The 48,336-nt window shown below is 57.4% G+C and carries 45 protein-coding genes, 1 tRNA gene and 1 riboswitch; of the genes, 12 read left to right on the forward strand and 34 right to left on the reverse strand.

Annotated elements, in window-relative coordinates; genetic code table 11:
• Positions 1–481: 481 nt before the first annotated feature.
• The gene (locus tag FVQ81_10790; protein ID MBW7997032.1) at positions 482–2,614 is read right to left on the reverse strand and encodes a hypothetical protein; all 2,133 of its coding nucleotides are present in this window, start codon (positions 2,612–2,614) and stop codon (positions 482–484) included.
• Positions 2,615–2,811: 197 nt separating this feature from the next.
• Here FVQ81_10790 and FVQ81_10795 point away from each other — a divergent pair, with 197 nt between their 5' ends.
• Entirely contained in the window at positions 2,812–3,627 is an 816-nt protein-coding gene (locus FVQ81_10795) for a DUF72 domain-containing protein (GenBank protein ID MBW7997033.1), read from the forward strand.
• A 13-nt stretch (positions 3,628–3,640) separates the two neighbouring features.
• Here FVQ81_10795 and hflC read toward each other — a convergent pair whose 3' ends face one another.
• The 7 genes from hflC to FVQ81_10830 all read right to left on the reverse strand — a co-directional run bounded on the left by hflC (position 3,641) and on the right by FVQ81_10830 (position 9,444).
• Positions 3,641–4,498: a protease modulator HflC gene (gene hflC / locus FVQ81_10800; GenBank protein MBW7997034.1), complete on the reverse strand. Its 858-nt coding sequence runs from the start codon at positions 4,496–4,498 to the stop codon at positions 3,641–3,643.
• Positions 4,499–4,569: 71 nt separating this feature from the next.
• Positions 4,570–5,517 carry an FtsH protease activity modulator HflK gene (gene hflK / locus FVQ81_10805; protein MBW7997035.1) on the reverse strand — a complete coding sequence of 316 codons (948 nt, stop codon included), beginning with the start codon at positions 5,515–5,517 and terminating at the stop codon, positions 4,570–4,572.
• A 301-nt stretch (positions 5,518–5,818) separates the two neighbouring features.
• Positions 5,819–6,058, reverse strand: coding sequence for a sulfurtransferase TusA family protein (locus tag FVQ81_10810; GenBank protein MBW7997036.1), 240 nt, complete (start codon positions 6,056–6,058; stop codon positions 5,819–5,821).
• A complete protein-coding gene (locus tag FVQ81_10815; GenBank protein ID MBW7997037.1) occupies positions 6,055–6,858 on the reverse strand; it encodes a HesA/MoeB/ThiF family protein in 804 nt (267 codons plus the stop codon). Before FVQ81_10815 ends, FVQ81_10810 begins: the two co-directional genes overlap by 4 nt.
• Positions 6,859–6,864: 6 nt before the next feature.
• Positions 6,865–7,794: a cysteine synthase A gene (cysK, locus tag FVQ81_10820; protein MBW7997038.1), complete on the reverse strand. Its 930-nt coding sequence runs from the start codon at positions 7,792–7,794 to the stop codon at positions 6,865–6,867.
• 314 nt (positions 7,795–8,108) lie between these two features.
• Positions 8,109–8,711: an XTP/dITP diphosphatase gene (locus tag FVQ81_10825; protein MBW7997039.1), complete on the reverse strand. Its 603-nt coding sequence runs from the start codon at positions 8,709–8,711 to the stop codon at positions 8,109–8,111.
• A gap of 4 nt (positions 8,712–8,715) precedes the next feature.
• Positions 8,716–9,444, reverse strand: coding sequence for a ribonuclease PH (locus FVQ81_10830; GenBank protein ID MBW7997040.1), 729 nt, complete (start codon positions 9,442–9,444; stop codon positions 8,716–8,718).
• A gap of 243 nt (positions 9,445–9,687) precedes the next feature.
• Between FVQ81_10830 and FVQ81_10835 the strand changes: the two genes are divergently transcribed.
• From FVQ81_10835 to FVQ81_10845, 3 genes are all read left to right on the forward strand, one after another.
• Complete coding sequence (locus FVQ81_10835; protein MBW7997041.1) at positions 9,688–9,882, forward strand: hypothetical protein; 195 nt, start codon at positions 9,688–9,690, stop codon at positions 9,880–9,882.
• Positions 9,883–9,974: 92 nt separating this feature from the next.
• Positions 9,975–10,049, forward strand: a tRNA-Gly gene (locus FVQ81_10840).
• Between the two features lie 154 nt (positions 10,050–10,203).
• The gene (locus tag FVQ81_10845) at positions 10,204–10,488 is read left to right on the forward strand and encodes a PilZ domain-containing protein (protein ID MBW7997042.1); all 285 of its coding nucleotides are present in this window, start codon (positions 10,204–10,206) and stop codon (positions 10,486–10,488) included.
• Between the two features lie 74 nt (positions 10,489–10,562).
• Here the strand turns inward: FVQ81_10845 and FVQ81_10850 are convergent, their stop codons facing one another.
• From FVQ81_10850 to FVQ81_10890, 9 genes are all read right to left on the reverse strand, one after another.
• Complete coding sequence (locus FVQ81_10850; GenBank protein ID MBW7997043.1) at positions 10,563–10,766, reverse strand: cold shock domain-containing protein; 204 nt, start codon at positions 10,764–10,766, stop codon at positions 10,563–10,565.
• 790 nt (positions 10,767–11,556) lie between these two features.
• Positions 11,557–12,930 carry a 4Fe-4S dicluster domain-containing protein gene (locus tag FVQ81_10855; protein ID MBW7997044.1) on the reverse strand — a complete coding sequence of 458 codons (1,374 nt, stop codon included), beginning with the start codon at positions 12,928–12,930 and terminating at the stop codon, positions 11,557–11,559.
• Positions 12,931–13,125: 195 nt separating this feature from the next.
• Complete coding sequence (locus FVQ81_10860) at positions 13,126–14,124, reverse strand: cysteine synthase family protein (GenBank protein MBW7997045.1); 999 nt, start codon at positions 14,122–14,124, stop codon at positions 13,126–13,128.
• Between the two features lie 68 nt (positions 14,125–14,192).
• Positions 14,193–15,017, reverse strand: coding sequence for a HesA/MoeB/ThiF family protein (locus FVQ81_10865; GenBank protein MBW7997046.1), 825 nt, complete (start codon positions 15,015–15,017; stop codon positions 14,193–14,195).
• 180 nt (positions 15,018–15,197) lie between these two features.
• A complete protein-coding gene (locus tag FVQ81_10870) occupies positions 15,198–15,461 on the reverse strand; it encodes a MoaD/ThiS family protein (protein MBW7997047.1) in 264 nt (87 codons plus the stop codon).
• Positions 15,462–15,487: 26 nt separating this feature from the next.
• The gene (locus FVQ81_10875) at positions 15,488–16,726 is read right to left on the reverse strand and encodes a threonine synthase (GenBank protein ID MBW7997048.1); all 1,239 of its coding nucleotides are present in this window, start codon (positions 16,724–16,726) and stop codon (positions 15,488–15,490) included.
• 192 nt (positions 16,727–16,918) lie between these two features.
• Positions 16,919–17,641 carry a phosphoadenylyl-sulfate reductase gene (locus tag FVQ81_10880; GenBank protein ID MBW7997049.1) on the reverse strand — a complete coding sequence of 241 codons (723 nt, stop codon included), beginning with the start codon at positions 17,639–17,641 and terminating at the stop codon, positions 16,919–16,921.
• A gap of 21 nt (positions 17,642–17,662) precedes the next feature.
• Complete coding sequence (locus FVQ81_10885) at positions 17,663–17,890, reverse strand: DUF2061 domain-containing protein (GenBank protein MBW7997050.1); 228 nt, start codon at positions 17,888–17,890, stop codon at positions 17,663–17,665.
• 66 nt (positions 17,891–17,956) lie between these two features.
• Positions 17,957–18,406, reverse strand: a complete 450-nt coding sequence (locus FVQ81_10890) for an Rrf2 family transcriptional regulator (GenBank protein ID MBW7997051.1) — start codon at positions 18,404–18,406, stop codon at positions 17,957–17,959.
• A 651-nt stretch (positions 18,407–19,057) separates the two neighbouring features.
• Here FVQ81_10890 and FVQ81_10895 point away from each other — a divergent pair.
• A complete protein-coding gene (locus FVQ81_10895) occupies positions 19,058–20,356 on the forward strand; it encodes a T9SS type A sorting domain-containing protein (GenBank protein ID MBW7997052.1) in 1,299 nt (432 codons plus the stop codon).
• 528 nt (positions 20,357–20,884) lie between these two features.
• On the opposite strand, the gene FVQ81_10900 is transcribed toward FVQ81_10895, so the two are convergent.
• Positions 20,885–21,820, reverse strand: coding sequence for a DUF2971 domain-containing protein (locus FVQ81_10900; protein MBW7997053.1), 936 nt, complete (start codon positions 21,818–21,820; stop codon positions 20,885–20,887).
• 36 nt (positions 21,821–21,856) lie between these two features.
• Complete coding sequence (locus tag FVQ81_10905) at positions 21,857–23,659, reverse strand: SLC13 family permease (protein ID MBW7997054.1); 1,803 nt, start codon at positions 23,657–23,659, stop codon at positions 21,857–21,859.
• A 698-nt stretch (positions 23,660–24,357) separates the two neighbouring features.
• Positions 24,358–24,496: riboswitch (cobalamin riboswitch) on the forward strand.
• A 55-nt stretch (positions 24,497–24,551) separates the two neighbouring features.
• Between FVQ81_10905 and FVQ81_10910 the strand changes: the two genes are divergently transcribed.
• The 3 genes from FVQ81_10910 to FVQ81_10920 all read left to right on the forward strand — a co-directional run bounded on the left by FVQ81_10910 (position 24,552) and on the right by FVQ81_10920 (position 28,618).
• Complete coding sequence (locus FVQ81_10910; protein ID MBW7997055.1) at positions 24,552–26,552, forward strand: TonB-dependent receptor; 2,001 nt, start codon at positions 24,552–24,554, stop codon at positions 26,550–26,552.
• On the forward strand, positions 26,552–27,259 hold the full coding sequence (locus FVQ81_10915; GenBank protein ID MBW7997056.1) for an energy transducer TonB: 708 nt from the start codon (positions 26,552–26,554) through the stop codon (positions 27,257–27,259). Before FVQ81_10910 ends, FVQ81_10915 begins: the two co-directional genes overlap by 1 nt.
• 96 nt (positions 27,260–27,355) lie before the next feature.
• The gene (locus tag FVQ81_10920) at positions 27,356–28,618 is read left to right on the forward strand and encodes a Gfo/Idh/MocA family oxidoreductase (protein MBW7997057.1); all 1,263 of its coding nucleotides are present in this window, start codon (positions 27,356–27,358) and stop codon (positions 28,616–28,618) included.
• 349 nt (positions 28,619–28,967) lie between these two features.
• Here FVQ81_10920 and FVQ81_10925 read toward each other — a convergent pair whose 3' ends face one another.
• The 8 genes from FVQ81_10925 to FVQ81_10960 form a co-directional block, all read right to left on the reverse strand.
• The gene (locus FVQ81_10925) at positions 28,968–29,807 is read right to left on the reverse strand and encodes an FAD-dependent thymidylate synthase (protein MBW7997058.1); all 840 of its coding nucleotides are present in this window, start codon (positions 29,805–29,807) and stop codon (positions 28,968–28,970) included.
• 124 nt (positions 29,808–29,931) lie between these two features.
• Positions 29,932–31,104 carry a hypothetical protein gene (locus FVQ81_10930; GenBank protein ID MBW7997059.1) on the reverse strand — a complete coding sequence of 391 codons (1,173 nt, stop codon included), beginning with the start codon at positions 31,102–31,104 and terminating at the stop codon, positions 29,932–29,934.
• Positions 31,091–31,801 carry an ABC transporter ATP-binding protein gene (locus FVQ81_10935; protein MBW7997060.1) on the reverse strand — a complete coding sequence of 237 codons (711 nt, stop codon included), beginning with the start codon at positions 31,799–31,801 and terminating at the stop codon, positions 31,091–31,093. Before FVQ81_10935 ends, FVQ81_10930 begins: the two co-directional genes overlap by 14 nt.
• Before the next feature lie 25 nt (positions 31,802–31,826).
• The gene (locus FVQ81_10940) at positions 31,827–33,053 is read right to left on the reverse strand and encodes an ABC transporter permease (GenBank protein MBW7997061.1); all 1,227 of its coding nucleotides are present in this window, start codon (positions 33,051–33,053) and stop codon (positions 31,827–31,829) included.
• 20 nt (positions 33,054–33,073) lie between these two features.
• A complete protein-coding gene (locus FVQ81_10945; GenBank protein MBW7997062.1) occupies positions 33,074–34,306 on the reverse strand; it encodes an ABC transporter permease in 1,233 nt (410 codons plus the stop codon).
• An 11-nt stretch (positions 34,307–34,317) separates the two neighbouring features.
• Positions 34,318–35,097, reverse strand: a complete 780-nt coding sequence (locus FVQ81_10950) for an outer membrane lipoprotein-sorting protein (protein MBW7997063.1) — start codon at positions 35,095–35,097, stop codon at positions 34,318–34,320.
• Between the two features lie 24 nt (positions 35,098–35,121).
• Positions 35,122–35,718: a TetR family transcriptional regulator gene (locus FVQ81_10955; GenBank protein MBW7997064.1), complete on the reverse strand. Its 597-nt coding sequence runs from the start codon at positions 35,716–35,718 to the stop codon at positions 35,122–35,124.
• A gap of 131 nt (positions 35,719–35,849) precedes the next feature.
• Entirely contained in the window at positions 35,850–36,692 is an 843-nt protein-coding gene (locus FVQ81_10960; GenBank protein ID MBW7997065.1) for a carbon-nitrogen hydrolase family protein, read from the reverse strand.
• Positions 36,693–36,822: 130 nt separating this feature from the next.
• Between FVQ81_10960 and FVQ81_10965 the strand changes: the two genes are divergently transcribed.
• Together FVQ81_10965 and FVQ81_10970 are read left to right on the forward strand one after the other, a co-directional pair.
• Positions 36,823–37,977: a methyltransferase domain-containing protein gene (locus FVQ81_10965; GenBank protein ID MBW7997066.1), complete on the forward strand. Its 1,155-nt coding sequence runs from the start codon at positions 36,823–36,825 to the stop codon at positions 37,975–37,977.
• Between the two features lie 132 nt (positions 37,978–38,109).
• Positions 38,110–38,697 (forward strand): DUF2752 domain-containing protein, encoded by a 588-nt coding sequence (locus FVQ81_10970; protein MBW7997067.1) that lies wholly within the window; start codon positions 38,110–38,112, stop codon positions 38,695–38,697.
• On the opposite strand, the gene FVQ81_10975 is transcribed toward FVQ81_10970, so the two are convergent.
• Positions 38,664–40,664: a sodium/solute symporter gene (locus FVQ81_10975; protein ID MBW7997068.1), complete on the reverse strand. Its 2,001-nt coding sequence runs from the start codon at positions 40,662–40,664 to the stop codon at positions 38,664–38,666. The genes FVQ81_10970 and FVQ81_10975 overlap by 34 nt on opposite strands.
• Positions 40,665–41,200: 536 nt before the next feature.
• On the opposite strand from FVQ81_10975, the gene FVQ81_10980 reads away from it, so the two are divergent.
• Both FVQ81_10980 and FVQ81_10985 read left to right on the forward strand, forming a co-directional pair.
• On the forward strand, positions 41,201–42,520 hold the full coding sequence (locus FVQ81_10980; GenBank protein ID MBW7997069.1) for a Gfo/Idh/MocA family oxidoreductase: 1,320 nt from the start codon (positions 41,201–41,203) through the stop codon (positions 42,518–42,520).
• Between the two features lie 34 nt (positions 42,521–42,554).
• Positions 42,555–42,761 (forward strand): molybdopterin-dependent oxidoreductase, encoded by a 207-nt coding sequence (locus FVQ81_10985; GenBank protein MBW7997070.1) that lies wholly within the window; start codon positions 42,555–42,557, stop codon positions 42,759–42,761.
• A 153-nt stretch (positions 42,762–42,914) separates the two neighbouring features.
• Here the strand turns inward: FVQ81_10985 and FVQ81_10990 are convergent, their stop codons facing one another.
• The 6 genes from FVQ81_10990 to FVQ81_11015 all read right to left on the reverse strand — a co-directional run.
• Positions 42,915–43,193 (reverse strand): hypothetical protein, encoded by a 279-nt coding sequence (locus tag FVQ81_10990; GenBank protein MBW7997071.1) that lies wholly within the window; start codon positions 43,191–43,193, stop codon positions 42,915–42,917.
• 73 nt (positions 43,194–43,266) lie between these two features.
• Positions 43,267–44,658 carry a CCA tRNA nucleotidyltransferase gene (locus tag FVQ81_10995; GenBank protein MBW7997072.1) on the reverse strand — a complete coding sequence of 464 codons (1,392 nt, stop codon included), beginning with the start codon at positions 44,656–44,658 and terminating at the stop codon, positions 43,267–43,269.
• Positions 44,659–44,740: 82 nt separating this feature from the next.
• Positions 44,741–45,532 carry an iron export ABC transporter permease subunit FetB gene (fetB, locus tag FVQ81_11000; GenBank protein ID MBW7997073.1) on the reverse strand — a complete coding sequence of 264 codons (792 nt, stop codon included), beginning with the start codon at positions 45,530–45,532 and terminating at the stop codon, positions 44,741–44,743.
• Positions 45,529–46,224, reverse strand: a complete 696-nt coding sequence (locus FVQ81_11005; protein MBW7997074.1) for an ATP-binding cassette domain-containing protein — start codon at positions 46,222–46,224, stop codon at positions 45,529–45,531. The genes fetB and FVQ81_11005 overlap by 4 nt, the downstream gene beginning before the upstream one ends.
• Positions 46,225–46,278: 54 nt before the next feature.
• A complete protein-coding gene (locus FVQ81_11010) occupies positions 46,279–48,003 on the reverse strand; it encodes a hypothetical protein (protein ID MBW7997075.1) in 1,725 nt (574 codons plus the stop codon).
• 15 nt (positions 48,004–48,018) lie between these two features.
• Positions 48,019–48,336: pyridoxal-phosphate dependent enzyme (locus FVQ81_11015; protein MBW7997076.1), on the reverse strand; the 318-nt coding region annotated here is incomplete at its 5' end.

A 48,336-nucleotide genomic window follows, 5' to 3' on the forward strand; every position in this document is an offset into this window, starting at 1 on the left:
TTTGTCGTTCACTGCTGCAAATCTAATAAGAATGGGGCTTAGCCCGCTTTGTTTTTAGTTTAACCGGACACTACTGACCCTAATTAAAAAAGAAGCACGACTGTTTTTCTACTTTTGTGGCCAAAAGTAGAGCAAAAGCCTTTTCGCCGGCCGAACTCGCATTGGCAGTCAGGGCGCTTCAACCTTCATTGTTAAAGCGGCAAAAAACACGCTGCCGGCGCGGAAGGCCTGAAATGTCCCGACGAAGTGCGTCGGGACATTTGAAAGCGCACCAGACAGAGACGGATCAGATGATCCGACGTGGGATCAGCGCTAAAAGATCCGCTGCTTTTGCCCAGGCTCAAACATGCGGCCCGGAATTGCCGCCGCCCTACCGGAAAAAACACCGTGCCCTAAGCTTCACAGGGGTAACCATTAAGATTGGTTTCAGTAACCTGATATCCTTAAACCAATCCCAAGAGGTTTTGAAATAAGCTCTATTTCAGTCAACTGGTCTGGCACCTGTTTCAAAATCTTCCGGCACCAGGAACATCACCTCGCGCCCGGCGATCACAGCCCCGGTATCGGCCGTATCGAAATGTTTGCCGGTAATGGCGCAGCGATATAAGCCTTTTTCCAGGCTCGCCAGCGGAAGCGGCTGAGCGTCCGGCTCGAAATTGAGCACCCAGGCGGCGGGCTGGCCCCGGCCCACGGTTCCTTTCCGCACTCTCAACAACGGCGCCCCCTCGCTCCAGCCGGTCTCGATTCCCGCCTCGTTCAGCAGGCGGGAGACGAGTGAGGCCGCTTCCCGCTCACCGGCCCGGCAGCTCAAGCCCGGATAGAATCCGCAATAGAAAGTCCGTCCCTTGCCCGCCGTGTTGCCGATCAATCTGTTCCCCCCGCCGGAGAGGTCCTGTCCCGAGCCGTATGTTTCCAACCCGGCCAGCATGCCGTGTGCCTGCAGAGTGACCTCGAGCGCCGTGACCTCCACCGGTTTCAGCAGGGCTTTCAGCTTCTTCTCCCGGCAGCCGAACAGGGTGTCGAGTCCCTGACCCGGCCGAACCGGCTGGACCCAGGCGCGCCTGTCGCGAAACGCCAGGCCGGGGTCGGCCACCAGCGTCCCGCCCTCGATCACATAGCCTGCCAGGACATAGGACATCTCCTGGCTGACCAGGTGGCAATACGGCAGGACTATCAACTCGTAGCCGCGAATCTGTTCCAGCTTTTCCACCGCCACCAGGTCGACAGCCAGTCCCTGCCGCCAGAGCAGGCTGAACCATCCCTTGACCGATTCCTTGTAGCGGTAGCAGACTGTGCCCACGCGCTCGCTATTTTCCGCGTCTTCCATCTGGCTGTACATGTCTGCCGCGAAATCGAACACCACCGCCACGCGCGCTTTCTCCGGCCGCCAGGAGCGGAACGCCGCGGGGTCGCGGCGAGCGGCCCTGCACAGCTCCGATACCGCCAGGCTGCGGTCGGTATCCGACCCGTCGATTTCAACCAGCCCGCTGGTGAGAGATTCCTCGCTGAACCTTTCGCTCTTGAACTGCCAGATCACGATCCCGCGCGCGCCCTCGCTGAGAGTGGAGCCGAGCATGAACCGCAGGTCCTGGCCGGTGTAGTCCTCGGCCATGTAGTTCCACGAATTGCCGTAGACCTCGTTGATCCAGAAGTAATCTTTCACCGCCCCCATCCAGCGCGCCTGCATCCCGTAGAGGTAAGCCTCGTCCCTGAACCCGGGATTGCTGAAGAGCGCCGAGCGGTCGACCTTGAAGAAGGTGTGGAAATCGCCGGTCCAGTGCGGCAGGCTGGTGCCGAACACGTCCACTTCGCGGCTGGTGAGCAGATCGTGACTGGTGTCGATAAAGGTGGGCTGGAGCACGGTGTTGAAACCCACGTGGCAGAACAGCGGACGTTCGGGATCAAGCCCGCGCACAAGTTCGGCCATCCGCCTTACCCACCAGGCCACCGCATCGGCCCGCGAGCGTCGCCACAACCAGCTGTCGTAGTAGCCCGAGATATCGGGCGGAGGGTCGATATCCTTCCAGGCGCGCACCGCCAGCCCGAAAGTTTCGTTGAACCGCTCCACCGATCCGAAGTTGTCCGCCAGCCACTTGCGATACACGGTCCGCGAATGCTTGCAGGCGCAGTCGGCGAACGGGCGGCTGCGCGGTTCGTTCCACAGGTGCCAGCCCAGGATATTTTTCCGCTCGCGGAAACGTTCCACCCCGGAGCGCACAAACCGCGAGGCTTTCTCCCAGACAACCGGGTTGTCGAAACAGGGCATCCAGCCGCCCAGCGGAAAAGAGCCCCTGGCCCTGGGCCTGATCGGGACGCCATCGGGCGCCACCCGCTGGGCGTCATAGTTTTTGAACAGCCAGGCCGGAGCGCTTTCGAGAAAGAATTTGAACAGGACCATCAGGCCGTTGCGCTCCGCCAGTTCGATCAGGCAGTCCATGTCGTCCCAGCGGAAAGTCCCCTCCTCCACCTCGTGCCAGGCCCACTGGGGCCGGAGCTGAATCGCCGTGAACCCGAGACCGGCGATATGGCGAAGGTCGTCCTCCCACTCATCGGGAGTGGGCGTTGGCTGACGGTAATACTGGACGCAGAAGTGAAAATCTTCAGGTGTCGGCATGCGGAAACGTCCCCTGTCCCAGTCTTTGCTGTCGTTAATGGTTTAATACTGACGATTCCGACCCGGTCGGAACACGACTCTAAAATACTGCCAAGCGCGTTCGGGGCAAACTAGTTTCTGCCCCGGCCGCTTAGCTTGCGCCGGGCGGGATCGGGTGGTAAGCTGGAACAGTTGACCCCGGGCATGGAGAGACAGCGATGATCAACGTGGGCACCTGTGGATATTCGTACGATGACTGGCGGGGAGTGTTTTATCCCGAAGGCGCGGCGAAAAAGGATTTCCTGGCCTGGTACGTACGTCATTTCCGCTGCCTGGAACTCAACTCCAGCTACTATGCCATCCCATCGCCCGCTTTGGTATGGAACCTGGCAGAGCGCACACCGGACGATTTCGAGGTGGCGGTTAAAGCTTTCCAGGGGATTACCCACGAACGCAACCAGGGCGCCGAAGCCAGCTTGGAAAAGTTTCTCGAAGCGATCAGGCCCCTGCGCGAGTCCGGCAAGCTGGCCTGCGTCCTGCTGCAGTTCCCCAACAGTTTCCACCGGGGTCAGGCGGAGATGGATTTCCTGGCGCGGCTGATCGAGCGGGTGCAGCCGGTAACTCCCGTGGTCGAATTCCGCAACTCGGCGTGGACGGGCAGGGAGGTCTGGAGCTGGCTGCGCGGGCTGGATGCTGCTTTCTGCTGCGTGGATGAACCGGCAATCGAGGGCCTGCTGCCGCCGGAAACCGTGATGACTTCCACGCGGATGGGCTATGTCCGCTTCCACGGCCGCAACGCGGGGCGATGGTACGGCCACGACGACCCGGCAGAGCGCTATGACTATCTATACACCGACGATGAATTGCGCGAGTGGGTGCGCGGTATCGGCTGGCTGGGCAGGCAGTGCGCTGAGACGTTCGTGATGTTCAACAACCACCTCAACGGCCAGGCCGTGCAGAACGCCCGGCGGATGCGGCAGCTGCTGGGCCTCGGCCCGCCGTCGGGAGCCGAGGACCAGCAGCGCCTGATCTGACACTCGGGGCCGGTTATGGCCCCTTCCAGAGATACTTGAAAAACTCGGCGTCGGTCGAGAGGATGAGGGTGGTCGTGCTGTCGATCGCCTTTTCGTAGGCCTCCAGGGTACGCACCAGCTCGTAAAACCCCCGGTCCTTGTTGTAGGCCGAGGCATAGATCCTGGTCGCCTCGGCGTCGCCCTCGCCCCGCACTTCCTGCGCCGTCTTCTCCGCCTCGGCCATGATAATCACCGCCTGTTTGTCGGTCTCGGCCCTGATCTTCAGCGCCTCCTCATCGCCCTCGCTGCGGTACTGGTTGGCGATCCGGTTGCGCTCGGCCTCCATGCGGGCGAAAATCGCATTTTCGTTCTCCCGGGGCAGGTCGGCGCGCTTGATCCTCACGTCCAGCACGTCGATCCCGTAGTCCTGGGTGAGTTCGTTGCATTTACGGGTGACTGTCTCCATGATTTCAGCGCGCTTGGAGCTGATAATATCGTGGAACGCGTGGCTTCCCAGTTCCGTGCGTATCTCGGAGTAAATTATGTCGTCGAGCCGGGCCTGGGCGCCGATTTCGTTCTGGACTGTCTGCAGAACCTTGAGCGGATCGTTGATCCGCCACTTGGCGTAGTTATCCACGAAGAGGGTCTTCTTGTCCTGGGTCAGGATCTCGGTGGGCGCGCTGTCGTAATCCAGCAGCCGGCGGTCGAAAACACGCAGCTTATGGATGAACGGTATCCTGAAATTCAGCCCCGCTTCATTGATAATTTTTATCGGCTTACCGAACTTGGTCACCACCACCTGTTCGGTCTCCCGGACACTGAACATGCTGTTGGCGCCGACTATAACCAGCAGCACCACCAGCGCGAGTATCACATTCTTTCTTAAAGACATTTTAGATCTCCTTCAAGACCGGGTTGGGTTTATTGAAAAAAGGTCTCGCCGTGCTTCCCTCCGTGCAGGTGTTACTGGTTGCCGCCGGAGCGGGGAGCGGTCCGCATGTCAAGCAGCGGCATCAGATTGGTCCCCGTATTCCCGGTTTTGGCGATATACTTTTTCACTCTCGGCATCACTTTCTCCATCGTTTCCAGATAGAGCCGCGTTTCGGTTACCTGCGGGGCCTGCCTGTATTCGGCCAGCACCCGCTCGAACCTGCTGGCTTCACCCTGGGCGTGGAGCGTGCGCTGCTCGCGGTAGCTCTCGGCCTGACGGATGAGCTGCTCGGCCCGGCCCCTGGTGCGCGGGATAATGTCGTTCTGGTACCCCTGGGCCTGGTTGATATACTTGTTCTTATCCTCGAGCGCGCTGGCCACGTCCTTGAACGCATCCACCACTTCCGCCGGCGGGTGGACGTCCTGCAGTTGCACGGCCACCACCATCACGCCGGCGTTGTAGAGATCGAGTATCTCCTGGAGTTTCTGCTGGATTTCCTGCTGGATCTCGAACTTGCCGTCGGTCAGGGCTTCGTCGATATTGTGGTAGCCCACCACCTGGCGCATGGTGGCTTCCGAGGCGCTTTTGACCGTCTGGTAGACGTCGCGCACCTCGAAGAGATAGGCCGCCGGGTCCTTGATCTTGAACTGGACGATCAAGTCGATATCGACGATATTCTCATCGCCGGTGAGCATCAGGCTCTCCTCCGGCATGTCCTCATAGCGCGCCGGGGGACCCTGGTAAATCGTGCGGAAACCGATCTCCACGCGCTTGACTTCGGTCACCCTGGGAGTTTCGACAGATTCGACAGGGTACGGCAGGTGGTAGTTGAGTCCGGGTTCGGTGACATTGGACAGCTTGCCGAAGCGCAGCACCACGCCCAGCTCGTCGGTATCCACCATGTAGAACCCGCTGGCCAGCCACAGGCCCAGGATCACTATTACCGCCAGTGTGATAGTTTTCCTGTTCAGGCTGGGCATTCTGATTTCGGGTATGTTAATTTCAAAATCTCCGGCTGGCATCAGGGCCTCCAAATAGAGTGGAAACAGAAAGAGATAGTATCTCCGGACTGAACATGCGAAAGGTTAATCTAGGCTAAGACGGTACGGTTTGTCAAGCAGGGCGGGCGCGGTGGTATCTATCTTGAGGGGGAACGGCGAGTTGCATTCAGTTGCACGTTTCCTCGACAATATCCCGCAGCAGGGCGAGTACATCGAGTGGAGTGTCAAGGTTCCAATGTATGTTGCGGGGAAAAAAACATGTCAAGGCTGTGCAAAAAACTCAGCCGTGGGAATTGCTCACTGCAAACTCTATCCATTTCTCGTGCTCCCGGACATTCCGCACCACGAACCCCTGTTCCCGGAGACTGCGCAGAATGTCCCGCCCAGTGTCTCCGCCATCGGCGGTCACAGCGAGGTCTTTACCTGCGCCTAGCCGGTCCAGTTCGAGCTTGATCCGCACGAAATTCATCGGGCAGGGAGTTCCGCGGAGGTCCAGTGTTTGTCCGGCCGGTTTATTCATGGCTGATCCAGGTAAACGGAATCGTCAAGAGAGCATATTTCCGCAGTTGTCGAACACACCGGGCAATCGGGTGCGGCAGCGGTTACGACCGTGGGGAACCGCATCCGCAGGGCGTCTATCGAGAGCAGCCTGCCGGTCAGCCCTCCGCCGGTTCCGCAGATCGATTTGATCGCCTCGGCTGCCTGGATACTGCCCACGATACCCACCGCAGGCCCCAGCACTCCGCTGCGCGCGCAGTCTGGCGTTTCAGACGGCGAGGGCGGCTCCGGTACCAGGCAGCGCAGGCAAGGGTGCTTTCCGGCCGGCGGCTCCCAGGTAAACACCTGTCCCCCGAAACCGAGGACACCGGCATGCGAATACGGTTTCCCGGCAAGCACGCAGGCGTCGTTGATCAGGTACTTGGCCGCAAAATTATCCGTGCCGTCCACCACGAAGTCATACCGCTCGATCAACTCGAGGGCGTTATCTGCGGTCAGGCGCTCGGCACGGCACTCGATTTCGACATCCGGGTTCAAATCCCGCAGGCGCGCCGCCGCGGACTCGGCCTTGGACGTACCCACTCCGGGAGTAGCGTGGAGCACCTGGCGCTGGAGGTTGCTTAAATCCACCAGGTCCGGATCGACAATCCCCAGGCAGCCCACTCCGGCGGCCGCCAGATACAGCGAAGCCGGCGAACCAAGTCCGCCGGCTCCGACAATCAGTACGCCGGCAGCGCGCAGCTTCCGCTGGCCCTCGACTCCGATCTCGGCCAGCACGATATTGCGGCTGTAGCGTTCAATCTGTTTTTCGTCCAGCTCCATCAGGCCCTAGATATCCGCGTACAGCGGATGGCTGAGATAGCGCTCGCCCGTGCTGGGCAGCACCGTGACAATCAGCTTGCCCTTGTTCTCGGCGCGGCCCGCCAACTGAAGGGCCGCATGGACCGCGGCGCCGCTGGAGACACCGGCGAAAATACCTTCCTCGCGGGCCAGCCTGCGCGCTATTTCGATCGACTCTTCAGTGCTGACCGTCAAGATCCCGTCGACCACGTCCATGTTCAGGATGTCGGGCTTGAATCCGGCGCCGATCCCCTGGATCTTGTGTGGTCCGGGGCATTCGCCGGAGAGCACCGCGCTTTCGACCGGCTCGACAGCATAGGCCTTGAATTCCGGCTTGCGCTTCCTGATCACCTCGCTCACCCCAGTAATAGTCCCGCCCGTACCGACACCGGAGACGAGGATGTCAATCTTGCCGTCAGTGTCGTTCCAGATTTCCTCGGCGGTGGTGCGGCGATGGATATCGGGATTGGCCGGGTTCTTGAACTGCTGCGGCACGAACGAGTTCGGAGTATCGGCTGCCAGTTCCTCGGCCTTCTCCAGCGCTCCTTTCATCCCCTGATCGCCGGGTGTAAGTACCAGCTCGGCGCCCAGCGCCTTGAGAATACTGCGGCGCTCGACAGTCATCGTGTCCGGCATGGTCAGGATCAGGCGGTAGCCCCTGGCCGCGGCCACGAACGCCAGGGAGATTCCGGTATTGCCGCTGGTCGGCTCGATAATTACCGAGTCTTTGTTCAGCTTGCCGTCTTTCTCCGCGGCCTCGATCATGTTGACCCCGATCCGGTCCTTCACCGAACCGAGCGGGTTGAAAAACTCGAGTTTGGCCACAATTTCTGCGTCAACACCGGCGGCTATCCTGTTGAGCTTCACCAGCGGCGTCCGGCCGATAGTCTGCGTTATATCATCGTAAATCCTGCCCATGATTTATCCTCCCCTCAGAAAGCCTCTCAGCTAACTTATACGTTTCCGAACCTCTTCACAACAAGTCATTTATTCTGCTGCGGTACCGGCGTAGGCCGGTGCCAGCGTGGTAAAATTCAGCCCGGGCAATAATGCCGCCGCTGATCCTTCGATCTCTGCGGCATGCCTCCTCCCGTTACGGATTAAGCGCGGCGGACTACCCTGCTAAGTGAAGTACACCGGATCATATATCATTATCTCGATAGTATTAGTAGACAATATAATCCGGGCAGCGCTCTTTGTCAACACCCGGTGCCGTCTTTGTGGAAAAGGAGCTAGTCGGATAACGAATGATGTTCGAGCCAGTCGAGAAATTTGCGGAGGGCGACTGCGCGATGGCTGACCCTGTTCTTTTCAGCGGGATCAAGCTGGGCGAATGTTTTCCCGAGCGGAGGGTAATAGAACAACGGATCGTAGCCGAACCCCATGCCGCCTCGGGGAGTATCGAGGATCACTCCCTCCGCCCTGCCCTCGAATGTAACCGGCTCCCGGCCGGGTCTGCAGAGAGCCAGGCAGCAGTGGAACGCGGCTTTACGATTTTCGGCCGGCATCCCGTCAAGCTTGTTCAGCAGATAATTGTTGTTGTCCGCATCCGAGGCAGTCGCTCCGGCATAGCGCGCGGAGTGGATGCCCGGCTCGCCGTCGAGAATATCCACAACCAGGCCGCTGTCATCGGCCACCGTCGCCAGGCCGGTCCGCTGACGCCAGCAGCTCGCCTTGGCTACGGCGTTTTCGCGGAAGGTCAGACCGTGCTCCTCCGGCGGTTTCTGTTTGCCCTGGGGGATATCCTCCAGTCCCAGCACCTCAACTTCCGCATCGGCCAGCAGCTCGCCCAACTCGATAATTTTGCCCAGGTTTGTTGTCGCGACCAGCAGCATCTGTTCAGCCAATACCAAGCACCTCTTTCTGCAGCTCAACAATAGTCTTGATACCAGCCGAGGTCAGTTCCAGCAGCCTGTCAAGGTCTTCGCGGCTCATCGGTTCTTTCTCGGCCGTGCCCTGGACCTCCACCAGCCCGCCGTCATCGGTCATCACAACGTTCATGTCCACCTCGGCGTTGCTGTCGGCCGCGTAATCCAGATCGAGCACGGGGCTGCCATCCACCAGCCCGACACTCACCGCGCTGACAAGTCTTTTGCAGGGGTTAGCCGGCAGGTCACCGGCCTGCACGAGTCTTTCCAGAGCGAGATACAGGGCCACCATCGCCCCGTTGATCGCACAGCAGCGCGTACCGCCGTCGGCCTGGATAACATCGCAGTCCAGGGTAACGGTCCGTTCGCCCAGGGCTTCGAGGTCAACAGTCATCCGCAGGCTCCGGCCGATCAGTCTGCTGATCTCCAGCACCCGGCCGCCCGCGCCGGAGCGTGAGCGTTCCCTGGGCTGACGGGTGTTCGTGCTGCGCGGCAGCATTCCGTATTCGGCGGTCACCCAGCCTCTGCCCTTGCCATCCAGGAACGGCGGCACTCCATCCTCGATTGTCGCCATGCACAGCACCCGGGTGTCGCCCATCACGGCCAGGCACGAGCCTTCGGCGTGAATCGAGACTCCGGCGTCAAACCTTGTCGTCCTCAATTCGTTCCATTTTCTGTGTTGTTTATCCGTACTCTCCATCAGTATCCGCCCTTTGCCGGTGAATTCGAAATTTGCAGGATCAGCATGTCCTAAGATAGCAGATTTTCAGCCCCAGACAAGGAACAGCCGCAGCTGAGAGCGCCTGTCAAGCCGCAGTCTCCCCCGGGCCGAAAAATCGTTTAACTGCCTGTAACCGAGCAACTTATTAAAGATTCGCCCGTTTTCTGCCGATAATCATATTGATGAAGAAACTGTTCAGTTCAAGATGAGGAGATCCGAGCCATGCTGATTAAGAAGACCCTGATCCTGGCCAGCCTGGTTGCCGCGCTCAGCGTTCTGCTGGCTCTGTGGATGTTCGATAAGCTGATGGTGCTCAACGGTCGAGACAGCGGGTATCAGTTTTTCACCCGTCCGGAGGCGCCGCTGAACGATTCTCCGGCCAAACTGCAGTTCCAGCCCCTGCGCCGCTCCGCCTGATTTTTTTCCGTGATACCTCTGAGCTTATTGACAACCTTTCCAGCAAAATATATCTTCATAGAAAAGTTTTGTTTGCAAAAAATACAAAAAATGCGGGCGTAATTCAGTGGTAGAATGTCAGCTTCCCAAGCTGGACGTCGTGGGTTCGAACCCCATCGCCCGCTCCAATAATGACAGGCTTGATGTTGCTACAATATAGTGGACACCTCCAATACTCAAATTAACTTGAGAGCAGGAGGTGTAGCGATGAGTTCAGGCAAAAAGAGCTATGATGCGGAGTTCAAGCGAGAAGCGGTTCAATCACGCAAGGGGACATAATGTATGAATAAAGGCAAAGAAAATGACAGAAGGAGAGATGTGCGAAAGCCCTTCAATACAGAACTTGATTTGTTCATAGACGCACATAGTCTTCTGGCTGAATCGATAGACATCTCAGAAAACGGTTTCCGATTCAAGATTAAAGAACCAATTAGATGCAGAGTTCGTCTTGAGTTTGGTGTTGAAATGATAGAAAGAGAGGTACAGCTTGTATGGGCAAGGGAAGAAGAAGGTGAAATGCTTTACGGCTTCCAATTCACTTCAGGATCAAAGGGGTGGAAGTATTAAAGCGAAATGCCGCGAATCGAAACATCCATCTGTGTCACCCCATTGCCACCACGATTTACCTTGTTAGTTTCAAATTATGACTCTGCCATGCTTACTTTCACTGCCCTTAGGCCTTTAGGCCCTTCCTCCACTTCGAACTCTACACTGTTGCCATTTTCTAAAGCGTCAAAATCCATTCCTTCCAAAGAGGATCGATGAAAGAAAACCTCCTGCCCATCTTCTGCATCGATGAAGCCAAAACCCTTGCCCCGGATAATGCTGCTTATCTTACCTTTCAAGTCTTCACCTCCTTGAATTTGAAAAGCTCCTGGAATGATTTGACTTATTACTTTGCTAGCGAAAAAGAATCATTGTCCGCCGTCGCTCTCTTCGCGGCCGGCCTGTCCGATATGCTGTTATACGGATCTATGAAAGGAGGTTAATATAATATCATTGGAATGTCAAATTAAAAACAGAGGGGTATAAAACTCCGGTCCAGTATGAACGGCTGGTAAAAGTACCTTAATCAGGGGTCTATTTTTTTGTGGCAATACCAGACTGTAAAAATCACTGCATACACGTGCTAGAAGCTGTTTCATAACTGGGTTTTATTTTAAATTTCGCCCGTTGGCGGGTAACCCTTAAAAACACAACCCCCTGTTTCCCCCTTTTCTCAGGGGGACTAAAACCGGATAACCCCAGCCAACATACGAAAAAACCTGAGACCGGACAATTTCCCCTTAACAAAGGGGGTGCCTGCGAAGCAGGCGGGAGTTGTCCCGTTTTAAGGTTATGAAACAGCTTCTAATATAACGGCCCTGTAGCTCATCTTACACCCGGCCCCCTTCCCCCGAATAACCTCGGTTCTAAAGCCGGGGTTTTTTCATTTCCTCAGCCTCGGTAATGCAGACAGAGATACCCCCGCCGCGGTATGCGATCATATGTGACATATCTGTCTGTCGTTGACCTGTCTCTGTGGCCTGGGAGAAGCCGGAGATCGTCAAGGCTGATCCACAAGTCTCTAACATTGGTGGTGTAAACGTGCCGGTGCATAGCAGTAGTCATATGCCCCCTTGATGCGCGCTGAACTCATAGCGAGCCCCGCTCGACCACCAAGCGGAACCGGTCGTCGTCGAACGCATCCGTGCCGATGATCCGATGTCCATCCGCCTTGATACTTTTGGACAATGTGCCGACCTCGGTGCCATCGACGAGGATTTCGAGTTTTTGCCCGGCCTCCATTGCATCAAGCGCCAGCTTGTTTTTCGCAAACGGGAGAGGACAGGTAAGACCGGTGACGTCAACCGTGCGGTTGATGACGAATCGCTGCTGGCCCTGCCGTGGAGCCGCACCGGTGTCCCGCAGCCACGAAGGTTCATAGTCCGGATAACGATGGATCACCACCGGCTCGGGCGGCGGCGCTTCGCGCACCAGGGACGGGCCAACGACCGTCTCCAGGCTGTCCAGCATCGATTTCATGGCTCCGGGCGCCTTCAAAAGTTCCCCAATGCGCGTGCGCCCATGCTCCTTTCCGTGCTCGCCATACCAGTCGAGCACGGTCCGGATGACAGACACCACCTTCTCATCGGAAATCAGTCGCGCGACCACAGTGCCGTTATGCGGATGGCGGCCGTGGCGGCCCCCTATGCGGACGATCCATCCGACGCTTCCGGCGCTCCACGATTCGGTCGGGCACGCGCGTATGCAGTCTGCGCAATAGAGACACTTGGACGGCTCAAACTGCGGCGCCCCGGACTCCGGATCGGGCACGATAGCACCCTCCAGACAAGCCTTCGAACAGATGGTGCAGCCGGTGCAGGTCGCCTCGTCCCATAACGGATAGGCGGCTCCCTGGAAGGCCAAGTCCATTTCGTTGGTTCGCGCGCAATCAATCGGACAGCCGGAGAAGGATATCTTGAACTTGTGGTAATACTCCTCGCCGAAGAACTCCTGGTCCACCAACTTCGCCATCGCTTGCGTGTCTGTCAGCCCGTTCGGATTGTACTCGCAGCCTGAGCAGGCCGTAGGCACGCGCACCCGGGGGCCGCAGGTCGCAACATTCACCCCGGCTTGAGCCAGCAGGTCCGTCACCGAAGGGAAGTCTTCATAGCTGACATACGGCACTTCCAGCGACTGCCGAAAGGAGAGGTGGACATACCCTTTGCCGTAGTGTTCGCAGGCGTCGGCCACTGCCCTCAACCACGCAGCAGGAACGCGGCCGCCCGGGCAGCGGCAACGGACGGTGAAAAGATCCTTCTGGCGCTGTTTGATGTATCCGCCCGCCTTGAGCTGGTCGAAGGAGAGGTCTCCCCGCAGTGGGGTCGTTCCGCGCGCTCCTGCCACCGGCACCTCGACAGGGACCTTCCGCCGCCGGGCCCGTTCCTCGAGGTTCCGGTCGACGGTCATTTTTGTCCGGCGCAGCTTTTCCTCGACGGAAAGCTGCTTTTGTTTGTTCTCTGGCATCGCCCTTTTCCTCCTCAAGATCACTTGAAGTGCAGCCAGCACGCCATCACTTCACGACATCGGCCACCGGTATTGACTAATCGCTTTTGTGCGTCGAAGAATTGGGGGCCGGCCTTTATTCCTTTCAAAAGCACACACAGCAAAGCAGAGCACTTCCCGATACTTACAAACAGAACAGGCCGCTCAATTATCATTTTATTCCTTCGGTTTGCCTTCCTCGCCCAGAATGTCAGTAAAAAAGCTCGTATATTTAAACCCGCTGTCCGGGGAAACTGCCACCGCCAGGCCCTCTTCAGATTTGCCGAATTCAATTGCGGCATGAACTATGGCTCCGGTCGAAGGCCCAACAATCAACCCCTCCTCACGAAACAGTTGTTTTGTCACATCATAAGCGGGTTCATCATTTACCCGGACTACCCGGTCAATTACATTGCGATCAAGGATTGCAGGTGGTTTGGATTCCTCCAGGTTCTTCAAGCCGGGCAATCGATGCCCCTTCTGCGGTTCGATAGCGATTATTTGAATGGCGGGATTTTTCTCCTTGAGATAACGTCCTACTCCGGTGATTGTCCCACAGGTTCCTAAGCCGGCAAAAAAGAACTTTACCCGCCCCTCGGTCTGCTTCCAGATTTCCGGCCCCGTGGTTTCGTAATGAGCTTTAACATTGTCCTGGTTTTCATATTGGTTAGGCATTGCATATCGTTCTCGGCCATCGGCGCTATTGACAAACGAATGCGCCAGTGCGATGGCACCATCTTTGGGATGGTCCACCGGGCAGAGGTCATCCGGGGTCGGCCAAACCTCAGCCCCCAGCATTCTGAGCAGTACCTTTTTCTCATCAGGCACTCCATCCGGAATAGTCACCGCCAGTTTTTTCCGCATAAGTGCAGCCAGTGCAGCCAGTGCGATCCCGGTGTTGCCGGAGGTCGGTTCTACCAGCTCTTTGCCCTCCAGTTCACCCCTCTCTTCCATGCCGCGCAACATATATAACGCCGTCCGGTCCTTGATAGAACCAAAGGGGTTGAACCATTCCAGTTTCAAGTATAGATCGAATGACTCCCCCGGGACCAACCGCTTTACTTTCATCAATGGAGAAGGATTATCTACTGAAGAGATTAAATCCCTGATGTCATCGTAACGCCGCAGAGCGTGATTGGCTTCAAGAGCCTTCTTTTCATTCACCCTGGTATTCATCTTCTCCCCTTACTTTCACTGGCTCAGGAACCAGCTTGTTTTTATTCATTTGCTGATCGTACAGATCACTATGCGCTCTCAGGGGAAACTATTGAACAATCCGTGTCGTATTGTACGAGACTGGTAATACCGGGATGTTTCCCACACAACGGGCAGGCCGGATCAGGAACTCGCTTCAGGATCGTAAAACTACCCTCAAGTGCATCATAAACCATCATCTTATGTGAAAACAACTGCCCTATGCCGAGTAGAAGTTTAAGTGCCTCCACCGCCTGCAAAGTGCCCATGGCGCCCACAACTGCCCCGAGTATTCCCGCCTCCTGGCAGTTGGGCACCAGGCCCGGAGGAGGAGGTTCAGGGATCATGCAGCGGTAGCAGGGGTTTCCCTCTCCTGGAAGGATTGTCAACAACTGGCCCTCGAACCGCAGGGAAGCCGCCGAGACCAGGGGGATATTCTCGAAGAAACAGCAATCAGCAACCAGGAAACGCGTGGGAAAGTTGTCGCAGCCGTCCAGGACTACATCATATCCGCTGATTATATCCTTTGCGTTTTCCACGTTCAGCCGCTCGGGAATAGCCTCGATCTTACAATCAGGGTTGATGCCGGCGATAACCTCTTTAGCTGAAACCGTCTTGTTCCTGCCCAGGTCATCGGTGCCGTGAATGATCTGCCGCTGAAGATTTGAAAGCTCTACAGTGTCCCCGTCAACCACGCCGAGCCTGCCGATACCCGCCGCAGAGAGGTACATCAGAACCGGCGAGCCTAGCCCGCCCGCCCCGATTACCAGCGCGCTCGATTCCAACAATTTCCGCTGTCCTTCCCCGCCCACTTCCTGAAGGATGATGTGGCGGGAGAATCGTTCTATCTGTTCATCGCTGAAAACAAACTCCATTTCCACTCCCTGGCTATTCAGGTTGGTTGCTGGATGTTCAATTCTTTGCTTCGTTGCGCTTGTTTCTTCAGATGGGTTCCTAATTCTGCTCCAACAAATTGGAAATTGCCTTGCACTGTAATGGAGATTCCGGATCGATCTTGCCCGGTTTGCTGAATGCAGATAAGCTGGGAGATTAAATCATCCCCCTGCAATGGCGGAAATGATAGTTACCGTATCACCATCCTTGACCGGTGTATCAAGTCCTTGGAGAAGACGGATTTCCTCTCCCTCGTTCACATGGATATTGAAATGCCGGCGTACCTTGCCCGAATCGTCACAAAGGCGGTCAGCTATGCCGAGATTCTCGAGGATTTCTCTTACAGTCGCCCCTTGCGTCGACGATTCCTGATTGCCGCCCAAAAGATTTCTCAGTGCTGTTCCGGTTCTGACATTAATCGGCATAGTAGTTTCCCTCCAAAGTTTATTGATTATGCCGGGACCGATAGCAGGGCCTCGATGTCTTCCAGCTTCGCCTCAATTACCGGGCGCTCCTTCAGACTCCCGGCCAGCGCTTCCTGCGTCTTAAGACCGTTGCCTGTAATACTGATCACAACCGACTCATCACTGGGGATTTTTCCCTGGTCGATGAGCTTTTTCGTAACTGCCAGGGTTACACCTCCGGCGGTTTCGGTAAAAATACCCTCGGTTTCAGCCAGCAGCTTGATCGCTCCGACTATTTCTTTATCTGTGGCGTCTTCCGCCCAGCCGCCAGTGCGGCGAATGGTCTCCATCGCGTAAAAACCGTCCGCCGGGTTCCCGATGGCAATTGAATGGGCGATAGTCTGGGGCCTGACAGGTGTAAACATCTCAGCACCGGATTGGACAGCTGCCGAAATCGGGTTGCATCCTGCGGCCTGGGCCCCGTGAATCTTGGTTTCATTGTTTTCCACCAGCCCCGCTTCAATAAATTCATTCAGCGCTTTTTCCACCTTGGTGATCAGAGAACCTCCGGCCATGGGAACGACAATATGCTTTGGAGCTTTCCAGCCCAGCTGTTCCAGGATCTCAAAAGCAAAGGTCTTAGAGCCTTCGGCATAATAGGGACGGATATTGATATTGACGAATGCCCAGCCGTAGCGGTCGGCTATCTCAGTGCAGAGGCGGTTGACATTATCATAATTGCCTGCGATCCCTATCACATTTACTCCATAAACTGCCGTGCCGATGATCTTCCCCTGTTCCAGCTCGGCAGGCATAAAAATGAAACACTTCAGGTTCACCTGCCTCGATTGGGCGGCAAGGCTGTTTCCCAGGTTCCCGGTCGTGGCGCAGGCCACTGTGTCGAAGCCGAATTCCCTGGCTTTGGAAAGGGCCACCGAGACAACCCGGTCTTTGAACGAAAGCGTAGGATAATTTACCGCATCGTTCTTGATAAAAACTTCTCCGTGCCCCAGAACACGCTCGAGGTTCCTGGCCCTGGTCAACGGAGTGAATCCGACCTCCTTTCCTACCTGAGGCTTACCCTTCAAGGGGAGGAACTCTCTGTAGCGCCACATGTCGGGAGAACGCTGTTCGATGGTCTGTCGGCTGATAGAGCTGCGAATTGATTCGTAGTCGTATTCCACTTCCAACTTGCCGAAACAATACTCGCAGATATGCCGCGGCTCAACGGGGTATTTTCTGGCGCAATCGCTCTCTTTGCACTTTAATCCAATGACGTTCCCCAATCAGTCCTCCCTTGAAACGATGATTTTCCGCCTTACCTGTCCTATCCGGACACCCATTCAGGTAGCAAGATCAGGCGATGCCGCAGTATCCGACAAGGAGACTTTTAAAACAACGTGAACCAATAAACCGAGAACAAGACAGTCAACACATGCTAGTCTACTTGGATTTATCCCGGGCCTTGAAAGATGAATTCAGATTTCATAATCGACCTTCAACGGCCGCGTATGCATCCCGCATTCTCCACCCGCTTTGCTCGTACCTACCCACCTGCCGGCACGTTCGTCCGGACCGCTGGAAATAGCAGTGCACGGTTCGCAGCCCAGGGAACGATAACCCTTGGCATACAGCGGATTCACCGGAACCTGATGGAGGGCCAGATACTGCCAGATCTCGCGTTCGTACCAAATCAAGATCGGGTTAAGCTTAACCAACCCTTGATCACGCTCCTCGTTTTCCTGGAAATCGGTCCTTGTCTGCCCCTCGGTGCAGCGCAGCCCGGTAACCCAGCACTCCACATGCATCTCTTCGATAGCCTGGCGGGTCGGTTTCACCTTGAGGATATCACAGCAACGGTTTGGGTTTGTCTTGTAGAGGTCATCGGGAATTGGATCATCGCTTTTGAATACCCTGATCGCGGGATATAATGAGACTATCTCCTGCATAAACTCTACCGTTTCCCTGGGCTTGTGCCGGGTTGTAACAATAAAGCCTCTGATATCCGGGCTGACCCGTCTGGCCAGATGCCAGACAGCCATGGAATCTTTGCCAAGGCTGTTAGCCACGACCAGCTTTTCTCCAAACTTATCGTAAGCCTCATGAATCAACTCCATTGATCGATCAACTTTCTGGGCGAAGTTGAGTCCTTCCACAAGGCTTTTTATATCCTCTTTTTGCAGACTGCCCGACATATTCATCAGCCCCCCTTTGAGTCAAATTTAAATGCTGTGTTCCGGTGGTTCCTGCCGACCAAAACTCAGCTTGTTCCAAACCCTTTCATGAAGGTAATAAATTCCAAGCTTGACCAGACTGTCCACCACCCCTATGGTGGCCGCGAACTGTATATTTCCAGTAATTATCCAGGCAACACCTGCTGTTATCGCTATTGCCAGAATCCGCCAACTTAAAGCTTTTGCAACACTTCTGTGATGGGATTCAATACTCATTTGCGTTAATTATTATCTCGATTGGAATGATCGACTTTATAGAGAAAAAAACGATCCGCTTCAAGCTTAGATTACATAAGAATGATCGTATGTTGTTGTTCTCCACTTCTCCTGATCTACGAGCTCCTGGAAAGTAGTGTTGTCGTAGATTTCGTTAACGGCTGTCTGGACTTTTTCCCACATAGGTATGAATGCACAGTCCCCGTATAGAGGGCAGCCTTCCTGGGAGTCTTCGATCAAGCAGTCTACCGGGCCGACTGGCCCAAGGAAGAAGCGGATCACCTCACCCACTGTCAGTTTTGCCGGCGATACGGATAAAAGATATCCTCCTTCATTGCCCCTTTGAGACTGGACAAAACCGGTTTTCTTGAGTTCGCAGAGAATTACCTCCAGAAATCTCGCCGGGATGGCCTGTTTCTGGGCGACATGGGCAATCTTTAAAGGATGCTGGCCATAATACTTGGCAAGCTCAAAAACTGCGCGAAGCGCATATTGGCACTTTTTTGAGATAATCATAGACCCGCAGCTTCTCGACTATTTCAATCGGGAAAGTGTTGTATTATATAATATTTTCTTTCTATTCAATTGTCAAGTCAAAATCCAGCCTCTCTTTGTAAACGGTGCCCCCCCCCCCGAAAACAAGTACGATTTCAAGCTGGCGCTGCCGGAATCTGCCTAATCAACCACATAAAAACCATTGTAGAACCGCTTATCCTTTAGCTTTACAAGAGATCTTTGCCGTGTATAAATCTGAAGTATTATTCAAGATCGAGCTTTAAAATGAGAATTGGCGAACCTGCACATTATAATTTTCCATATACTTGACAAACTTTGCTGTTGCTCTTATAATTGAAAAGGGAGTGGTGTATAGTACAGCCTAAAAAGATAACCTGAGCCGGATTAACAATTTCTTGAACTCGGCCAGTTTACATGCGAGGGTTTATTCATTCTCCCGTGGGGTTTTATTAACACAAACAATTGTATAAAGGACTTTGAAAAAGGAAGCTTTTCCGGCATCGAGATTTGAACACGCCAGGCTGGGGATATTCATATTTTATCAGGTCAAGGTTCGGGGAAACGAAAAATAATTCTTGAAGCAATTCAGGTTAGTTAATTAAAGGTGTGGTCAATAGTCTGTTGCCCAAACCTACTCTGGAGGAGGAAGTTATGGCCAGGAAACTATTAGTTTGTTGTACGGCCCTGGCTTTGCTGATTTGCCCCGAGGTATTTGCGGGGGACCTGTTCACGAATTATTCCGTTCCGGACGGGTTGGTCAGCAACAGAATCAGAAGTCTTGCCATCGATCAGGCTGGGAACCTGTGGTTCGGTGGTAAAAACAATGGGGCCGGCAGATTTGACGGTTCGACGCTGATCGAGTTCACTGCCGCTAACAGCGGCCTGAGCGGAGCTGCCATAAGAGATATTACGCTCGACTCCAATGGCAACGTCTGGTTTGCCACCTCGGCCGGAGTGAGTAGATTCGATGGAATGGACTGGGTTACCTATACCAGTATCGACGGCCTTGCCGGTAACAATTCCTTTCAGATTGTCGAAGACGCTCAGGGAAATATGTGGATTGCTACGCAAAGAGGTGTGAGTAAATATGATGGAGCTAACTGGATTACTTATGGTGAGGCGGATGGGTTGGGTAGCCAGTATGTCACCAGTATCTTCATAGATGCGGAGGGTAATTTCTGGTTCGGAACCAAAACTGCCGGCGTTACCAGGTGGGACGGTTTCGAATGGGTGATCTACGATGCAGAGAATGAACTCGGGCCAACCGAGGTGCGGGCTATCGCCCAGGACCTGCAGGGAAATATGTGGTTCGGGACTAGAGCAAAAGGAGTTTTCAAGTTCGACGGCATTTCATGGACAGCTTATACTACGGAAGACGGTTTGGCGAGCAACGATGTCTGGGGCATTACCGTCGACCAGTCGGGCAATATGTGGTTCGCCACTTATGGTGGTGGATTGAGTATGTTCGACGGTTCAAACTGGTTTTCGTTTTCCGCTGAGGATGGCTTGGCGGATAATTCGACCAACGTCATTATGCTGGATGATCAAGGCAGGCTGTGGATTGGAAGCAATGATGGGTTGAGTATGCTTTCTCTCAAGGATGCTCTGAATGAGATTTTCGGAAAGGGTGAATTGGACGCCGTAGCTGGCCGGAGCAATCTGCCCAAATTCCATTCCCTGAGTCCAAGCGCACCAAATCCGTTTAATCCAAGCACAGAGATCAGTTACACCGTGCCCGAAGGCGGGGCCGTACCGGTAGCGCTGAAAGTATTCGACAGCAGAGGGAGGCTGGTCCGTACACTTGTCAAGGGAATCATTGAACCCGGTCAATACAGTGTCACCTGGGATGGTACTGATAACTCCGGCCGCATTCTCTCCAGCGGAGTCTATTTCTACAGGATGGAAGCGTCCGGTTTCGTCATGACGAGAAAGATGGTCTTACTGAAATAATTACCCGGATCAGGTGGAAAGCAATTTAAAAAGCCGTGTTTCATCGCTGCTGTACTCGGGCGAGGGCACGGCTTTCTATATTTCATTGGGTGACGAATTCGAACAGAGGTCTGACTAAATATTCGTTTAAACAATCTTGGGCCATAAGGGTGGTTACGAGGGAAAACTGTATTTGTGTATAAGAAAGTTAAGACGGTAGCAAGAGTCAAATGTCGCTTAAATTGATGCCCCGCCTCTTCGCGGGCGGCGGGAAGAGATAGTCCCGCTGGCCTCGATGTTCCTGGACAGGATCGCCGCGCAGAAAAAAAGACCCCTCAGCGGGATCGGCCGGGAAGCCGCCAGGCTGCCGACTATCCCAAGCCCTACCAATGCCCCGGCTATTCCCAAAGCCAAAACATTGTCGAGTGAATGACCCCGCCCACAGAGCGGGGCATCTTGAAAGGCGCGGAGGGGGATTGAATCCCCCTTGCCCCTGCTCCGCATACATCTCCACCCACAGAGCGGAGTATTTTGCGGGATTTTCATAAATCATTTTAACTGCTCATAGTTCAAACTATATTGCCGTAAATCAATGCCGACTTGGAAAAGATTTACGTGAGAATATTGCTTGTGACTTAAAATATATTCTACTTTTACCTTAAATGCTTCTGTTCTTTTGCAGCCAAGTATTACTGTACATATTGCGCCAGCAGGGAATTTATAAAGACAAATCTTCTCACCATTCACTTCAATGTACTTGTCTGCACATTCTAGTTCTCTGATAAAACGCCATTCTTGTTCGTATTCCCAAATTTTTGCCTTGGTTAGAAAAAAGATCGCAGCCATATGCTCTATTTGTTGTTGTTCATTCTTTGAGAAAGAGAAGCCTGCATACTCCGGCCTTTCGTTAGTATAGTTTACCTTCTTTATTTTGTTTATTTGATCACTTTCATTTCTTCTTTTGTCGAAGAATTTATTTGAAGAATCGAATCCTATCACGTAGCCCTTATGACAATCAGTATAGTGCGACCACATAAGGTGATTGTCATAATTTTCACTCAAACACAGCACACCAAATCTTGTATCAAAAGATTCCCTTAAAGATTGCTGGACTTGTATTTTCATTGCATCCGTGTTAAGCCCCAAAAAATTTTCAAATAATGGTTCTGCCAACTCTTTTGCTTGAGCAATTGCCTGATCCGCTGGTATCTCCTGCAATAAGTTAATTACCTCTTTGGGCAAATTTGAAATTAAGGGATTTTCCTTCTTCATTCGTGAAAATTCCTTTTTATATGCGTCTTCGTCAAATCTGCTCCAAACATTTTTTTCTAAAAAGCTTTCGATTTCTTCACGCTCTAGCATTGCGTCTATAAACGGTAAATTCTCAAATGGATCATTAAAATATCCCGCTTGAGTGAATCGGATCAAACAATTTTCGAGGATATCCAAGCGTTCAGGTCTTATGAATTTGTAGAGTACTATCATTTATAACCTTCTAACAATGATAACTATTGCAGCTACTCAGAACGGCCAGAACCTCGGAATCAGCAGGGTGGCGGTGAGCATCAGGATCAGGTTCAGCGGAATGCCGGCTTTCAGGAAATCGCTCAGACGGTAGCCGCCGGGCCCGTAAACCATCAGGTTGGTCTGGTAGCCCAGGGGTGTGGCGAAACTGGCCGAGGCGCCGAATACTACCGCCATCACGAACGAGCGCGGGTCCACGCCGAGTTGGACGGCCAGGCTGACCGCGAACGGAAACATCAGTGCGGCGGACGCGTTGTTGGTGATTATCTCGGTGAACACCGAGCTCAGCAGGAAAATCAGCGCCAGCAGCACCATGTTGCTCAATCCACCGATATTGTTCACCAGCAGCCCGGTCACGCTCTCCACCAGCCCGGAATTGACCAGGGCCTTGCCCATCCCCAACGCAGCGGCGATTGTCACCAGGATGGACCAGTCGATTTTCTGGCGCGCCACGGAAAATGACACACACCGCGTAGCCACCATCAGCCCCCCCACCAGGAACGCCGAGTAGACGATCGGCATCACCCTGGTAGTCATCAGCAGTACGAGCAGTCCCAGCAGGGAGATCGACAGGATGGCCTTGTCGTGACGGACCGGGCGGGAGTCCTCGATCCCGCCGACCAGGTAAAAATCAGGGTTGTTGCGGTTGGCGCGGATGAAATGCGGTCCGGCCTGGATCAGCAGGGTATCCCCTGCGCGCAGGACAATATCGCCCACTTTTCCGCGCAGGTGCTGGTCGCCGCGGTTGATCGCCATGATCGCCGCGTTGTACTTGGCGCGGAAATCGCCGGCGCGCACGGTTTTACCTATCAGCGGCGAAGTGTTTGAGATCACCGCCTCGCACATCATCCCGGCTTTCTGTTTGATAATCATATCCGTGTACGGGGTCTCGCCCACCGGTTCCAGCCCGGCGATTTTATCGAGATCGACGATGGTCGACGCCACCCCGGTAAAGGTCAGGATATCCTGTTCGCGGATAATCTCGTCGGGACGCACGGGGGCGATTACCTGGCCGTTGCGGACGATCTCGATCAGGAACAGCCCGGGCAGGTGACGCAGGCCCGCTTCCTCCACCATCCGCCCGGCCAGCCGGCAGCCTACGGACACTTTCATGTTGACCAGGTACTCCCGGCGGGCGTCGGCGATTTTCTCCGTCAGGTCGACATGACTGGGCAGCGCCCGCCTGCCCCAGACCAGCAGATAGATGGTCCCGATCACCGCATACGGGATCCCGACCACGCTCAATTCGAACATCCCGATCGGGTGCAGGGATGAAAACAGCTGCCGGTTCAGCTCCCACTGCTCGACCATCAATCCGTTGACCACCAGGTTGGTGCTGGTGCCGATCAGTGTGCAGGTGCCGCCCAGAATCGACAAGTAGCTCAGGGGAATCAGCAGCCGCGAGGGCGAAACCCGGTGGGCCTTGCACCAGTTGTAGATTATCGGGATAAACATCGCCACGACCGGCGTGTTGTTCAGGAAGGCTGAAACAGATGGAACGAAAAAGGTCATTCTCTTGATCAGGCTCAGCTCGGATTTGACCTTGCCCAGAAACTGCCTGCCGATTATCTCCAGCGCACCGGTTTCGGTCAGTCCGGCCACGACGACGTACAAAGCCGCCACGGTCAGCATACCGGTATTGGCGAAACCGGAGAACGCCTCGTGCGGGCTGACAATCCCCGCCACCCCGCACAGCACAACGCCACCGATCAGCAGAAGGTCGGGCGGGTATTTGCGCAGCAGACCCCAGAATATTGTTCCGAGCACGAATACGGTAAAGGAGATTTCCCAGTTCGGCATTGTCAGCTCACTCGAAATCCTGAATTGTGACCCGCCCTGCGAGTCCAACCTGCTGATAGAGAACCAATAACGGAAAAACCTTCTCAGGCCACAGAGCCATTATTATTGCGATCCTCTCGATCAAGCGCCGGCAAGATTGCACACCGGTCGTCCTCAGGTCTCGTACAGGCCATCCCATCCTCACCCGTTCCAGAGGCGTTTTTGCCAACACATTTCTAACAAATATCTAACATGATTGACTGCCAGAGGGTTAGTATTTTTCCTCAGGAGAGATTAATATCCATTTCTAGTCATGTCCATGCAATACTACATGCAACGGCAACTATTAACAACCTCTTTCACGGCAAATTTCCGGGAGCATTATGAAAACGATTTACCTGTTACCTCACGCCGGGGGTACCGGGAAAAACACGGATTTGCAGAATATCGACCGGCCGCTTGCCGGGCGTGCGCGAGAGCGACGCGGCCCGGGTTGGCTCCCCCCTTACCGACAAGTACCGCCTGAAGGAGCTGGCAGCCAGCCACCGCTAAAAACGGCACCGCAGTTTCAAAACCGCGTTCACCGAATTCATTCCGCTGACAGAACGGCTCTGAAAGCCGGTTTCCGGCAAGCTTCTTGTATTTCGCGCCCGCAGATGTTACCTTTAACCTGGTTCGCCAACCAGCGAACTTACAATCACGTACTAGCTTTTTCTTGCAAGGGAAGTCGGGTGAGCAATCCCGCGCTGACGTGCAGCCGTGGGGAGCACCGATGGGCCGGAGCCGGTCACTGTCCGTATCGGATGCGGATGGGAAGACAGGCTCCCTTGGACGACCCGCTCCCAAGCCGGAAAACCTTGGGAAAAAGCGATGCGCTTTCCGTACCTTTCACGCCATTGAAGGAGGGAGTGCCTTGCGTACTATCCACCGCTTTTTCCCCATCCTGCTGTATCTATCCCTGCTGGCTTCTGTCCCGCTTACCGCCCAGACCGACACCGGAACCGTGGTTGTCACCGCCACCAAGCACGAAATCGATCTTCGCAGGGTGAGCACGACCGCAACCGTGGTTACCGCCGAGCAGATCAAACGGCGGGGCTACCGCAATGTTGTCGATGTTCTGCGCAACGAACTGAGTTTCGATATCGCCCAGTCCGGCGGGCCCGGCGGGCTGAGCTATCCGCAGATCCGCGGGCTGACCGGTAAGTACATTGTCGTCTTGATCGACGGAGTGAGGGTCAATGACCCGGCTGACGCCAACGGCGGGGCCGGGACGATTTTCAGCCACCTGACAACCGGCGATATCGCGCGCATCGAGGTGATCCGCGGCGCTATGAGTCCGCTTTACGGCTCTAACGCCGCAACTGGCGTGATAAACATTATCACCCGCAAGGGCAGCGGCGACGGGCAGCTCGAACTGGCCTACGAGGGCGGTTCGCTGGCCAGCCACCGGGTCGATTTCGGCTACAGTGTGGCCCAGGCCGGCTGGGCGATCCGCGCCGACCAGAATATCACGGACACCGAAGGCGTCATCGAGGGCGAGAAGTACCGTAACCTGACCACGAGTGTCAAGTTCGGTTACGCGAGCGGAAGCCTGTTCGAATGGGAAACGCTGCTGCGCTACACCCACATGGAGCAGAATTTTGCCGAATTCAACGAAAATTTCGGCGGTTCTCCCTGGACAATCCAACTGCCCGATCCCAACCAGAAGAACGATTTCGATTACACGACAATCGGCACCAGGATCGGCCATTCGATTTTCGACAACTGGCGCCAGGAGCTCAATTTCGGATTCGGCCGCCGCAACAGGCAGACCGTCGACCCGGACGACGGCCTGCTGGGCCGGATGACCGCGCCGTATGACGGGTTCACGCTCGACTACATGAATTTCTACGATACCGGCCAGAGCGTGCCGGTCTACGACCTTCCGTTCGGCCCAGCCGACTATTCGTTCACCGGAACCAATGTCGATATCGACTACCGTCACACGGTCACTTACGAAAGCGAAAAAGCCAACAGTATTCTGACCACCGGGTTCGAATACCTCTACCGCGATTACGAACAGAACGGCACCCAGGGAGAACTGACGCGCAACGTGGGCAATGTCGCCGGCTACATTCACAACCAACTGCTGCTGGCCGAGGATGCGCTGAGTGTCAATACGGGCCTTCGTGTCGACGAGCATCAGGAGTCGGGCGGCTCGACAACCGGCAGCGCCGGTTTCGCCTACGACTGGCGCAGGATCGGGCTGGTGCTGCGGGCGAATATCGGCAGCGCCTACCGGGCGCCGTCAATCTACGAGCTATACACGGCGTCGCCCTACGTGGTGGGCAACCCCGGTCTCAATCCCGAGGAAAGCACCAGCTGGGAATTCGGGTTCGAAAAGTATTCCTGGGAGGGCAAGTTCAAGCTGACCGCAGCCACCTGGCATACGGAGATTACGGACGCGATCATTTTCGAGACCGACCCATCCACGTACATCACCACATACGTCAACGCCGACGAGGCCCGCAGCGATGGTGTCGAGGTTAGCATTACCACCGCTCTCCGTCCCGACTGGCTTGTCGGGCTGAACTACACCTATACCGACAGCCGGAAGTATGTCAAGGCGGACGATTCCTGGTCGCGGATGATCCAGGTGCCGTATAACAAGTTCAATCTGAACCTCACCTGGCTCTACAGGGATTGTTCGCTGAGCGTTGACTGCTACTGGGTCGACGACACCCGGCTTCGCTGGAACAATATCGACCGCCTCGACAGCTATTTCAAACTCGACCTCACCGCCCGCGCTCCGTTGGGAGAGCATCTCGAATTCTCGTTCCGGGTCCGCAACATGCTGGACGAGGATTACTGGGAATCCTACGGTATGCTTGAGCCTGGAGTTGCCGTGTTCGGCGGGTTGAGTCTGAAATACTGATGCCTGGAAGGTTAGCGGATTCTGCTATGCCGAAGCACCGGATAAAATACGAGCGGTTCATCCTCCCGGCCCTGGCGCTCAGCGCCACCTGCCATCTGCTGGCGGCGCTGGTGCCTGCCGGGGCTGTCGAATTCCTGTTCAGGCGGGAAAGTCAGTATTCTCGTCCAGTACGGTTCGAGGTGGTCCAGTTGCCGGAGGAACCGCTCAAGGTGCTCTATACCCGCGAAGACAAACGACACCGGCGGCTGACCATGCAGGTTGTGGGTTTGCCTCCCCTGCCCCGTCCCCGCCTGTCTGTCAACTGGCAAGTAGCTGTGATCGCCCCGGAACTCGGCTCAACTGAACCGCCGTCGGATAACCTGTCAGTTGCCGAGCCTCCACCCGAACCCTCTGCCGCCCCCCCTGATTCGATCGCCGGGATAGACGCCTATCTTTCCAGCGTGCTGTCACGTATCGAGCGGTCGCGCCGCTACCCGGAGACCGCCCGCAGAATGGGCCAGCAGGGCGCGGTGGAAGTCACTTTTGCGATCGGCCGCGACGGGGACCTTCGCCACCCGGCCCGTCTGGTGGGACCATCGCCATTCGGTTCGCTGAACCGGGCGGCATGCAGCAGCATCCAGCGCAGCACGCCGTTCCCTCCGCTTCCCTCCTGTATCGCAGCCGATACGCTTGATCTCATTGTCAGGATCGTCTTCCGCCTGAACTAGCTCCCCAAACGATTGACATCCAGCCGGTGCTCCGTTTACTTTGTTCCAACCAGAGTTGGAACCGATAACCTTCAATAATCAGTTCGGGAGGTCTACGTGAGTAATAAGATCGGAGTTGGGTTTATCGGCGCCGGGTTTATCACCAACTTCCATATCCAGTCGTGGCAGGGCGTGCGTGACGCCGATATCACCGGGATAGTCAGCCTCGCCCACGCCGAGGCGACCGCAGATAACTGCCGCAAATACAAGGTGGGCGACCCAAAGGTGTTCAACAGCGTGACCGAGATGGTGGCCGACCCAGGTGTGGACGCGATCTGGATCTGCGCTCCCAACTACGTACGCATCCAGTTGATGGAGGAGATTGTCGCCGCGCTGACAAGCGGCAAGGGTACCCTGATCGGTATCGCCTGCGAAAAACCGCTGGCCCGTAACGTGGCCGAGGCTCGCAGGATGCTTGAACTGGTCAAGGAAGCCGGTGTCCTGCACGGCTATCTGGAAAACCAGATATTCGCCCCCTCTATCACCCGCGGGCGGGAGATAATCTGGCGTCGCGGGGCTGCTTTGTCGGGAGCACCATACCTTACCCGCTGCGCCGAGGAGCATTCCGGTCCCCACGAACCGTGGTTCTGGAAAGGCGACCAGCAGGGCGGCGGCGTGCTCAACGACATGCTCTGCCACAGTATCGAGGTGGCCCGGCTGCTGCTGACCGATCCGGACAAGAAACGCAGCTCGCTGGTGCCAAAAACGGTCTCCGCCGAGATCGGCTGCCTCAAATGGAGCCGCCCTGAATACGCCGACTTGCTTAAACAGAACAGTAACGGCCAAATCGACTATTACAACCACCCGGCAGAGGACTACGCGCGCTCGACTGTCACGTTCGAGGACGATACCGGGCGAAACTGCGTGGCCGAGGTCAGCACGAGCTGGAGCTTTGTCGGCGCCGGCCTGCGGCTGACATACGAGGTGATGGGCCCCGAGTACAGCATGCAGAGCAACAGCCTGAACACCGAGCTGAACGTGTTCCTCAGCCGCAAGGTTACCGGCAGCGAGGGCGAAGACCTAGTCGAGAAGCAGAACGCCGAACAGGGAATGATGCCGGTGGTGTCGGACGAGCCGGTGATCTACGGCTACACCGAGCAGAACCGCCACATGGCCCGCTGTTTCGCCGAGGGTGTCCAGCCGGAGGAGAGTTTCGAAGACGGGCTGCTGGTGATGCAGCTGCTGATGAGCTCCTACATGGCGGCCGAGCAGAACAGGAAGCTTTCGTTTCCACCCAAGGGGCTGGATGAGTTCGTGCCGAAAGTGGCGCTGGGTACCTGGAAAGCAAAAGACCTGATAGAGGGTCTGGAGCCAGAATAATAGACCTGTACCGCAGGATGATCCAACGACAAAGGGCGGCATCGAGCCGCCCTTCGCCGTTTATGCACTATCTGTTTTCTCGTGCTTTGATTAGGCCCCGAGTCAGGCGGGCCGGCACGTTCATTGCCTGAACCACCAGTCCCGGCAATTCCTCCGCCCGCGGCGATTTGCAATGAACGTGCCGGCCCGCGTCCTTACCGTTTTTCTCGATGGAAAACACGTGGCAGATCACCTAGAACCACGACAGGAACCCGTGGAATATCGCCCAGAGCACGGAGTGGTTGTAGCTCCAGTTGATCGCAATCGCCAGGGCGGCGCCGAAGTGATCCCGGTCTTGACCACATCGGTTTTAGTGTTGCTCATCCTCGAGTTCCATCTTGATCATAAATTCCGTGCGCAGACGGCCCTCCAGCGGGCATGGCCTGCCGTTGATCATCGCCTTGAGCGCCTCGATTTCCGAGCGGCTGAAATTGGCCCCATGCAGGATATGCTCCTCGAACGACTCGTAGGCCCAGGGCGCCACCGCCCGGGCGATATCTCCCAGCACGTTGGCGTACTGGCGGATTTCCCACTGGGCGTGTTGGTCCATGCGCAGCTTGAGGAAATGGAACAGGTTGTGGAGGTCGATCTGCCAGTACCACTCGGTATAGAGGGTCAGCGGCAGGTTGATCCGGGCCAGCTCCCGTGAGACGCCGTCGTCGAGCATGGCGCGGTAGTTGGCGTAGACATTTCCGCAGTCGTTTTCGATCAGGGAGATCACCTTTGCCTGGAGTTCAGGCGGCACTTCCTCGTCGCTGGAAGCCTGGACGTTGAACGTGTCCTGCCGGTGGATCCGCTCGGGTGCGGGGATATAGAACTCGTCGGTCATCTCGCTGTAGCGGCCCGAGTACTCGTTCAGGCGGGCTGTGCGGTGACGGATCCACTGGCGGGCGACAAAAATCGGCAGCTTGGCGTGAATCGTGATTATCACTTGCTCGAACGGCGAGGTGTGAAGGTGGCGCATCAGGTAGTCGATCAGGGCCTTGTCGCGGCGGACCGTGGTGGTACCCTCGCCGTAGGAGACACGGGCCGACTGGACTATGCGGGCGTCGCCGCCGAGGTAGTCCACCAGGCGGACGAAACCTTTATCAAGGACGCGGATTTCTTGATCCAGAAGCTTTTCTGCTTCGGGGGAGGTAAGACGGGCCATGTATGTTCCTCCACACTCTTCGAGCTGATAGGCCTGAGTTCTTATGTCAATTTTGGTTGATAGCTGAACATAAGAGCGGCGAATTGGTAGAACAAGGGAAAAATCGAGAGGTGTGTGGTGGGGGTTAAAAATACCAGCTCGTAGTCGCGAAAAACGTATTTTTCGCCAGCTTGAACTCCCCCCGGTCGTTGGAGAGCATCGCGCCGAACTCCAGATCCAGGTTCTGGCGCACGTTCCAGCCCAGCCGCGGCCCGGCAAACACTCCCCCCTCCTCCAGGTCGACACTCAAATAACCGGTGAGATGCACCAGCGGGTGCAGCCGGTAGTCTACATATCCGCCGGCCAGGTGGCTGCTCAACGTCAGCACGCTCCCGGCGCGCGAGCGGTCCAGCGCGCCCAGCAGCTCCTGTTCGCTGAGTGCGCCGGAGTTGTACAGGTACTCCCCGGTCAGCATCAGCCTGAAGCCTAACCGGTAGTCCACCCCCAGTACGAGCTGGTCGTAGTCCTCGCCCGCGTCGGTGAAATTATGCAGCCACTCGCCGCGGAACCCCGCCGCGCCGATCTGGCCGCTGAAATCGGCCCCGAGTACGTTGTCCCGGAAAAAGCGGCCGGCCATCACCGAGAAATCGTAGTCGGCCACGTTGGTGTTGAACTTGAGCGCGCCCCGGTTCTCACGGGAGTTGCGGGACTGGGCCCAGACCGCGTGAAGCTGGCTGAGGTCGCCCAGGGCGATCTCCAGGTTGGCGGCATCGGCTCCGTGAAGCTCTCCCGGTTCCACCAGCGCGAATGTGACCGGATTGAACAGATCGGTGGGGTTCCAGAAATAGCCCGTGCCCCAGCTTACCTGCTGACGGCCCAGCGTAAAACGCACGGGGTAGGAGTCGTACTCCGCGTAAGCACGGTAAAGCCTGTGCCGCCAGAGGAACTCCCCGCCTCCGGTGATCCGGCTGTCGAGATTGACCAGTTCCACCGGGGCCAGCCGCCCGAACGTGCGGTATTCGTCGCTGGAGAGATAATCGCCGGCGCGGGCCTCGTGGTCGTAGACCACGCTGGCGCGCCAGACGCCGTGCCAGGTGAACAGCCAGTCCGTGCGCACGCGCTGGATATCCAGCAGGTAGGACTCTTCCCGGGCAAATGATCCCAGCGCCACCGTGCTGCCGATCGCGAGCACGTTACGGGCCTCGCCCCGGTGACGGACCGTCAGGCTCTGGCCGTCGTAGACTGTCGCCGCCGCAAGGCTTCCAGGCAGCAGCACAGTCAGCAGCAAAATCGCCAGGCATGCGCTAGTGCTGCTCATCTTCCCCGCTTTCGCCGTCGACAACCAGCCCGTCGCGCAGCCTCACCACCCTGCGTGCCCGTTCCACCACCCGCGGGTCGTGGGTGGAAAAGAGGAACGTCACCCCGCGCTCGCGGTTGAGAGCCTCCATCATGTCCAGCAACTGCCCGGCGGACTCGCTGTCGAGATTGGCGGTCGGCTCATCGGCCAGCACCAGCCGGGGGTTGGTGCTGATCGCCCGGGCGACGGCCACCCGCTGCTGCTGGCCTCCGCTCAGACGGGTCGGGCGCCGGTCGGCCATCTCACTCAACCCCACCGTCTCCAGCAATTCCAACGCTTTGCGGCGGCGCTCGGCGGCCGGAATCCCGCGCAGCATCAGCACGTACTCCACATTTTCCGCCGCGCTGAGAACCGGGAACAGGTTATAGGCCTGGAAGACGAACCCGATATTGTGCAGGCGCACTTTGGAGAGCTCTCTTTCTCCGGCCAGGTCGAGCCTGACATCATCCAGGGTGATCTCGCCGCTGGTGGGACGGTCCAGGCCGCCGACAAGGTTAAGCAGGGTGGTTTTGCCGCAGCCCGAGGGTCCGACCACCGAGACAAACTCCCCGGCGGCAAGTTCCAGATCGACGCCGCGCAGGGCCGGCGTTTCGATCTCTCCGTTAACATAGGTTTTTATCAGTCCCCTGGCCTGCAGGATAAAATTACCGTCCACCATGTTTCCTCCATCGGTTGACTTCCGCTCATTCGAACTGAATCGCCTTGACCGGTTCCACGCGCGCCGAGCGCCAGGCCGGCCAGATCGATGAGACCACCACCGCCGCCTCGGCGGAAAGAAACGAAACCAGCCACTCCAGCGGCTCGATATGCGGATGGATGACGCTGCCGAGGCCCATGTATTCCATCGCCCCGGCCCACTTGGCCAGATTCAGCCCGTTGACGCTCAGGTAGCCGTTGAGCAGCCATGCCGCGCCGCCACCCACGATTATCCCGGCTACGCCCAGCAAGGCGGCCTCAAGCATCACCATCACCATCACCTGGCCCGGAGTCGTGCCCACGGCCCGCATCACACCCAGCTCGCGAGTGCGGTCCATCACGGCCATCAGCATGATGTTGATCACCCCGAACGCCATCGCCAGGTAGATAATCAGGTAGAAAACCCAGATAAAGCTGTCGAACATATCTATCGACTGGGCCAGCAGCGGGCTGACCTCTTTCCACGGACTGACTTCGAGAACAGTATCATCCACGAGCGCCCGGATACCGTCGACAATCGGTTCAAGCTCGGTGCTGCGGTCGGCGCGCACGAGGATCGCGGTGAGCTGGTCCGGTCGACCCACCAGCTCGCGCATCGCAGCCAGGGTAACGAACGCGGCGGATTTTTCCCAGGTCGGAGAATTGGATGTGAAGATGCCGCCCACGCGGAACAGGCGGCTCTGGAGATCGCCCTCTCGGTCCTGGGCCATCGCCACCAGCTTTTCGCCCAGTCCGATGCCCAGATGGTCCGCCAGCTTGCGGCCGATCACCGCCTTGTTGTCCTGTCCAGGCTGAAGGTACTCGCCCTCGGCAATCCTCGCGCTGACCGCGGTGATCCGTCGCTCCCGCTCGGGATCGATACCCACCAGATCAACCCTGTTCGATTTCTCCGCGCTGTGCACCAGCACCGCGGCAGTTAGCCTGCCGCCGGCCGCCTGTACGCCCTCGACCCTCTGGATTTCCTCCAGCAGCCCCGGCGGCTGCTCGAATGCATTGGACTGGACCGGGTGCTGATGGTAGCCGCGGCTTGTCACCTGCACGTGGCCCAGTTCCAGCTCTATCGACACTTCGACCATCTCGTAGATAAACCCGTTCGAGATACCGTAATAGACCAGCAGCCCGAACAGGCCCACCGAGATCCCGCCGATCATGATCAGCGAGCGCGAATAGTTGCGCCACAGGTTGCGCCAGGCGATTGAAGCAAATGTTCCCATTCCCGCTCCATCAGTTAAACTCAACGCCCCCGCGAGACAGCCTCGGCCGGTCCGATCCGGGCCGCGCGCCAGGCGGGGTAAACCAGCGCCAGCAATATCACCGCCGCCACGAACAGGTTTGGATAAATCAACGTGTACCAGGTTACGCGGGCGTAGATGCGGGGATCCATGCCGTAGTGCTTGTAGATCTCATCGCCCATCCCGCTGAAATCCAGCGGGTGGATGCTGTTGTAAACCGAGGCGCCGATCCCGACCGCGTTGGCCAGCACGAACCCCAGGCCCACCAGCAGCGCCGCCTCGAACAATATCAGTCCGACAACTCTGCCCGGGCTGGCTCCCAGGCTGCGCATGATCCCGAATTCCCTGATCCGCTCCATCACGCTCATCAGAAACGTATTGAGCACCATGAACCCGATCACCAGCAGCAGGATCAGGTTGGTCAGTATGCCGAAAATGTTGTCCAGCTCGACCAACTGGACTAAGTCCGGCAGAATCTCCCGCCAGCCGATAACTTCCAGTTCCTGCCCAGCCAGGCGCGATTGAAGCTCCGCAATCAACGGCTCGACTTCCTCGCTGGAGGTGGCCATCACCACGGCCGTGTTGGCCTTGCCCTGCATGTCCAGCATCTCGCGGGCCGACTCCAGGCTGACCAGCAGCCCCGCGCGGTCGAGCTGGGGGGCGTGGCTGCGGATCGTGCCGCGCACCACTCTCAGCGCCCCAGACAGCGAGCCGTAGTAGTCCTGGGTGACGATAATCACCGTGTCCCCGATCCCGATCCGCAGGTTTTCGGCCAGGTCGGCGCCCACCAGCGCTCCCTCGATATCGCCGGGTTGAAGGTAGGTTCCCGCTTCGATCTTCTCGTCCCAGTGGATAAACCTGCGCTCGCGCTCCGGCTCGATCCCCACCATCATCGCCGCGAAACTGGTCTCGCCCACGCTGGCCAGCGCGAACGTGGAGATCCGTAAACCCCAGTCGTCAAGTCCCGGAATACCACTGTCCAGCACGGCGGCAAACTCGCTGTCGGGAGCGAACACCTTGCGCAGACCGGGATCGTCGTGGAACCCGCGGCGATGAACCTGGAGGTGGCCCGTGAACGACTCCACCGAGTTGCGAATAATCTGCTCGTGGCTGCCCTCGGTGAGACAGAAACCCCAGATCGTGAGACTCAGCCCGAACACAACCGCGGTCACGGTCAACACGGAACGCCAGCGGTGCCGCCAGTTGTTGCGCCAGGCTAGCTTGAAGAAGATCACGCCCCCCCCTCCTATCTGGAACGTTCCAGGTGCTGGCGGGTGAAATAACGATCCGGAATCCCGACATTGAAATCCACATCGAGAATCTCCAGCACGGTCTGGTTTCCCTTATCCTTGAGATGAGGTTCGAGTATCCATTTCGAGGGGATCTCGCGGCCGTCCATGGTCCTGATTTCCTCGAAATACATGGTACGCACCTTACGGCCTTTCTCGTCGTAATACTCCTCGCGCAGGAGCATGAAATCTTCCTGCCGGACCCAGAACTCGATCCTGTCCCACACCACCGCCGCATCTTCGTGGGGAACCAGCCGCGCATGCCAGGCGGGTATCCCGCGCAGAGTGTCCGCACCGATAAGTTCGTGGCTGTAGTCATCCAGCAGGGAGCTTTCCTTGAGCAGGTCATCGTTGGTGAAATCAGACCCCATCCATGAATCCATCATCATCGATGGCGGGATTTTCACCGTCCGCTCGATATCGGGCAGGAAAGTCCACATCTGGCCCTCGCGCTTGAGGAACGCGGTCCCCTGCTCCCTGGGCGGGTCGGTAACTTCCATGTATGCCAGCTCCTTGCCCCGCTCCCAACTGTTCATGGTGATACTGCGGCTCCAGTCCGGACGGACAATTATCATCCGGTAGGTGGAGGTATTCGACGAGCCCCGCATCAGGGTGTCAGCGTGCTCGATAATCCTCCGCGCCAGCGTGCTGTCCAGCTCCTGCGCGGTCACGGGCATTGCGGTCAGTACAGCGGCCGCCAGGAAACCGATTGTCGACAATCTCTCTGCTGTGTGCACTTTTCCGCTCCTCCTCAGCCGGTTTCAGAGCTTGAATAAACGGCAGATCGTCTGCTTCAAATCCTGTCTGGCCCGCTGGCTTTCGGCCAGCTCCGCCGGCTCCAGTTCCATGATCCGGTAAAACCACAGGCCGTCCAGCAGTACCGCCAGCAGATAGCTCAAAGGCCCGACATCCGTGCGGCCCAGCTGACGGAACATCGATTCGACGAACTCTACGTAGCGGGCCATGAATTTTTCGGTATGCGGCCGAACCAGCTTCATCAGCGCCGGGTCCATGGTCGCCCGGTAGATAAACATGATCTCGTCGCTGGGAGATATCTGCTCGACAGCGAAATCGACCATGCCCCGCAGGGCCTCTCCCGGATCCTCGTGGCCGGCCATTTCTTCGAACTGCTCAGCGAACAGGCTCTCGAAAAAGCGGTCGAACACCTTTAGATACAGCTCGTCCTTGCCCTCGAAATACATATACAGGCTGCCCTTGGCCATCCCGGCCTGTCCCGTGATATCCTCGATCCGGATATCCGCGTAGCTGCGGGCGGCCAGCAGGTCGACAGCGGCCCGCTGGAGTCGTTCGATACTCTGCTCGCGCCGTTCGGCGTGACGGTCACCGGGGGGAGTCATCCGGCCTCCTGCATATAGTGACTGACCGTTCAGTCATAATTATAGGACAATCAATGATCTTTGTCAAGGACTGACCATGGAAAAAATAGTCGGGGAACTAGCCGCCGGTATCGAGTGAAAGACGCGGAACTCTATCCCGCTCCCAGCGGCCGGTCCAGCAGCGGGTGGGAACCATCGGCCACCTTGCGGGCGGTGGCGCGGATAAAATCGGTGAACGGCTCCTTGTCGGCTGCGTCCAGGGTGACGAGCGCCATCCCGGGCGAGTGTTTCCGCGTGGCGGCGAGCACTTCGCCATTGAACTTCAGCACCATGCTTTCGTGCCAGGCCGGGGATTGCGACGTGTTCGAGGCGCTGAGGTAGAAGCCGTTTTCACTGGCGCGGGTGATCAGGGTAGCTGGCGCGACAGAGCGCATGTGCGCCGCACGAGGATCGCCCGCCTGGTAGCTGCTGATCAGCACCAGGCTTGCCCCCACCAACGACAGCCTGCGGAACAGCTCGGGAAAACGCATGTCGAAGCAGATGGTCATCCCGACCGTGAAATTCTTGATCCGGGTCACCGCCAGATGGTTGCCGGGGCTGTAGGCCTCGCTGTCAGTCTCGGTGAGGAAAATCTTGTCGTAGCGGCTGACCTGTTTCCCCTCGGGGCCGATCAGGAAAAGGCTGTTGAACGGTTTCGCCACCTCCGGCTCGAAATGCGTGCTTCCGTAGGCGATCCACACTCTCCGTTTCGCGGCCAGGTTGGCGATATTTTCGCAGCGGCGGCTGAGCAGTCCGCGGTCGATATCGTCCATGCTTTTAAGGTGGATGCGATTGTAGCCGGTCAGGGCGGTCTCGGGGAAATGCACCAGCTCCGCGCCCTCGTCGGCCGCCCTGGTTGTCCAGCGCTCGATCGCCCGCCAGTTCCGCTCGATATCGCCGGATACCTCGAAGCCCACGCACGCCACTGTCAGACTGTTTCCGCCCATCGCCATCATCGCCTCCTGTTATATTGCAGTTAACTCCTGCCACAATATAACAACTCCGGCAAGAGTGTAAAGCTGTGGCCCGATCCAGCCGCCGCTGTTATCTTGAACCAGGCCACGTCAGTCCAAAGCGAGAGAGAAGATGAGCGTACCGGGTCCCGCTACATTCCCGCTGCCGAACCTGCTGAACCGTCATGCCGGCCCGGCGGCCAGGGTGCTGATTATCCGTTCCGGCCCGCTTGAGCTTGTCCAGGATATTCTCGCCGTGCTCTCGGAGTGGAACTCCGCTCTGGAAGTGGTCCAGTATTGCCACGAGGGACAGGAACTCGACATCCTCAGCAACCTGATTTACAGCCATCCCGGTTATTTCAGGCTGAAGCACGCCGATCTGGACACTTTGCGCAGCCGGAATTTCGACCTCGTGATTGTGCCCTACGCCACCGACCGCCGCCTGCACCCGGAGTACCACGAAGTTGACCTGATCGCGATAGAGACCGGTGCCGAGGCTGTGATCGCAGTCTACTGGGACCGGACCGCCCTGCTGCTCGATGAGAACCTGCTGGAGCGTAAAGAGCGGGAGGCGGTGAGGCCCTACCTGGAGCAGAAAAAGTCGGCGATCGAGGAAATCAGGCGGTTCACCGGCGAGGACCCGGAAGTGATCGAGGACAAGTGCCACCTGGCCGCCGCACGGGGTGACTGCCTGTGGCGCGAGCAGTCGCCCGCCTCCGAGTGTGAGATCGAGGAGTTTTACAGCGGAACCGATTTTTATATCTACGCCCTGATGAAAGAGTGCGACTGGCGCGGAGCCAGGAGCTGGCTGGCCGGGCTCCTGGCCGATGAGATCCCCCCGGAGTCCTCGGTGCTGGACTATGGAGCAGGCTGCGGAGCGCTCGGAATCGCGATGGCCGAACGGGGTTACGATTTCACCCACCTCGACCTGCCGGGCCCGCTGCTCGAGTTCGCCCGCTCACGGTACAGGGCGCGCGGCCTGGAAGTAACTGTCGCAGCCGCCGAGCAACCGCTGCCGCTCAGTGAGAGCTACGACGCAATTATCTGCATCCACGTGCTGGAACACGTGCCGGACCCAGAGGACAAGCTGCGCCACTTGGCCGGGCACCTGGCCCCGGACGGCTCGTTGTGTATCGCGATTCCGTTCGAGGCCAACCCGGTGGGCGGAGAACATCCCGGCCTTCACCTCAACCGTCTCACCGATCAGCGCTACCAGACCCTGATCGCCGAACTGGGGTTCGAGTGCGTGCGGCAGGTCGATGACCTGGATATTCTCCGTCGCCCCTGAACCCGCTTCAGACCTGCCACGCCGCCTGGACCATGTCGGTCGCCTCATCCCGGCTAGCCAGCAAAACTTCCGGTGACTTGCGGCCAGAGAGTCCGCCAGACGCTCCGGCTGCTCGTGCACGCCGTTTTTCGGATGGCCCGAGGCCGTTACCGGATCGAGATATGTCAGCTTGAGACCCGCAAGCAGGTTCTGGAGCTGCTTGATCATTTTCGCCGACCAGGCGAACGAGCCAATCACCCCGGCCGGATATTCCGAGTGGCCACCAAGCAGAGCCAGGATCAGCAGAGCGACGATGAAACCTCCCCTGGCGTGCGCCCGGTGAAAACCCGCGGACAACTGTTGCTGCCCGGAGCTGTTATCGGCGTGCTGGTCCTGCTGGATTACTCAGTTGTTTCGCGGCTGCCACGTCTCTGCCTGTGGTATAAGCTCACCGGCACCGACTGCCCGCTCTGCGGCCTGACCCGCTCCCTGATCGCGCTCGGAGATTTCAAGCTCTCGCTGGCCTTCGAGCTGCATCCGTTCGGGCCGGCTGCGGCCGCGGCTCTACTGGTCTGGCTGGGGCTATTAACGACAGGGCTGGTAACAGGAAAAGAGCTTGCCGGCCTTCCCCGGCGGCTGCTGACAGCCGCCGGGGCGCTGGCGTGTCTTGCATGGTTCCTCTGGTGGCTTATCGGGGTAGTTGGGCCTCAGGCGGCAGACATCCTGCCGAACTTGCGGTAACGGTATGAACCGAGCCAGTACAGCCCGATTCCGATCACCAGGTTGCTGAGCAGGGCCCAGAAAGTAATCCAGCGTTCGCTCGTGGTAAGTTCGCCCAGGAAAAACAGGCCCATCATCGCGGCGATCAGGACCATCACGACGCCCAGAATCTTGAATGAGCTGAGATCGGCTTCGGCATGCTCGTGCCCCTCGCCCAGCTCGGCCGCCACGTCCACCGGCCTATCCATCTTCCGGAAAAACCTGGCGACCTCTGTCATGTAAAGCTTACCGGGGACTATTTTCAGCCGGCTGACCACCTCGGTCATCATCGCCCAGGCCACTGCCAGGACAATCAAGGTTTTGGGACTGCTGTAAGCGCTGAAAATAACCTGCTGGACCCAGGCCAGGCTGCCGGCATCCACCGCACCATCGATCCTGGGCAGGTTGAAATAGAGAAACATCCCATAGAGAAAATACCAGATACCCAGGAGGTAGATCAACGCCTTGCCCCAGAACCTGATCCTGGCGCTTCCGCCGAACTCGTCGGCGAAAAACATCCCGGGAATAAAAAACAGGGCACAGAGCAGCGGGTACTGGACCGCCTGGAACAACTCGTAACCCAGGTGTTTCTCCCAATTCCAAATAGCGAACACACCACCCACCGCCATCCCGACCAGGATCACCGTGTACGGCACCCAGTTGGGCGTCCGCTTGTAGACCAGACCCAGGATAACCGGGACAGCCACCGGGATACCCAGTACGCTGGCAACCTTGAACATCAGGTCGAACACGCCCAGATCGGGCAATGTGCTGTAGAAATAGGCGATCATAATGCTGACCAGGCCCATCACCAGCGTAACCACCATCCCCAGCCGGTGCATGAATTTCTTCGACGCGTCCTTGATAAACACCGTGCAGATAATGTCCTTGGTAATCACCGCGCTGTACATATTGTAGAAGGTGGACAGGCTGCTCATGGTGGCGGCCAGAATGCCGGCGATCAATACTCCCCGCAGACCTTGGGGCAGGACTTTCATGCTGATGAACACATAGGCCGCCTCGCTGGGTTTGGTCAACCCGAACGCCTCGGCCACATCCTGGCCCAGGTCGGGGAACAGCACCCGGCAGGCCATCGCGGGTGTGAGCCAGATAAACGGTCCGATGAAACAGAGGATTGCGCTGAGCCCGGCGATCTTGCTCGCCTCGCGCTCATCGATAGCGGAGAAATAGCGCTGTGCGCCGCCGCCGCTGTTGAACATGAAAAAACCGTTGATGAACTGGAAGACAACAAACATCTTGGTGATATCGGCTTCCTCGTTGAAGGGCAGCCAGTATTTAGGCGGCGCGTTGGCAACCAGCGCATCCAGCCCGCCGACCATGTTTACGCTCAGGATCGTTACCAGAATCGCAATCGGCAGGAGAATGAAAAACTGGAGGCTGTCGGTGATACAAACGCCCCACAAGCCGCCGATCATCGTGTAGGCCAGGATGATGATCCCGCAGCCGAAAATAACCCAGGTTACCGGGATATGAGTGGCGGCGCTGAGAAAGATGCTGAGCGCATAGAGCCAGATGGCGCACTGGAAAATCGTGATCGGGGTATTGGCCCAGGAGATGAACTGGTGGACATTGAAGTCGAACCGCTCGGAGAGGTACTCGAGGATGGTCATGCTGCGGGTTCGTCGCCAGCGCCTGGCGAACACGAAATAACCGAACCCCAGGCCCAGCACCGCCCCCCAGTACATCGAGAAGATACTGATCCCGCTCTCGTAGGTCTTCCCAGCCCCGCCGGTAAAAGTCCAACTCGAAAAACTGGTCATGAACAGGCTCAGCCCGGCCAGCCAGTAAGGCAGCTTGTTCCCGCCCTTGAAATAATCGTCGGCATCCTTGTTCCACCTGGACATCAGCACGCCGACCGTAATCATAATCACCATGTAGGCGACCACAACCAGGTAATCGACCCTGGTCAGTCCTTCCATTTCGGACATCGAGAACTCCTTGGATTCTCAGCTGAACACAACTTACGCCGGCGGGGGGATTGCGGTCCAACGGAAATTCGATTCCGTGGTATTGGCAACGGAAAAAGAAGATACAGCCTGCCTTATGACAAAGCAACATAATGTTCCGCTGCCCGGATCCGGCAATTCCCGTCTTCGCCCGGATGCTTAGTACTGGCTAACTGCGATTTAATCTCTTAACTTTCATTTTAACATCCGGAGCTCGTTAAACTGTCAACATGAAAAATGTTTCAATGGCCAGATACACGGTAAGGATTCCGGGACGCGGTTATTGCTGGCATGCCGAAATTATACACGCCATGCTGACCGTTCTGGAACGGGCAGCAAACGAATCGAGTCCATTGTGGCTGACCCGCGGGCTGATGGACATCCAGGTCAACCCGGCCAGTCGGCGGGCGGCGCGCGTACGACAGTCCGCGCGTGCCGGCCGGCATGCCTGTGCGTCTGCACAGGCGCCGCCCGCCGACAGAGGTAAGTAAAATCCACAATGCACCGGAGAAAATCACATGTCGGATAGCATAACTCGTAATGAATTTCTGCGGAGGTCCGCCGCCGCTGCCACCGGCTTCGGAATCATCGCTTCCAGCCATTCGGCCGCCGGTCAGCAGCGAAGCCGGAACCTTGGTGTCGGTCTGATCGGCTGCGGCAACCGGGGAAGATCATTGCTTCGTTCGATGATGGCCTTGCCAGAATTAACATTTCCGGCTGTCTGTGATACCGACGCGGACAATGCTGATACCGCAGCCAGGATAATCACCGACAGAGGCCTGTCGAAACCGCAAACCTACACTAACGGCCCGGAGGATTTCCGCCGCCTGCTCGACAGACCGGACCTGGATGCGGTCGTTATCGCCTCGCCGTGGCACTGGCACACACCGATGGCGGTCGCGGCGATGGAGGCCGGCAAGTACGCTGGTGTCGAGGTTCCGGCCGCGATTACGCTCGATGAGTGCTGGCGGCTGGTGGAGACTCATGAAAAAACCGGTACGCCCTGCATGATGCTCGAAAACTGGAGTTTCCGCCGCGACAACCTGGCCGTGCTGAACATGATCCGCCAAGGCCTGCTCGGCGATATTGTCCATTGCCACTGCGCCCACAGCCACGACTGTATCGACCACTGGTTTTTCAGCCCCGAGGGAGAAATCCGCTGGGGAGGGCAGTACCTGCTGTGGCGCAACGCCGACCAGTACCCGACCCACAGCCTGGGACCGGTGTTGAGCTGGATGGATATCGGGTGCGGTGATTATTTCGACTACATGACCAGCACTGCCACGCGCTCCAGCAGTATCAACGACTATTTCAGCAGGGAGTTCGGCGCTGACCACCCCAATGCCCGGCGCAGTTACGCCCAGGGGGATATTGTCACCAGCGTGGTACGCACAAGGCTGGGCAGTACGGTGGTCATCAACTACGACATGCAGCTTCCCAGGCCATACGACAACCGCTGGATGATCCAGGGTACGCGCGGAATCTACAACGAGCAGCGCAACTCGGTCTACCTGACAGGGGTCAGCCCGGCCTACCACGAGTGGGAACCGTTCGGCCCCTATCAGGAAAAATACGAGCACGCCTGGTGGCGGGAAATCAGGGAAAACCCTCCGTCCGACGGGCACGGCGGTACGGATTACCTCGAACTGAAAATGTTTTTCGAGGCTGTCCGGAGAGGCGATCAGACCCCGATCGATGTCTACGACTCGGTAACAATGAGCGCGATTATCCCGCTCTCCGAGCAGTCGATAGCCACCGGCAGTTCGCCGGTCCGCTTCCCCGATTTTACCCGCGGAGCATGGAAGCGGCGGAAACCCTCATTCGCTGTGGACAATTGATCGACTGCGGTAATTCTCGTAGGAGGGGTTCAGGCTGTCCGAACTGCTGGACGAGGTCGGCACCAAAAACTCCGCCAGCCACGCCCTGTTCTACGTGGTGGATGGTTATCACAACTTTCTTACGGTCAACTTTATCCGGGTTAACGATATTATCGTGGCGACCCATGCCAACGGCAAACCCCTCCGCGAGGACCGGGGGTTTCCGCTCCACGTCATCAGCCAGAGCAAATACGGCTACTAATGGTGCAAGTGGGTTGTCGGGATCGTACTTTCGGATGGCCCGCAGGATGCGGGGTTTTACGAAAACCGCGGCTACTCGGACGATGGAAACCTCGGCGATCACCCCTACAACCCGGATAAGGACAGGTTGCAGCCCTGACACATTCTCCCCGAATCAGATCCACTGCTGGAGCGCCTCGATAAGTTTCTGCGCCTGGTCCGGGCTGGAGATGTTGAACTTGCTCTGCTGACGGTACTCGTCACTCATCTTGCGGTAACGGCGGATCGTGTAGCGATCCTTGCTGAACTGATCCTTCCCCCGTTCCCACTGCTGGTAGCGGAAAATCACCGTGGACCAGGCTCCCTTCGAGAGCACGACCTTGTCCAGTTCCTTGACCAGCACCTGCCCGTCCTCTTCATATTGAATCGTCACATCGTTGATATCGCTCGCCATCCACCGTGCTCCTTTTTAAAACATTTTTATTGTCCGCAGCAATGCCAAAGGCTAAAGCTTAATTACCGCGGGGCTATTTATCAACCCTGATGTCCAGTCTGTCAAGTGAAAGTCGCTTCAACTCCCGCCAATCGGTGAGTCCCTGGTCGATTTGAATCCGGTAAGCCTCCTCCAGCACCCTGCCCATTTCCGGTCCCGGCTGCATGACGTCCAGCAGGTGACGGCCCAGCAGGACCGGTTTTTCCGGCTCGTTCTCGACCCGACAGCGCCTGGACATCTCCCTGAACCAGTCCACCATTGCGCTCTCACGTTCCAGAGGCTGATCCGAGCCGGGGTTGGTGCCGCGGTAGTCGGCCTGGGCCAGACGAGCCAGCAGTTCGAGATCGGCTTCAGGGTGAAGTTTCAGCGCCAGGCGCTTGAACGCTTTCCCGGATGAGTTGTTCTGCTGAAACTGCAGGGGCTTCATGTGCTCGGCCACCAGTTTGATTACCCCCTCCCGCAGTTTCCGCCTGCCGGAGAGCCGGCTCAACACCTTACCGGCCATCTCCGCGCCGGTCCTGTCGTGCTCCGGCGCCCTGATCCGGCCATCGCGGACCACGGAAGTCACCGGCTTGCCGATATCATGCAGGAGGGCCGTCCACATCAGCAGCAGATCGCGTTCCCGGTCTCCGCTGCGCAGAGCTGCGGCGGCGTCCACAACCTGCAGCGTGTGGGTCCAGACATCGCCCTCCGGGTGCCACTCCGGGTCCTGACCGGTTTCCCGCAGGGGGACGAGTTCCGGCAGAATCTCCCCCAGCCTGCCTGTCGAGTCCAGCCAGCGCAGGCCGAGAGCGGGTCGCCCGGCAAGCAGCCACATCTTCTCGAACTCCTCCCCGACCCGCTCCCTGCTCACTGACGAGATATCCATTTCCCGGCAGGTTCTCTGCAAGGTCTCGTCAGGCTGCATCTCAAAGCGCGCCGTGAACTGCATTACCCGGTAAAACCTCAACGGGTCCTCGATAAACAACACTGGGTCGGGTGTTCGCAGGATACCCTGCTCCATATCTTTCCGCCCGTTCCACGGATCTACCAGCTCACCGCTCAACACGTCGCGCAGCATGGCGTTCATCGTCAGGTCGCGGCGGCGGGAGGCCTCGCGGAAACTCATTTCCGGATCCACACTCACCACCGGATGACGTCCTCTGCTGTCTCTGCGCGGGACCGACCATTCCACTTCCAGGCCCTCCAGGCGCAGCACGCCGAATTGCCGGCCGACCAGAAGAACCGTACCGTAACAGGCAAGCAACCCTTCCAGATCATCCAGCGCCAGCCCGTACACTTCGATATCCACGTCCTTGGACTCGACTTCCAGGACCCTGTCGCGCACCACGCCCCCGGCATACATCGCCCGCCCGCCCCGCCTCGCAATCTCTCCGGCGATCCGGCCGACCACCTCCAATTGTCTTTTGTTCAGCAGCCTGTCCATGATTTATGATAGCCTGTCTGATGGCGAGATAAAAAAACCCGCCAACCGACGGGCCGTCCAGCGGGAAAAATTCGCACCAGATTCAATTGAACAACTCATTCCGCAGCAGGTGGTACTCGTCGAAAAACCGGCCGCGCTCCAGATACAGGACCACGAAACTCGCCAGGGCCACGGACCCCAGGATCGCCATCATGATCACCATCTGGTAGCGGATCGCATCGAGCGGGTCCACACCGCCGAGAATCTGCCCGGTCATCATTCCTGGTATGAACACCAGGCCGATCCCGCTCATCGAGCTGAGGGTGGGGATCAGGCTGGCCCGGAACGCCGAGCGCAGCAGGTCCCGGGTGGCCTCGCCGCCCGTGGCGCCGTGGGCAAGGTGGGTTTCAACCAGTTTACGCTGCTCCCTGACCCCTGAATAGAACCGCTCCAGGGCCAGGGCGCACCCGTTCATCGAGTTCCCCAGCACCATTCCGGCCAGCGGGATAAAGTAGCGCGGGGCGTACCACGGATCGACCTGCACAACCGCCAGGGCCAGGAATGCCGATACGCTCCCCGCCCCGGCCAGCATCGCCACGCCCAGGATCGCGGTCAAGCCGCCGAACTTGATCCCCGTACGGGCCAGAACCGTGCGCGCCGCGAAAAACACCATCGCCACGAACACGCCAACCGTGACGTACCAGATATGGATCTCGAACAGGTATTCCAGCACGAAGCCGATAGCCAGCAACTGGAGAGCCATGCGCAGGATGGAGAACCACAGGTCCCGTCCCAGTCGCAGCCGGTTGGCCCAGATGATCAGCCAGACCGGCAGGGCCAGCGCGAAGGCCGCCAGCAGACCGGCAACCGTGATATCGTAAAACCTGGGAGTCATTCTCCGGTCTCCAGAAACGAGCGAAGCTCATCGGCCCTGATCCCGTCGCGCGAGGCCCGCACTCTTCCGGCCTCAAGCAGGATCTGCCTGCCGCAGCGCTCCACCAGCGACGGGCTGTGAGTCACCAGCACAATTGTCAACTCCGGGAATGCTTCGGCAATGCTATCGAACACTTCCTCGGCGGTGATCAGGTCCAGCGCGCTGGTTGGTTCATCGAGCAGGATCGCCTCGGGCCGCAGAGCCAGGGCGCGGGCAATAGCTACCCGCTGCTTTTCCCCTCCAGACAGCTTGTCGGCCCGGACGTGGAGCATATCGCCGTCCAACCTGGTGGCTTCAAGCAATCCGGCGAGTTCATCCTCCAAGGGACTGCCGGTTCCTCCCGCACTGGCATAGGTGTAAGGCAGGGTAAGGTTGTCGGCCACAGTCCCGCCCCACAGCAGCGGCTCCTGATGCACCATCGGCAGGCGGCGCCTGATACCCGTAATCTCGGCAGGACCGGGAGCGAGACTATTGTATGTGACCGTGCCGCTGTCTGGCCGCAGCATGAAACACAACAGCCTGAGCAACGTAGATTTACCGGACCCGCTGCGGCCCACCACCGCTGTTCTGCCGCCGGTTTTGAGAGTCAGGTTTACGCTGTCGAGCACAAGCTTGCCGCCCAGGGTAACGTTGACCTGTTTCAACTCGAACATGCGGTCCTCGGGTGATGGGATACGGGAAGCCGATGTTTGTGCGGCCGCGTCAACTTATTCCCCGGTCAGGAGATGGGCAATGCGCAGCTTACGGTTGGAACTCACTTTACCGCAGAAGATCAATGTGTCGCCTCGCTTGAGAGGCTCGTCGCCGTCAGGGGCGAAATAGCACTGGCTGTCGCGGCAGAGCGCTATCGGTGTTATCCGGAACCCGGCGGCGAGTTCCGCCGGAGTGCAGAGGTCCTTGATATATACCTGGTCCAGGCGGTATTCCTGCATCAGCATGTCGAGCAGAACCCGGTTGGCGAACTGGTTGGTAACCTCGCGCAGCATCCGCCCGGAGCCTACCCGCCCCACGAACACCGGAATCGCTCCTATTCTCCTGTAGTGGAACTCCATGTCTTCATCCACGGCACGGACAACGAGGATCAGGTCATGGCCGGCGAAATCGAGCCCGATAGCGAAATTTTTCTCGTCAACCGGCGTACAGATCGACACCCCGTCAAACTGATCGACATCGAGCTCGCTGCTGAGCGCATCTCCCGCTATGTACTCGATCCGCTCATCGCCGAAAAGATTGCGCATTTTTTCGAGCTTTTCCTCGCTCGTCTCGATTATCACCGCCTGGCGCAGGGTGGCCTCAAGTTCGGCCACTATCGTACTGCCGATTATCCCGCCGCCCAGGACCAGGAACTTATCGCTTTTCAGCGGCAGCTCCGGGCTTTCGAGCCGGCCGAGTTTCGTAGTGGCCGCCGAGTGGTCCTTGAAGCCGATTACGACCAACTCGCCTCCCGGTACCGAGGCTTCGCCGAATTTCATCTTACCGTCCTGCATGGCGGCCAACGGAGTGTAAGCCCCGCAGGAATCAAGTTCCTCGTGGGGAACCACTCTGAAATCCAGCGCGGCTGTGTCCGGGAAAAGAAACCTGTCCAGGAACTCGGTGACCTGCGGACGGATCATGCTGGACACCATCTTGAGACCGCCGCTGAAATGCGGCGAGATCGGCTCGACACCCAGCTTGCGGAATCTAGGGGCCGAGGCAGGAGCTCCGCTGAAGCTGCTGATTATCCTTACCCGTTTTTCCAGCATGGCCGCCAGCAGGATATTGCGCTCGTCCTCGCGGTACAGCAGGTAGGCCCCGGCCGCCTCATCCGGACGAAGCTGTTCGACAGTTTCCGCCTTGGTGGGCTTGGCCATGATATAGTTGATTTCGGGGTACTCCTGTTTGTACTCCTGCAGCATTTCCCGGTCCTCGCTGATCAGGAACACCAAGCTCCGCTTGATCAGGCCCTCGATAATCTTGTTGATCAGCTCCCTGTCATCGCCGAAAATCAGAAAATGACCCTGGGCCTGTTCGAGAATCTTCTCCATCACCCGGACGATCTTCAGGTTGTACACTTCCTCGACAACCACCCTGGCATACACATGGGCGCTGAGTACGATAAAGCGGGTGATCAGGAAGGCGCCGATCAGAATGATAATCAACCGGATCGGCGAACCAGTGATGAACCCGTCGTCCGTGTAGCCGATTGTCGAAAAAGTTATCCAGATGAAGTAAAAGCACTGTATCAGCGTACGGTCATTGCCCTGCATGTACTCGATCACGTAGAGCACGGCTCCGAAAAAAATCACCATGATCGTAATCGAGAGCAGAAAAACGATAAAGACACGGGCGGTTTCTCTGATCTGTGCGCGTTCATGCCACAGCAGGTCGCGGAGATAATTTCTGATCCGTCTCCCCCGCGTTTTCTCATTCGCCGCCTTTTTCCTGAGTTTCATTTCGTTCCGCCCGGTTCAGGATATTTTCATCTGGTCGAAATATGCGGACAAATCCACGTTACCGCCGCTGATAATCACGCCTACGCGCAGCGCTCCCCGGTCTGTTCCGGGAACGCGGCGTTCGAGCAGGGGGGCAAGAGGCACCGCCCCGCTGGGCTCCACAACAAGTTTCATCCGCTCCCAGAGGAATTTCATCGCACTCACTATTTCGGCTTCCGAGACCAGCACGATCTCATCCACCCGGCTGGAGATAACCGCGAACGTTTTCTCGCCCAGCGAGGTCCGCAGGCCGTCGGCGATAGTGCGGGGGTCGGTTTGCGGAATCAACTTCCC

The sequence above is a fragment of the Candidatus Glassbacteria bacterium genome, from assembly GCA_019456185.1.
Taxonomy (GTDB): Bacteria; Gemmatimonadota; Glassbacteria; order GWA2-58-10; family GWA2-58-10; genus JAJRTS01.

What these genes read in the sequence shown, in the direction of transcription:
- FVQ81_10860 (MBW7997045.1), bottom strand. Translation starts at nt 14,124, where the DNA reads ATGAATACCAGGGTGAATGAAAAGAAGGCTCTTGAAGCCAATCACGCT.
- FVQ81_10870 (MBW7997047.1), bottom strand. Translation starts at nt 15,461, where the DNA reads ATGCCGATTAATGTCAGAACCGGAACAGCACTGAGAAATCTTTTGGGC.
- FVQ81_10825 (MBW7997039.1), bottom strand. Translation starts at nt 8,711, where the DNA reads ATGCTGCTGGTCGCGACAACAAACCTGGGCAAAATTATCGAGTTGGGC.
- FVQ81_10865 (MBW7997046.1), bottom strand. Translation starts at nt 15,017, where the DNA reads ATGGAGTTTGTTTTCAGCGATGAACAGATAGAACGATTCTCCCGCCAC.
- FVQ81_10925 (MBW7997058.1), bottom strand. Translation starts at nt 29,807, where the DNA reads ATGGCCCGTCTTACCTCCCCCGAAGCAGAAAAGCTTCTGGATCAAGAA.
- FVQ81_10995 (MBW7997072.1), bottom strand. Translation starts at nt 44,658, where the DNA reads ATGGACAGGCTGCTGAACAAAAGACAATTGGAGGTGGTCGGCCGGATC.
- FVQ81_10790 (MBW7997032.1), bottom strand. Translation starts at nt 2,614, where the DNA reads ATGCCGACACCTGAAGATTTTCACTTCTGCGTCCAGTATTACCGTCAG.
- FVQ81_10935 (MBW7997060.1), bottom strand. Translation starts at nt 31,801, where the DNA reads ATGGTGGACGGTAATTTTATCCTGCAGGCCAGGGGACTGATAAAAACC.
- FVQ81_10810 (MBW7997036.1), bottom strand. Translation starts at nt 6,058, where the DNA reads ATGAATAAACCGGCCGGACAAACACTGGACCTCCGCGGAACTCCCTGC.
- hflC (MBW7997034.1), bottom strand. Translation starts at nt 4,498, where the DNA reads ATGTCTTTAAGAAAGAATGTGATACTCGCGCTGGTGGTGCTGCTGGTT.
- FVQ81_10880 (MBW7997049.1), bottom strand. Translation starts at nt 17,641, where the DNA reads ATGAATATGTCGGGCAGTCTGCAAAAAGAGGATATAAAAAGCCTTGTG.
- FVQ81_10980 (MBW7997069.1), top strand. Translation starts at nt 41,201, where the DNA reads ATGTCGGATAGCATAACTCGTAATGAATTTCTGCGGAGGTCCGCCGCC.
- cysK (MBW7997038.1), bottom strand. Translation starts at nt 7,794, where the DNA reads ATGGGCAGGATTTACGATGATATAACGCAGACTATCGGCCGGACGCCG.
- FVQ81_10975 (MBW7997068.1), bottom strand. Translation starts at nt 40,664, where the DNA reads ATGTCCGAAATGGAAGGACTGACCAGGGTCGATTACCTGGTTGTGGTC.
- FVQ81_10845 (MBW7997042.1), top strand. Translation starts at nt 10,204, where the DNA reads ATGAATAAAGGCAAAGAAAATGACAGAAGGAGAGATGTGCGAAAGCCC.
- FVQ81_10955 (MBW7997064.1), bottom strand. Translation starts at nt 35,718, where the DNA reads ATGACTCCCCCCGGTGACCGTCACGCCGAACGGCGCGAGCAGAGTATC.
- fetB (MBW7997073.1), bottom strand. Translation starts at nt 45,532, where the DNA reads ATGACTCCCAGGTTTTACGATATCACGGTTGCCGGTCTGCTGGCGGCC.
- hflK (MBW7997035.1), bottom strand. Translation starts at nt 5,517, where the DNA reads ATGCCCAGCCTGAACAGGAAAACTATCACACTGGCGGTAATAGTGATC.
- FVQ81_10965 (MBW7997066.1), top strand. Translation starts at nt 36,823, where the DNA reads ATGAGCGTACCGGGTCCCGCTACATTCCCGCTGCCGAACCTGCTGAAC.
- FVQ81_10815 (MBW7997037.1), bottom strand. Translation starts at nt 6,858, where the DNA reads ATGGAGCTGGACGAAAAACAGATTGAACGCTACAGCCGCAATATCGTG.
- FVQ81_10990 (MBW7997071.1), bottom strand. Translation starts at nt 43,193, where the DNA reads ATGGCGAGCGATATCAACGATGTGACGATTCAATATGAAGAGGACGGG.
- FVQ81_10830 (MBW7997040.1), bottom strand. Translation starts at nt 9,444, where the DNA reads ATGGAGAGTACGGATAAACAACACAGAAAATGGAACGAATTGAGGACG.
- FVQ81_10940 (MBW7997061.1), bottom strand. Translation starts at nt 33,053, where the DNA reads ATGGGAACATTTGCTTCAATCGCCTGGCGCAACCTGTGGCGCAACTAT.
- FVQ81_10970 (MBW7997067.1), top strand. Translation starts at nt 38,110, where the DNA reads ATGGCCCGAGGCCGTTACCGGATCGAGATATGTCAGCTTGAGACCCGC.
- FVQ81_11010 (MBW7997075.1), bottom strand. Translation starts at nt 48,003, where the DNA reads ATGAAACTCAGGAAAAAGGCGGCGAATGAGAAAACGCGGGGGAGACGG.
- FVQ81_10835 (MBW7997041.1), top strand. Translation starts at nt 9,688, where the DNA reads ATGCTGATTAAGAAGACCCTGATCCTGGCCAGCCTGGTTGCCGCGCTC.
- FVQ81_10895 (MBW7997052.1), top strand. Translation starts at nt 19,058, where the DNA reads ATGGCCAGGAAACTATTAGTTTGTTGTACGGCCCTGGCTTTGCTGATT.
- FVQ81_10960 (MBW7997065.1), bottom strand. Translation starts at nt 36,692, where the DNA reads ATGATGGCGATGGGCGGAAACAGTCTGACAGTGGCGTGCGTGGGCTTC.
- FVQ81_10930 (MBW7997059.1), bottom strand. Translation starts at nt 31,104, where the DNA reads ATGAGCAGCACTAGCGCATGCCTGGCGATTTTGCTGCTGACTGTGCTG.
- FVQ81_10900 (MBW7997053.1), bottom strand. Translation starts at nt 21,820, where the DNA reads ATGATAGTACTCTACAAATTCATAAGACCTGAACGCTTGGATATCCTC.
- FVQ81_10905 (MBW7997054.1), bottom strand. Translation starts at nt 23,659, where the DNA reads ATGCCGAACTGGGAAATCTCCTTTACCGTATTCGTGCTCGGAACAATA.
- FVQ81_10855 (MBW7997044.1), bottom strand. Translation starts at nt 12,930, where the DNA reads ATGCCAGAGAACAAACAAAAGCAGCTTTCCGTCGAGGAAAAGCTGCGC.
- FVQ81_11005 (MBW7997074.1), bottom strand. Translation starts at nt 46,224, where the DNA reads ATGTTCGAGTTGAAACAGGTCAACGTTACCCTGGGCGGCAAGCTTGTG.
- FVQ81_10795 (MBW7997033.1), top strand. Translation starts at nt 2,812, where the DNA reads ATGATCAACGTGGGCACCTGTGGATATTCGTACGATGACTGGCGGGGA.
- FVQ81_10915 (MBW7997056.1), top strand. Translation starts at nt 26,552, where the DNA reads ATGCCTGGAAGGTTAGCGGATTCTGCTATGCCGAAGCACCGGATAAAA.
- FVQ81_10885 (MBW7997050.1), bottom strand. Translation starts at nt 17,890, where the DNA reads ATGAGTATTGAATCCCATCACAGAAGTGTTGCAAAAGCTTTAAGTTGG.
- FVQ81_10890 (MBW7997051.1), bottom strand. Translation starts at nt 18,406, where the DNA reads ATGATTATCTCAAAAAAGTGCCAATATGCGCTTCGCGCAGTTTTTGAG.